Origin of the sequence: Pseudomonas sp. CMR5c (assembly GCF_003850545.1) — a bacterium.
Lineage (GTDB): Bacteria > Pseudomonadota > Gammaproteobacteria > Pseudomonadales > Pseudomonadaceae > Aquipseudomonas > Aquipseudomonas piscis.
The window spans coordinates 679,358-736,323 of record NZ_CP027705.1; the positions used below are offsets into that span (position 1 = coordinate 679,358).

General features: G+C 65.1%; 49 protein-coding genes and 2 pseudogenes (1 of these 51 cut by a window edge). 10 read left to right on the forward strand and 41 right to left on the reverse strand.

Annotated elements, in window-relative coordinates; all coding sequences use genetic code 11:
- From C4K40_RS03080 to C4K40_RS03095, 4 genes are all read left to right on the forward strand, one after another.
- Positions 1-5,641 carry the 3' portion of a hemagglutinin repeat-containing protein gene (locus C4K40_RS03080; RefSeq protein WP_053132302.1) on the forward strand. Its footprint begins 4,001 nt before the window's first position, so 5,641 of the gene's 9,642 nt are visible here — the last part of the coding sequence; its start codon lies off the left edge, out of view; it ends in the stop codon at positions 5,639-5,641.
- A complete protein-coding gene (locus tag C4K40_RS03085) occupies positions 5,638-6,495 on the forward strand; it encodes a hypothetical protein (protein WP_022642016.1) in 858 nt (285 codons plus the stop codon). Before C4K40_RS03080 ends, C4K40_RS03085 begins: the two co-directional genes overlap by 4 nt.
- A 2-nt stretch (positions 6,496-6,497) precedes the next feature.
- Complete coding sequence (locus C4K40_RS03090) at positions 6,498-6,953, forward strand: hypothetical protein (RefSeq protein WP_031320781.1); 456 nt, start codon at positions 6,498-6,500, stop codon at positions 6,951-6,953.
- Positions 6,954-7,105: 152 nt separating this feature from the next.
- Complete coding sequence (locus C4K40_RS03095; protein ID WP_031320782.1) at positions 7,106-8,116, forward strand: AI-2E family transporter; 1,011 nt, start codon at positions 7,106-7,108, stop codon at positions 8,114-8,116.
- A 103-nt stretch (positions 8,117-8,219) separates the two neighbouring features.
- Here C4K40_RS03095 and C4K40_RS03100 read toward each other — a convergent pair whose 3' ends face one another.
- Positions 8,220-9,485 carry an Hsp70 family protein gene (locus tag C4K40_RS03100; RefSeq protein WP_053132299.1) on the reverse strand — a complete coding sequence of 422 codons (1,266 nt, stop codon included), beginning with the start codon at positions 9,483-9,485 and terminating at the stop codon, positions 8,220-8,222.
- A 299-nt stretch (positions 9,486-9,784) separates the two neighbouring features.
- Here C4K40_RS03100 and C4K40_RS03105 point away from each other — a divergent pair, with 299 nt between their 5' ends.
- Both C4K40_RS03105 and C4K40_RS03110 read left to right on the forward strand, forming a co-directional pair.
- Positions 9,785-10,723 carry a DnaJ C-terminal domain-containing protein gene (locus tag C4K40_RS03105; protein ID WP_022642020.1) on the forward strand — a complete coding sequence of 313 codons (939 nt, stop codon included), beginning with the start codon at positions 9,785-9,787 and terminating at the stop codon, positions 10,721-10,723.
- Positions 10,724-10,743: 20 nt separating this feature from the next.
- On the forward strand, positions 10,744-11,049 hold the full coding sequence (locus tag C4K40_RS03110) for a chaperone modulator CbpM (RefSeq protein WP_031320783.1): 306 nt from the start codon (positions 10,744-10,746) through the stop codon (positions 11,047-11,049).
- Positions 11,050-11,233: 184 nt separating this feature from the next.
- Here C4K40_RS03110 and ureC read toward each other — a convergent pair whose 3' ends face one another.
- The 25 genes and pseudogenes from ureC to C4K40_RS03240 all read right to left on the reverse strand — a co-directional run bounded on the left by ureC (position 11,234) and on the right by C4K40_RS03240 (position 36,128).
- Complete coding sequence (gene ureC, locus C4K40_RS03115; protein ID WP_053132297.1) at positions 11,234-12,934, reverse strand: urease subunit alpha; 1,701 nt, start codon at positions 12,932-12,934, stop codon at positions 11,234-11,236.
- 121 nt (positions 12,935-13,055) lie between these two features.
- Positions 13,056-13,361, reverse strand: a complete 306-nt coding sequence (locus C4K40_RS03120; RefSeq protein ID WP_022642023.1) for an urease subunit beta — start codon at positions 13,359-13,361, stop codon at positions 13,056-13,058.
- Positions 13,358-13,891 carry an N-acetyltransferase gene (locus C4K40_RS03125; RefSeq protein WP_022642024.1) on the reverse strand — a complete coding sequence of 178 codons (534 nt, stop codon included), beginning with the start codon at positions 13,889-13,891 and terminating at the stop codon, positions 13,358-13,360. The genes C4K40_RS03120 and C4K40_RS03125 overlap by 4 nt, the downstream gene beginning before the upstream one ends.
- Positions 13,892-13,898: 7 nt before the next feature.
- Positions 13,899-14,432, reverse strand: coding sequence for a GNAT family N-acetyltransferase (locus C4K40_RS03130; RefSeq protein ID WP_022642025.1), 534 nt, complete (start codon positions 14,430-14,432; stop codon positions 13,899-13,901).
- A 9-nt stretch (positions 14,433-14,441) separates the two neighbouring features.
- On the reverse strand, positions 14,442-14,744 hold the full coding sequence (locus C4K40_RS03135) for an urease subunit gamma (protein ID WP_022642026.1): 303 nt from the start codon (positions 14,742-14,744) through the stop codon (positions 14,442-14,444).
- Between the two features lie 43 nt (positions 14,745-14,787).
- Positions 14,788-15,627, reverse strand: coding sequence for an urease accessory protein UreD (locus C4K40_RS03140; RefSeq protein ID WP_053132294.1), 840 nt, complete (start codon positions 15,625-15,627; stop codon positions 14,788-14,790).
- Between the two features lie 30 nt (positions 15,628-15,657).
- Positions 15,658-16,356, reverse strand: a complete 699-nt coding sequence (urtE, locus tag C4K40_RS03145) for an urea ABC transporter ATP-binding subunit UrtE (RefSeq protein WP_022642028.1) — start codon at positions 16,354-16,356, stop codon at positions 15,658-15,660.
- Positions 16,357-16,537: 181 nt separating this feature from the next.
- Positions 16,538-17,398, reverse strand: coding sequence for an urea ABC transporter ATP-binding protein UrtD (gene urtD, locus C4K40_RS03150; RefSeq protein WP_053132290.1), 861 nt, complete (start codon positions 17,396-17,398; stop codon positions 16,538-16,540).
- Positions 17,395-18,474, reverse strand: a complete 1,080-nt coding sequence (urtC, locus tag C4K40_RS03155) for an urea ABC transporter permease subunit UrtC (protein WP_053132287.1) — start codon at positions 18,472-18,474, stop codon at positions 17,395-17,397. The genes urtD and urtC overlap by 4 nt, the downstream gene beginning before the upstream one ends.
- A gap of 162 nt (positions 18,475-18,636) precedes the next feature.
- Positions 18,637-20,133, reverse strand: coding sequence for an urea ABC transporter permease subunit UrtB (urtB, locus tag C4K40_RS03160; RefSeq protein WP_053132284.1), 1,497 nt, complete (start codon positions 20,131-20,133; stop codon positions 18,637-18,639).
- A gap of 146 nt (positions 20,134-20,279) precedes the next feature.
- Positions 20,280-21,545: an urea ABC transporter substrate-binding protein gene (urtA, locus tag C4K40_RS03165; protein WP_022642032.1), complete on the reverse strand. Its 1,266-nt coding sequence runs from the start codon at positions 21,543-21,545 to the stop codon at positions 20,280-20,282.
- A 239-nt stretch (positions 21,546-21,784) separates the two neighbouring features.
- Positions 21,785-22,795, reverse strand: a complete 1,011-nt coding sequence (locus tag C4K40_RS03170; RefSeq protein ID WP_053132282.1) for an iron ABC transporter permease — start codon at positions 22,793-22,795, stop codon at positions 21,785-21,787.
- Positions 22,792-23,751: an ABC transporter substrate-binding protein gene (locus tag C4K40_RS03175; RefSeq protein ID WP_053132280.1), complete on the reverse strand. Its 960-nt coding sequence runs from the start codon at positions 23,749-23,751 to the stop codon at positions 22,792-22,794. The genes C4K40_RS03170 and C4K40_RS03175 overlap by 4 nt, the downstream gene beginning before the upstream one ends.
- Entirely contained in the window at positions 23,748-24,536 is a 789-nt protein-coding gene (locus C4K40_RS03180) for an ABC transporter ATP-binding protein (RefSeq protein WP_053132278.1), read from the reverse strand. The genes C4K40_RS03175 and C4K40_RS03180 overlap by 4 nt, the downstream gene beginning before the upstream one ends.
- Before the next feature lie 37 nt (positions 24,537-24,573).
- On the reverse strand, positions 24,574-26,712 hold the full coding sequence (locus C4K40_RS03185; protein WP_053132276.1) for a TonB-dependent siderophore receptor: 2,139 nt from the start codon (positions 26,710-26,712) through the stop codon (positions 24,574-24,576).
- Positions 26,713-26,863: 151 nt separating this feature from the next.
- Positions 26,864-28,246 (reverse strand): PepSY domain-containing protein, encoded by a 1,383-nt coding sequence (locus C4K40_RS03190; protein WP_053132273.1) that lies wholly within the window; start codon positions 28,244-28,246, stop codon positions 26,864-26,866.
- Positions 28,247-28,417: 171 nt separating this feature from the next.
- Entirely contained in the window at positions 28,418-30,535 is a 2,118-nt protein-coding gene (locus C4K40_RS03195) for a TonB-dependent copper receptor (protein ID WP_053132271.1), read from the reverse strand.
- 88 nt (positions 30,536-30,623) lie between these two features.
- The gene (locus C4K40_RS03200) at positions 30,624-30,977 is read right to left on the reverse strand and encodes a DUF2946 domain-containing protein (RefSeq protein WP_053132933.1); all 354 of its coding nucleotides are present in this window, start codon (positions 30,975-30,977) and stop codon (positions 30,624-30,626) included.
- 115 nt (positions 30,978-31,092) lie between these two features.
- On the reverse strand, positions 31,093-31,587 hold the full coding sequence (locus C4K40_RS03205; protein WP_053132269.1) for a copper chaperone PCu(A)C: 495 nt from the start codon (positions 31,585-31,587) through the stop codon (positions 31,093-31,095).
- Between the two features lie 49 nt (positions 31,588-31,636).
- A complete protein-coding gene (locus C4K40_RS03210) occupies positions 31,637-32,035 on the reverse strand; it encodes a DUF2946 domain-containing protein (RefSeq protein WP_053132267.1) in 399 nt (132 codons plus the stop codon).
- Positions 32,036-32,134: 99 nt separating this feature from the next.
- The gene (locus tag C4K40_RS03215; RefSeq protein WP_022642042.1) at positions 32,135-32,425 is read right to left on the reverse strand and encodes an addiction module antidote protein; all 291 of its coding nucleotides are present in this window, start codon (positions 32,423-32,425) and stop codon (positions 32,135-32,137) included.
- Between the two features lie 3 nt (positions 32,426-32,428).
- Positions 32,429-32,629: pseudogene (locus C4K40_RS03220) on the reverse strand (type II toxin-antitoxin system RelE/ParE family toxin); the annotation flags it as partial.
- A 439-nt stretch (positions 32,630-33,068) separates the two neighbouring features.
- Complete coding sequence (locus tag C4K40_RS03230; RefSeq protein WP_053132265.1) at positions 33,069-33,797, reverse strand: cobalt-precorrin-6A reductase; 729 nt, start codon at positions 33,795-33,797, stop codon at positions 33,069-33,071.
- Positions 33,794-34,891, reverse strand: coding sequence for a cobalt-precorrin-5B (C(1))-methyltransferase (locus C4K40_RS03235; RefSeq protein ID WP_053132262.1), 1,098 nt, complete (start codon positions 34,889-34,891; stop codon positions 33,794-33,796). Before C4K40_RS03235 ends, C4K40_RS03230 begins: the two co-directional genes overlap by 4 nt.
- Positions 34,884-36,128, reverse strand: a complete 1,245-nt coding sequence (locus C4K40_RS03240; protein ID WP_053132259.1) for a bifunctional cobalt-precorrin-7 (C(5))-methyltransferase/cobalt-precorrin-6B (C(15))-methyltransferase — start codon at positions 36,126-36,128, stop codon at positions 34,884-34,886. The genes C4K40_RS03235 and C4K40_RS03240 overlap by 8 nt, the downstream gene beginning before the upstream one ends.
- A 48-nt stretch (positions 36,129-36,176) precedes the next feature.
- On the opposite strand from C4K40_RS03240, the gene cobG reads away from it, so the two are divergent.
- From cobG to cobJ, 4 genes are read left to right on the forward strand one after another with little or no spacing between them, the layout of a single operon-like run.
- Entirely contained in the window at positions 36,177-37,580 is a 1,404-nt protein-coding gene (gene cobG / locus C4K40_RS03245) for a precorrin-3B synthase (RefSeq protein ID WP_083456915.1), read from the forward strand.
- The gene (locus C4K40_RS03250; RefSeq protein ID WP_053132257.1) at positions 37,573-38,199 is read left to right on the forward strand and encodes a precorrin-8X methylmutase; all 627 of its coding nucleotides are present in this window, start codon (positions 37,573-37,575) and stop codon (positions 38,197-38,199) included. Before cobG ends, C4K40_RS03250 begins: the two co-directional genes overlap by 8 nt.
- A complete protein-coding gene (locus tag C4K40_RS03255) occupies positions 38,199-38,930 on the forward strand; it encodes a precorrin-2 C(20)-methyltransferase (RefSeq protein WP_031320795.1) in 732 nt (243 codons plus the stop codon). The genes C4K40_RS03250 and C4K40_RS03255 overlap by 1 nt, the downstream gene beginning before the upstream one ends.
- Positions 38,930-40,639: a precorrin-3B C(17)-methyltransferase gene (cobJ, locus tag C4K40_RS03260; protein WP_053132255.1), complete on the forward strand. Its 1,710-nt coding sequence runs from the start codon at positions 38,930-38,932 to the stop codon at positions 40,637-40,639. Before C4K40_RS03255 ends, cobJ begins: the two co-directional genes overlap by 1 nt.
- 72 nt (positions 40,640-40,711) lie before the next feature.
- On the opposite strand, the gene C4K40_RS03265 is transcribed toward cobJ, so the two are convergent.
- From C4K40_RS03265 to C4K40_RS32155, 15 genes and pseudogenes are all read right to left on the reverse strand, one after another.
- A complete protein-coding gene (locus C4K40_RS03265) occupies positions 40,712-41,140 on the reverse strand; it encodes an SMI1/KNR4 family protein (protein WP_053132253.1) in 429 nt (142 codons plus the stop codon).
- Positions 41,137-41,679, reverse strand: a complete 543-nt coding sequence (locus C4K40_RS03270) for a CPCC family cysteine-rich protein (protein WP_053132252.1) — start codon at positions 41,677-41,679, stop codon at positions 41,137-41,139. The genes C4K40_RS03265 and C4K40_RS03270 overlap by 4 nt, the downstream gene beginning before the upstream one ends.
- Positions 41,680-41,701: 22 nt before the next feature.
- Positions 41,702-42,160 carry a hypothetical protein gene (locus tag C4K40_RS03275; RefSeq protein ID WP_053132250.1) on the reverse strand — a complete coding sequence of 153 codons (459 nt, stop codon included), beginning with the start codon at positions 42,158-42,160 and terminating at the stop codon, positions 41,702-41,704.
- A gap of 26 nt (positions 42,161-42,186) precedes the next feature.
- On the reverse strand, positions 42,187-42,783 hold the full coding sequence (locus C4K40_RS03280; protein WP_022642054.1) for a MarC family protein: 597 nt from the start codon (positions 42,781-42,783) through the stop codon (positions 42,187-42,189).
- Positions 42,784-42,824: 41 nt separating this feature from the next.
- Positions 42,825-45,611 (reverse strand): hybrid sensor histidine kinase/response regulator, encoded by a 2,787-nt coding sequence (locus C4K40_RS03285; RefSeq protein WP_031320798.1) that lies wholly within the window; start codon positions 45,609-45,611, stop codon positions 42,825-42,827.
- A gap of 101 nt (positions 45,612-45,712) precedes the next feature.
- Entirely contained in the window at positions 45,713-47,002 is a 1,290-nt protein-coding gene (purD, locus tag C4K40_RS03290; RefSeq protein WP_022642056.1) for a phosphoribosylamine--glycine ligase, read from the reverse strand.
- 154 nt (positions 47,003-47,156) lie between these two features.
- Positions 47,157-48,764 carry a bifunctional phosphoribosylaminoimidazolecarboxamide formyltransferase/IMP cyclohydrolase gene (purH, locus tag C4K40_RS03295; protein WP_053132248.1) on the reverse strand — a complete coding sequence of 536 codons (1,608 nt, stop codon included), beginning with the start codon at positions 48,762-48,764 and terminating at the stop codon, positions 47,157-47,159.
- Between the two features lie 83 nt (positions 48,765-48,847).
- Positions 48,848-49,168 carry a DNA-binding transcriptional regulator Fis gene (gene fis, locus C4K40_RS03300; RefSeq protein WP_003186237.1) on the reverse strand — a complete coding sequence of 107 codons (321 nt, stop codon included), beginning with the start codon at positions 49,166-49,168 and terminating at the stop codon, positions 48,848-48,850.
- Positions 49,165-50,178 carry a tRNA dihydrouridine synthase DusB gene (gene dusB, locus C4K40_RS03305; protein ID WP_053132245.1) on the reverse strand — a complete coding sequence of 338 codons (1,014 nt, stop codon included), beginning with the start codon at positions 50,176-50,178 and terminating at the stop codon, positions 49,165-49,167. The genes fis and dusB overlap by 4 nt, the downstream gene beginning before the upstream one ends.
- Positions 50,179-50,373: 195 nt before the next feature.
- Positions 50,374-51,708 (reverse strand): DUF3426 domain-containing protein, encoded by a 1,335-nt coding sequence (locus C4K40_RS03315; protein WP_053132242.1) that lies wholly within the window; start codon positions 51,706-51,708, stop codon positions 50,374-50,376.
- 30 nt (positions 51,709-51,738) lie between these two features.
- On the reverse strand, positions 51,739-52,617 hold the full coding sequence (gene prmA, locus C4K40_RS03320) for a 50S ribosomal protein L11 methyltransferase (protein ID WP_022642060.1): 879 nt from the start codon (positions 52,615-52,617) through the stop codon (positions 51,739-51,741).
- A gap of 179 nt (positions 52,618-52,796) precedes the next feature.
- Positions 52,797-54,155 (reverse strand): acetyl-CoA carboxylase biotin carboxylase subunit, encoded by a 1,359-nt coding sequence (gene accC / locus C4K40_RS03325; protein WP_022642061.1) that lies wholly within the window; start codon positions 54,153-54,155, stop codon positions 52,797-52,799.
- 17 nt (positions 54,156-54,172) lie between these two features.
- Positions 54,173-54,637 carry an acetyl-CoA carboxylase biotin carboxyl carrier protein gene (accB, locus tag C4K40_RS03330; RefSeq protein WP_022642062.1) on the reverse strand — a complete coding sequence of 155 codons (465 nt, stop codon included), beginning with the start codon at positions 54,635-54,637 and terminating at the stop codon, positions 54,173-54,175.
- A 48-nt stretch (positions 54,638-54,685) separates the two neighbouring features.
- Complete coding sequence (gene aroQ, locus C4K40_RS03335; protein ID WP_022642063.1) at positions 54,686-55,138, reverse strand: type II 3-dehydroquinate dehydratase; 453 nt, start codon at positions 55,136-55,138, stop codon at positions 54,686-54,688.
- Positions 55,139-55,458: 320 nt separating this feature from the next.
- Positions 55,459-55,974 (reverse strand): annotated as a pseudogene (locus C4K40_RS32155) (methyl-accepting chemotaxis protein); the annotation flags it as partial.
- Positions 55,975-56,966 lie beyond the last annotated feature (992 nt).

Consider the following 56,966-nt stretch of genomic DNA (forward strand, 5'->3'; position numbering starts at 1 on the left):
GCACCTCAACATGGTGACCCTAGAGAACGCCATGGACTGGTACAAGACCCGCCAGAGCATGGCCAAGCGCTCCATCGAGGTGAATTGCACCGACTGTTCCGGCGGTCACCACACCGGTACGTTCATCGTCAACACCACCTACCAGGACGTCATGGGCGACCATGCGGCGGCCGCGCGCCTGGTGTCCAACCGTGACCTGACCATCACCGCCGACACCGTGCAGAATCAGCAGAGCCTGATCGCCGCCAACCGCAATGTCTCGCTCACGGCCAACAACTTCTATAACCATGGCCTGACCCTGGACGAACGGATCGAAAGCAACACCTACTACTTGCTGGGCGTGAAGAAAGGCGTGTTTCGCGCCACCTTGCGAGCTGTCGATGCATGGAATGCCAGCAACCGGAACCGTGCTCCGGACCAGCAGGATCCGCTGCCGAGCCAGTTGACCCGCTACCCGCAGCTTGCGCCCCATACTGTGGTTCGCCCGGGTACCCAGACTGCGTACGCCGCTACCCTGCAGGCCGGACAACGCCTGGACCTGAACGTCAGCGGCAACCTGGAAAATGGTGTATTGAGCCAGCAGGCCCGGGTCCAACTCACCGGCCAGACACTGCAGAACAGCCTGTCCCAGGTGGGCGGCCAGGTGATCACGGTCAACGCGCAGAGCTCCGCCGCCGCCAACCAGGTGGCCAAGGACGTGCAGCGAGTCGAGCGGGTCGCCGCCGATGGCACGACCCAGGTCACTTTCGTTCCGGTGGACTTCGCCGGCGTACCTTTTGCCGCCGTGGACCCGACATCGCTTTCCAGCTTCCGCGTGCCCCAGGGTGAATACGGCCTGTTCGTCAAGAGCCAGAACCCACAAGGCCGCTACTTGATCGAGACCAACCCGACCTTTACCGACCTCTCGCGCTTCATGAGCTCGGACTACATGCTCGGCCACTTGAACTACAACGACGACAAGACCTGGCGCCGCCTGGGCGACGGGCTCTATGAGACCCGGATGATCCGTGATGCGGTGCTGGCCCAGACCGGGCAACGCTTCTTGGCCGCCGGATTGACCAGTGACTACGACCAGTATCGCTACCTGATGGACAACGCCATCGCTTCCAAGGACCAGCTCAAGCTCAGTGTCGGTGTGTCCCTGACTCCGGCGCAGGTGGCTTCGCTGACCCACGACATCGTGTGGATGGAAACCCGCGAAGTGCAGGGCGAGAAAGTGCTGGTGCCGGTGCTCTACCTGGCCCAGGCGGAAAGTCGCAACCTGCGCGGCGGTAGCCTGGTACAGGGGCGCGACATGCACCTGATCGCCGGAGGCGACCTGAGCAACGTCGGTACCTTGCGCGCCAGCAACGACCTGAACGTGAGCGCCGGGGGCAGCCTCTACCAGGGCGGCCTGATCGAAGCCAACGAGCGCGTCAGCCTGATGGCCCAGGACAGCGTGCGCAACGCCCTGGCCGGAGAGATCCGCGGCAACCAGGTCAGCGTCAGCGCCATCAAGGGCGACATCCTCAACGACCGTACGGCGGTAGCGGTGGGCTATGGCTCCGGCAGCCGGACCATCCTCGACCAGGGCAGCCAGATCAGCGCCCGGCAGAAGCTCGACCTCAGCGCTGGCCGCGATCTCACCAACAAGGGCCAGATCGCCAGCGCCGGCGATGCCAAGCTCAGTGCCGGGCGCGATATCGACCTGCTGGCGGTGCAGGACCATACCTTCACCCAGAGCGCCATCCGCCGTGGCCTGGTGACCAAGGATACGGTGCAGACCCTTGGCTCCAGCGTGAGTGCTGGCGGCAACCTGCAACTCGATGCCGGACGCGATCTGGCAGTGGTGGCGAGCAAGGTCGATGCCGGCCATGATCTGTCGCTCAATGCCAAGCGCGACATGGTCATAGCTTCGGCCCAGGACGAGCAGTCCTCGACGTTCCAGCAGAAGAAAAAGGGCTCCTGGGGCAAGAGCAAGACCACGCGCAGTGCCGACTCCTCGACTACCAATGTGGCCTCGCAAATCAGTGCCGGGCACGACCTGATGGTCAACGTCAGCCAGGATAAGGACGGACGCATCAGTCTCAACGGCGGGCATGACGTCACAGTGGTCGGCAGCCAGCTCAAGGCCGGCAACGACCTGTTGGTTGGCGCCACCCACGATGTCAGCCTGGTTTCGGCCCAGGAGCACCAGGAAAGCTCCTACAGCCAGAAGAAGAAAGGCAGCTTCGGTTTGAGCAAGAGCGGCAATAGCCGCAACTCCAGCAGCACCACCCAGGTGGGCAGCGAGCTCAGCGCCGGCAACGATGCGGTGATCATCGCCGGGACCAACGTCAACCTCTCGGCCAGCTCCGTGGAGGCCAAGCGCGATGCCGAGGTGCGGGCCGGGCTGGTGGACAAGAACGGCGACATCAACCTGATGGACGCGGCCAACACCTCCAGCAGCCAGAGTGACAAGTACAAGAGCAAGGTGGGCCTTTCCACCTCCGGAGGCTTGCTCTCCATTGCCTCGTCGAAGAAGTCGGGACAGGAGCAGCAGCAGAGCCAGAGTGTCGGTAGCGTGGTCAGTGCCGGGCGCGACACTACCCTGCAGGCGGCCCGAGACGTGAACATGATCGGCAGCAGCGCGGCCGCCGAACGTAACCTCAACGTCGGCGCGGGGCGCGACATCAATGTCCTGGCCGGCAGCAACAGTCAGGACCAGAGCCACTGGAAGTCCGAGAAACACACGGGCGTGAGCCTGCAGAGCGATCGCAATGGCGTCACTGCATTCCTGGGCAATGAGGCCCTCAAGAAAAAATCCCGTGATGCCCAGGAAACCGTGGCGCCAAGCCAGTTGCTGGCCGGACAGGATGCGACCATCAAGGCCGGTCGCGACTTGACCATGGAAGGTTCGCGGGTGGATGCCAAGCGTGACCTCAACCTGCAAGCCGGGCATGACATCAACATCGACGCCGGCAAGGAAACCTTCATCGAGGAACACAGCAAGAGCCGTGAGCGCAATGGCCTGACGGTCAATGTCAGCCATAACTTCGGCAATACCATGGACGCCCTCAAGGGCACCGGCAAAGGCCAGGACAACGTGAGCAAGGCGTCCAGCGTGCTGAGCACCGTGGACGCGATCAACCAGTTCACCTCGGGTCCCACCACGGCTACCCACTTTGGCTCGTCCAGCCAGTCCAGCAGCTCGCGGCAGGAGACCCACGGCAATAGCCCGAGCAGCCTGGGTGCCGGGCGCGATATCAGCGCGGTGGCCGGCAACGACATCAGCATCCGCGGCGGGCACTTCGATGCCGGGCGCGACATCACCCTGGCCGGACGTGATATCACCGTCGATGTGGCCCGTGGTTCGGTGGCTGAAGAGCGCAAGAACAGCCGAAGCCAGACCGGTATCAACGGTCAGAGTGGCGGCGGTAGCGCTCGCGCCGGGATCGGTGGCAGCCATGGCACGGCGAGCGAGCAAATGAGCCAGGGCACCAGCACGCCATCGGTGCTCCTGGCTGGGCGCGACGTCAGCCTCGAGGCCAAGGACAACCTGGCCCTGGTGGGCACCCAGGTGCAGTCGGGACGCGACATCGACCTCAGTGCCGGCAAGGACTTGACCATTCGCGCGGCGCAGAACGACTCCAGCGCCGAGTCCAAGCGGCGCAGCGGTGGTGGCGAGGTGGGCCTGGCCCTGGGCGGCAAGGACTTCATCTCGGTCTATGCCAGCGTCGACATGGGCAAGGGCAAGCTGGAGCGCGAGGGCCAGGCCCAGCAGAACGCCAACCTGGTGGCCGGCGACCAACTGCGCTTCAGTAGCGGCAAGGACACCACTATCGCCGGTGCCACCCTGCGTGGTGGCGAAGTCATTGGCCGGGTCGGTGGCGACCTGACGGTCTCCTCGGTGCCGGACACCGGCAAGGTCAGTGGCAAGGAAATGGATGCCAGCGTCACCGTGAGCATCGGCCTGGGCGGCGGTGGCAGCGTCAGCGGCTCCCTGGGCCTGGGCAAGACCACCGGCAAGACCAACTGGGTGCAGGAGCAGACCAGCATCACCGGCAAGAACGGCGTGGATATCCGTACCGAGAACCACACCCAGCTCGACGGCTCGGTGGTTTCCGCCGACAACGGCAAGCTCAAGCTGGACACCGGCACCCTGGGCTTTCGCGATATCGCAGGGCAAGACAAGGAGCACAGCTACTACCTGAATGCCGGTGGCACCTTCGGCTGGGGCGCTGGCGACGGGGCCAAGGCCACCGGCGGCAAGGACGTGGCCTTCACCACCGACAAGAGCCAGGAAGGCCGGGGCAAGACCGGCAGTTCCGGCTGGAGTGTCAGCGGCTACGACTACCGCAAGGACCGCGAGCAGGAGGTACGCGCCACCGTGGGCGCCGGCAGCATCGTGGTGCGCAACGATGCCAAGACCGGCTTGGACTCCACCAGTGGCCTGAATCGCGACCTGTCCCGGGCCTACGAAATCACCCGTGACAAGGAGAAGCGTACCGACCTGTATGTCTCGCAATCATCCCTGGATTCGGTGAGCCATCCGTTGCAGACCCTGAATCAATGGAAGGAGGGGATGAAGAACTATGGCAAGAATGCCTCCGATGCCTTCACCCAGTACGGCAACCTGACCGCCGCGGCGGACAAGGCCGTGGCCGATAACCCGTCGTTGCTGCCGCTGGCCTGGGTGCCAGGGTTGTTGGAGACGGTGCTCGACAAGGCCGGTAAATATACCGGTGGTGTCATGCCTGGCGTGGAGAACCACGGCGGCCTGATCACCCAGGTCCCGACCCTGATCACCGGTGACATGCGTTTCTACCAGGTCCAGAGCCAGTACCAGTACGAGGCCGATGGCAAGACCATCAAGATCGATGCCGATGGCAAGCCGATGATCACCCAGGTTCCGAACCTGATGGAGATCGAGCGACCTGCCGGCGATGGTGCGATCTTCACCAACGGTATCCAGAACTCATTGCTGGCGGCGCTGGTCAACGGCTCGATGCAGACCGGATCGGACACCTTCACCCAGGCCTACAACCCGGAGCACGGCTTGCTCGGGGACTTGGTCGAGTCGTTGTGGGACGTGGCTCTGGGAGGCACGGTGCGCTCCGGCACTGCCCAGCAGTTGCACGACTTCTTCCAGGCCGGTGTCGATGACAAGTTCAAGCTCGACATTACCGGCCACAGCCAAGGGGGGCTGTTGACCTACCGGGCCATTTCGGGAGTGGACTTCAATCTCAATGGCAAGGTCGGCAGCATTCAGCTTTCCGGAGCTCCGGTCGCCTCGGCGGACTTCTTCCAAGCAGCCAAGGATGCCGGTTTCAACATCGAGGATGGAGCTTTCTTCCAGGTGAACCGGCCTAATTCGAAGACCTTCTTCGGGATGTTGCCGGTTACCGATACGGTTTCGGACTTCCTGGGTTTCAACGCTGCGCACTCCTCCGAGCCTGTGGCCCGGTTCTTCGGCTCCTTGGCCACCAGTACCCAGTTGTTCCAGGCCTCCAGTCCCCACTCGAACTACCTGTGCGTGTCCAAGGCCTTGTGTGGCGACAAGCCCAATGCCTTGCAGGACCAGTTCAAGGGCAACTCGCGCTACATTACGCCGACGTTGATCGACGCCAATGGCAACCATGGGCGCATCCCGGATCCTGCGAACAAGACCAACAACCTATGAGTTTGAACAAAATACTGGGGGCCTGCTTGCCGATGCTGCTGTTGAGTGGTTGCGGCAAGCCGTCCCTGGTCTACGAGAACCAGCGCCTCGATTCGCGGATGTTGTGTACTGAAGGGGCGAAGCGCGTCACCCTGACCCAGCGTTACTCCTTCGATCTGCCGGAGCCTTTCCGGCATGCGGAGTGTGGAACGCTCAGTAGCGGTTTTACTTACCGTAAAGGCGATGATGCGCTGTCCGTCGGGACCTCGGGCACCTTCGTCTATGGGAATGTCCAGGTCACGGCGGGGTCGCTTTACATGGGAGTCGACAGCTTCCTAAGTGGCAAGGGTGATGGCCTGCTGTATCCCAAGGATGTGTTCGCCAAGGCCAAGCTGGCCGCGCTGGCGTTACCGGGGAGCGGGTTCAAGCCCAACCAGGTGGACTGGGTCACCCGCGGGGGATATCAGTGCCTGCGATTCTACGATTCGTGGAAGGGCCAGGCGGTAGGGCTGCAGGAGGATGAGGTCAAGTACTGGTGCTGGGAGGGTGAGAGTGGTCTCAAGCAACCGTTCTATGTGCATGCCGGGCAGCGCATGCCTCTGGGCGCCAAGGGCTACGATCTGGACCAGACCTTTATCCTGCCATTTTTCCACAGCTTGAAGATCAATCCCTTGCCGGAGTCGGTGCTGGCAGCATCGCAACGCAAGTTGCAGGAGATCTGCGCTCATGCGAAGTCTCGCTACGACCAAGGACTGCCCTGGGGCAGCGATTATCCGGATAGACGCCTGACCCTCACCGAGTTGCACTACTGTGGCTACGACGTGCCCTTGCCTGACCTCAAGGCACCGACACCATCTGACGGCATAAGGAAATGAACATGCATAAGTACTTGATGATCACCGGGTTGCTCCTGGTAATGGGTGGTTGTGCTTCGCAACCGGCGCAAAAGAGCCAGGAAGCGGTGCTGGCCGAAGTCGCGGGCCTGATGTCCCGGCAGGGTCAGGCCACCGACCAGCCGCCTTCGTTACTGGTTACCCGGATCAACAGCCACGGTCTGCTGGCCGATCGTGTGACGATCGCGGCGGGAGGCGGGCAGGATCGTATGAATGTGCGTGAGCTGTTCGCCCAGGCTGCTGCCAGCGGCGGCGCCCGGGTGGTGATCTTCGGGGCCAGCCCGGCCCTGGACCAGGCTATCGTCGGTGGGGCGTTGAGCGAGCAGCGTTTTCCCGGCGTCTGGCTGCTCTTCGTCGGTGAGCCAGAGCAGTCCCGGCAGATGCAGGCCAGCGCCGAAGCAGCGGGCCTCAGGTACTCGTTCATCAGCCGCTACCAATGACCCTCCGGACGTCTTCCACGGCTGGCTGAACCTCGGCTGTCACAGTCCGCAGGTAGGCTGCGAGCAGGCTCCCGCAGGGCGCCCGGCACTATTCCTGCGGGGTGAAGGCTGGCAGACTGCGGGTCTTTTTCCGCTGTCTGTCTTGAGGCTGTATGCCAACGTTTTCACAGCGTCACCTGTTGTTCATCAGTTGGATCATCATCTTTGGCGGCCTGCTGCTGGCCCTGCCGTTGCGCTTGCTGCCCAGCCTGCTGGCGGGCTTGTTGGTGTTCGAACTGGTGAACATGCTCACCCCGCAACTGCAGCGCCTGATCGAGGGCCGGCGCGCGCGCTGGCTGGCGGTGGCCCTGCTCGGCACCCTGGTGGTCAGCCTGCTGACCCTGCTGTTCGCCGGGGCCATCAGTTTCCTGTTGCATGAAGCGGAGAACCCCGGCGCCTCGCTGGGCAAGTTCATGCTGGTGGTGGACAAGGCCCGGGGCCAGCTGCCGCCGTTCCTCGACTCCTACCTGCCGGCCAGCGCTGCCGAATTCCAGGCGGCCATCGGCGCCTGGGCCAGCAAGCACCTGAGCGAGCTGCAACTGGTGGGCAAGGACGCCGCGCACATGTTTGTGACGCTACTGATCGGCATGGTGCTGGGGGCGATCATCGCCTTGCAGCGCATTCCCGACCTGACCAAGCGCAAGCCCCTGGCGGCGGCCCTGTTCGACCGCCTGCACCTGCTGGTCCAGGCGTTTCGCAACATCGTCTTCGCGCAGATCAAGATTTCCCTGCTCAACACCTTCTTCACCGGGATCTTCCTGGCCCTGGTGCTGCCGATGTTCGGGGTCAAGCTGCCGCTGACCAAGACCCTGATCGTCCTGACCTTCCTGCTGGGGCTGTTGCCGGTGATCGGCAACCTGATCTCCAACACCCTGATCACCATCGTCGGCCTGTCGCTGTCGATCTGGGTGGCGGTGGCGGCCCTGGGCTACCTGATCGTGATCCACAAGCTGGAATACTTCCTCAATGCACGGATCGTCGGTGGGCAGATCAGCGCCAAGTCCTGGGAGCTGCTGCTGGCGATGCTGGTGTTCGAAGCGGCGTTCGGCCTGCCGGGGGTGGTGGCGGGACCGATCTACTACGCCTACCTGAAAAGCGAATTGAAGCAGGCGGGCCTGGTTTAGGACGGCAGCCGCAAGCCGCAAGCCGCAAGCCGCAAGCTTCAAGCTAAAGCCGATCCGCTGCTGCTTTTACTTGTGGCCTGCCGCTTGAAGCTTGCCGCTGTTTTTATCCGTAGCGCTTCTTGGCCTCGATGGCCAGGCCGCTGCCGATGCTGCCGAAGATGTTGCCTTCCACGTGCCGGGCATTGGGCAGCATGGCCGCCACGCTCTGGCGCAGGGCTGGAATGCCGCTGGAACCACCGGTGAAGAACACCGTGTCGACCTGGCCCACGCTGACATTGGCATCGCCGAGCAGTTGGGTGACGCTGGCGCGGATGCGCTCCAGCAGGTTGTCGATGGACGACTCGAACAGGGCCCGGGTGAGGTCGACGCTCAGGTCGCGCTCGATGCGGTCCAGGGGCACCAGGCGTTGGTCGGCGTGGGTCAGCTGGATCTTGGTTTCTTCCACTTCCATGGCCAGCCAGTGGCCGGCACGTTGCTCGATCAGCTTGAACAGCCGGTCGATGCCGCCAGTGTCCTCGATGTCGTAGCGCATGCTGCCCAGGGCCAGCTGGGACTTCTGCGAATACACCGAGTTGATGGTGTGCCAGGTCGCCAGGTTCATGTGGTGGCTGGTGGGCATGTAGGCGCCGCTTTTCATCCGGCTGCCATAACCGAACAACGGCATCACCCCGGCCAGGGACAGTTGCTTGTCGAAGTCGGTACCACCCACATGCACGCCGCCGGTGGCGAGGATGTCGTCGTGGCGGTTGTCGACGCCACGGCGCTCGGGGGACAGGCGCACCAGGGAGAAGTCCGAGGTACCACCGCCGATGTCGACGATCAGCACCAGCTCCTCGCGCTCGATGCTGGACTCGTAGTCGAAGGCCGCGGCAATGGGTTCGTACTGGAAGGACACTTCCTTGAAGCCGACCTTGCGCGCCACTTCCACCAGGGTGTCTTCGGCTTCCTGGTCGGCGGCGGCATCGTCATCGACGAAGAACACCGGGCGACCCAGCACCACTTCGGTGAATTCCCGACCGGCGGTGGCTTCGGCGCGGCTCTTGAGCTGGCCGATGAACAGTCCCAGGAGATCCTTGAACGGCATGGCCGTGCCCAGCACGCTGGTGTCGTGCTTGATCAGCTTGGAGCCCAGCAGGCTTTTCAGCGAGCGCATCAGGCGGCCTTCGTAGCCTTCCAGGTACTCGTGCAGGGCCAGGCGGCCATAGACCGGACGACGCTCCTCGATATTGAAGAACACCACGGACGGCAGGGTGATCTTGTCGTCCTCCAGGGCGATCAACGTCTCCTGCCCGGGGCGCAGCCAGCCGACGGTGGAGTTGGAGGTGCCGAAGTCGATGCCGCAGCCGCGGGCCGGGGAGGCGTTGTTCATGTCTTTCCAGTTCCGGTCAAAAAAACGGCCGCGCAGCGTACGCCAGTCGCCCGCCGTTGCAAAGGCCGGATATCTGCTAATTCGTCACTGGCTTCGTCTTGAAAGACTATCCTTGACCCCCAAACTTGCAGGCATGAGCCTGGTAGCCACAAGAGATCGCAAGATCCGCCGACGGCTGCCGATAAACTTCTGATGCGCCGTTCAGTCAGAGAATCGAGACGGGTCGATTCTCATGCTGCCAGACCGGTCCAGCTGTGCTGCACGCCGCGCGACTTCGATAACGGATGGTGATTCCCTCGATGGACTTCAAAGACTATTACAAGATTCTCGGTGTGGAGCCGACAGCGGACGACAAGGCGATCAAGGCCGCCTATCGCAAGCTGGCGCGCAAGTACCACCCCGACGTCAGTAAGGAAAAGGATGCCGAGGCCAAGTTCAAGGACGCCTCGGAAGCCTACGAGGCGCTCAAGAGCGCCGACAAGCGCGCCGAGTACGACGACCTGCGCAAGTACGGCCAGCATGGCCAGCCGTTCCAGGGGCCGCCGGGCTGGCAGAGCCGTGGCGGCTTCGGCGGCGGTGGCGGTGGGGACTTCTCGGACTTCTTCAGTTCGATCTTTGGTAACCGGGGGCCAGGATTCGGCGGCCCGGAACAGCGTCGCAGCAGCGGCCGTCGCGGACAGGATGTGGAAATGGAACTGCCGATCTTTCTCGAAGAAACCCTGTCGACCGAGTCCAAGAAGATCAGTTTCCAGGTGCCGCAATACAATGCGTCCGGCCAGCATGTGAGCAACACCAGCAAGAGCCTGAACGTGAAGATCCCGGCCGGGGTCACCGATGGCGAGCGTATCCGCCTCAAGGGCCAGGGTGCTCCGGGCGTCGGTGGCGGGGCCAATGGCGACCTGTACCTGACCATTCGTTTCGCGCCCCATCCGAAGTTCGATGTCGAGGGCGAGAACCTGATCATCACCCTACCGCTGGCACCCTGGGAGCTGGCGCTGGGTACCGAGGTCGCGGTGCCGACCCTGACCGGCAAGATCAACCTCAAGGTGCCTGCCGGCAGCCAGAACGGCCAGCGCATGCGTGCCAAGGGCCACGGCCTGCTGAACAAGGCCGGCCAGCGCGGCTACCTGTTCGTGCAGCTCAAGGCGGTGATGCCCAAGCACACCAGCGACGAGGCCAGGGCCTTGTGGCAGGAGCTGGCGAAGAAGGCGGCGTTCGACCCACGGGAACAATTCTGATTCGACACTAGGAGGCGCTGATCATGAGCACCCTGATCGTTCAGCTGGACATGGAAGAATTCTGTGAAGTGGCCGACCTGTCGGCGGCCTACGTGATCGAAATCGTCGAGCACGGCATCCTCGAACCTCAGGGCCGCGCGCCCAAGGAGTGGCGATTCAATGATCATGAATTGTCCCTGGCCAAGCGCGCGGCGAAGTTGCACCGCGAACTGGACCTGGAATGGGAAGGCGTCGCCCTGGCGCTGGACCTGCTCGAAGAGGTGCAGCAACTGCGCGCCGAAAACCGCATGCTCAGGCAACGCCTGGGTCGCCTGCTGGTGGATTGACCGGCCCCACGGCTGTATCTGCCGAATGTTGTAGCCGCTGCCGAGCGCCAGCGAAGCTGCGACCCAGGACGCAGTCCTCGTCGATTCGGCGCAATTGCGGGCGCTGCGTACAGTTCCGATCCTCGTGAATCCTCCTTTGCGACCGCTGCGCGCCCGTGCGCAGCCTCGCTGCGCTCGACAGCGGCTAGAACAGGAAGTAGCGCTGGGCCATGGGCAGTACATCCGCCGGTTCGCACCACAGCAGCACGCCATCGGCCTTGACCTGGTAGGTCTGTGGGTCGACCTCGATCTGCGGCAGGTAGTCGTTGTGGATCAGGTCGCCCTTGCGCACGCTGCGACAGCCCTTGGCCACGGCGATGCGCTTCTTCAAGCCCAATTGCTCCGGCACCCCGGCATCCAGCGCCGCCTGGCTGATGAAGGTCAGGCTGGTGGCATGGCGGCTGCCGGCGAAGCTGGCGAACATCGGTCGGTAGTGCACCGGCTGGGGAGTCGGGATCGACGCGTTGGCATCGCCCATCAGACTCGCGGCGATGGCCCCGCCCTTGAGGATCAGGCTCGGCTTGACCCCGAAGAACGCCGGGCGCCAGAGCACCAGGTCGGCCCACTTGCCCACTTCGATGGAACCCACCTCATGGCTGATGCCGTGGGTGATGGCCGGGTTGATGGTGTACTTGGCGATGTAGCGCTTGACCCGGAAATTGCTATTGCCCGGCCCGTCCCCCGGCAATGGCCCGCGCTGGCGCAGCATCTTGTCGGCGGTCTGCCAGGTGCGGGTCACCACCTCGCCGACCCGGCCCATGGCCTGGCTGTCGGAGCTGATCATCGAGAATGCCCCCAGGTCATGGAGGATGTCCTCGGCGGCGATGGTTTCCCGGCGGATGCGGCTTTCGGCAAAGGCCACGTCCTCGGCGATACTCGGGTCCAGATGGTGGCAGACCATGAGCATGTCCAGGTGTTCGTCGATAGTGTTGCGGGTGAAGGGCCGCGTCGGGTTGGTGGAGCTGGGCAGCACGTTGGAAAAACCGCAGGCCTTGATGATATCCGGCGCATGGCCGCCACCGGCGCCTTCGGTGTGGTAGGTGTGGATGGTGCGGCCCTTGAAGGCACCGAGGGTGGTCTCGACGAAGCCCGACTCGTTCAGGGTGTCGGTGTGGATCGCCACCTGCACGTCGTATTCGTCGGCCACGCCCAGGCAGTTGTCGATGCTGGCCGGGGTGCTGCCCCAGTCTTCGTGCAACTTGAGGCCGATGGCCCCGGCCCGTACCTGCTCCACCAGCGGCCCCGGCAGGCTGGCGTTGCCCTTGCCGGTGAAACCGATGTTCATGGGGAAGGCGTCGGCGGCCTGGAGCATGCGCGCCATGTGCCAGGGCCCCGGGGTGCAAGTGGTGGCGTTGGTCCCGGTGGCCGGCCCGGTGCCGCCGCCGATCATGGTGGTGACGCCGCTCATCAGCGCCTCTTCGATCTGCTGTGGGCAGATGAAGTGGATATGGGTGTCGACACCGCCGGCGGTGAGCAGCATGCCTTCGCCGGCGATCACCTCGGTGCTGGCGCCGATGGCGATGGTCACGTCGGGCTGGATATCCGGGTTGCCGGCCTTGCCGATGGCGGCGATACGCCCGTCCTTCAAGCCGACGTCGGCCTTGACGATGCCCCAGTGATCGATGATCAGGGCATTGGTGATCAGGGTGTCCACCACTTCGGCCGCCAGCAGCTGGCCCTGGCCCATGCCGTCGCGGATCACCTTGCCACCGCCGAACTTCACCTCTTCACCGTAGGTGGTGAAGTCCTTCTCTACCTCGATCCACAGCTCGGTATCGGCCAGTCGGACCTTGTCGCCCACCGTGGGACCGAACATGTCGGCATAAGCCTCGCGGGAAATGCGCATTCCTCGTTCCTCGGAACAGAGCTGCAAGCCATAAGCTGCAAGCTACAAGTAAAAGAAAGCCGCCCAGAGCCACCGCACTGCTCTTTCTTGCAGCTTGTGGCTCGCAGCTTGAAGCTGATCTTTAAAGATCGCCCATGATTCGTCCCGCGAACCCGTAAATTCGCCGCAACCCAGCCAGATCGACAAGCTCGACTTCCCGGGTCTGCCCCGGTTCGAAGCGCACCGCGGTGCCGGCGGCGATGTTCAGGCGCATGCCGCGGCTGGCGGCACGGTCGAAGACCAGAGCGTCGTTGGTTTCGAAGAAGTGATAGTGGGAGCCGACCTGGATCGGCCGGTCGCCGCTGTTGGCCACATTCAGCGCCAGGGTGCGGCGCCCGGCGTTGAGTTCGATGTCGCCGGGCAGGATCTGGTACTGGCCAGGGATCACAGGGGTTGCTCCAGGGTCTTGAAGTAGATGGCGGTCGGGCTGTGGCGGCCGTCCGGGCCCTGGCAGTAATTGGGCAGCTCGCCCACCCGGGTATAACCCAGGGCTCGGTAGAACTCCTCGGCGGGCGAGCCGGCCTCGGTGTCCAGGTACAGCAGGCCACGCTTGAGATGGCGCGCGGCCTGTTCCAGGACATTCATCAACTGCTGGCCCAGGCCCCGGCGCCGGGCGCCATGCAGGACCTGGAGCTTCTGCACTTCGGCCCGGTTGCGCCCGTTGGCCTTCATGCACAGCGCCAGTTGCACGCTGGCCAGGACCTTTTCCTCGTCGACCACCACCCATAGCAACAGGCTGCCGTTCTCGACACCAGCCTGCACGTCGGCGACATAGGCCTGGGCCTGGCTGTCGTCGAGGTCGGCCATGAAACCGATGGACGCGCCATGGCGGATCGAGTCGAACAGCAGTTCGATCAAGCCCTGGCGGTAGTGGGCAAAGCTTTCTCCATGGACCCGTCGCAGTTGGGCGGCGTTCATCGAAGTGTCACTCCTTGTGAGGGGCGGGTGGCTGTGCCCCGGGGTTGAGGATCAGTTGCATGAAGGTCAGGTCCAGCCAGCGTCCGAACTTGGTGCCCACCTGGGGCATCTGTCCGGTGGTGATGAAGCCCAGGCGTTCATGCAGGCGGATCGAGGCGCCATTGCCGCTTTCGATGGCGGCCACCACCACGTGCTTGTGGCAGGCGCGGGCGCGTTCTAGCAGCACCTCCATCAACTTGGGGCCCAGGCCGTTGCCGCGCTGGTCGCTGCGCACGTAGACCGAATGCTCGACGCTGTGGCGAAACCCATCGAAGGGCCGCCAGTCACCGAACGAAGCGTAGCCCAGTACCTGCCCTGCGCTGTCGACCACCACCAGCACCGGATAACCCTGGGCCTGGCGGGCGCTGAACCAGGCCTGGCGGTTATCCAGGTCCACCGGGGTCTCGTTCCAGATCGCGGTGGTATTGAGCACGGCGTCGTTGTAGATATCGCGGATCGCCGGCAAGTCGGCGTGCACCGCGTCACGGATCTGATATGTCATGGGCGCTCCTCAGGCGATGGGCTGGTGGACGGTGACCAGCTTGGTCCCATCGACGAAGGTGGCTTCTACCTGGACCTCCGGAATCATTTCCGCAATACCCTCCATCACCTGCTCGCGGCTGAGCAGGGTGGTGCCGTAGTGCATCAGCTCGGCCACGCTCTGGCCATCACGGGCGCCTTCGAGCAGGGCCGCGCAGAGGTAGGCCATGGCCTCCGGGTAGTTCAGCTTGAGGCCACGGGCCAGGCGTCGTTCGGCTACCAGGCCGGCGGTGAAGATCAGCAGCTTGTCTTTTTCGCGTGGGGTCAGGTCCATCGTGGTCGGTCCGTGGTCGGGCAGTTGAAGGAAAAGGGGCGGTTCATGTGTTCCAGATCCTTGGTGGTACGGCAGCGCGTCCCAACAGTGCCGGGCGCAACAAGCGCCACAGGTCCATCAGCCAGGCCCGGGCCTGCAAGGCTTCGCTGGCCAGGCAGCGCGCCAGCAACAGGCCCGGCAACTGGCTCAGGTCGCCGCGTACCGGGTGCTCCAGCGCGCGGCAACGTTCCAGCAGTTGGGCATCGATCTCGCCGGTGACCAGCAAGGTGGCGAACACCGGCTGGCCGTCGAGGCCGACCGGGGAGTCGAGCAAGCCGTCGCCGCCGCTGATGCGCTGGCGCTCATGCCACAGCGGCCGGCCATCGCGACGAATATCCAGGTGGGCCTGGAAGTGCCCTTGGGCGAAGCGCTCGCCACTGGCCGGGCGTCCGAGGGCGACGATGTCCCAGTAGCACAGCCGGGCATCGCCATGCAGTTCGATGCGGGTCGTCAGTTCGGCCTGGGCGGCGCTGAAGACTATGGTTTCCTGAGGCAGCCATTCCAGGGTCGCTCCTGGCTCCACCGCAAGTTCCAGGAGCTGGCTGGCGGGGCTGGCGGCGCGGTACCACTTGGCCGCCCCGGGGCTGGTCAACTGGGCCCAGGCGCCGCTATCGACCCGGGCGCGGATGGCCAGGCGGTCGCCACCGGCAATGCCTCCCGGAGGGTGGACGATGATGTGCTGGCAGACCTGCGGGCCTTCGGCATACAGGTGCTTCTGCACCCGCAGCGGGCCCTGGTGGCGGCGCAGCACCGGGCGCGTGGCGTTGCCGGTACAGGCATAGGCCAGCTCCAGCTCGGCGTGCCAGCTGGGGGTGAACAGGGCGTGGGCGGCAGGTGAGTTCATGGGCAATCGATATTGTTAGGAGGCTACAGATTAGATCGTAACCAGGCCGCGTACACCGTCGGCCTGCATATTTTCACCCCGGCCCTGCTGGATGATTTCCCCGCGGGACATCACCAGGTAGTGGTCCGCCAGTTCGGCGGCAAAATCATAGAACTGCTCCACCAGCAGGATCGCCATGTCGCCCCGGGCCGCCAGTTGGCGGATCACCGCGCCGATCTCCTTGATCACCGAGGGCTGGATGCCTTCGGTGGGTTCATCGAGGATCAGCAAGCGCGGGCGACTGGCCAGCGCCCGGCCGATGGCCAGTTGTTGCTGCTGGCCGCCGGAAAGATCGCCGCCCCGGCGTTGCTTCATCTGCTGCAGCACCGGGAACAGTTCGTAGATGAAGGCCGGCACCTCCCGGGCTTCATGCGCCGCGAAGCGCGACAGCCCCATCAGCAGGTTCTCCTCCACACTCAGGCGGGCGAAGATCTCCCGCCCCTGGGGCACGTAGGCGATGCCGGCATGGACCCGCTGGTGCGGCTTGTCGCCGGTGATGGTCCGGCCTTCCCAAGTAACCGCACCGTCCCTGGCCGGCAGCAGGCCCATCAGGCATTTGAGCAAGGTGGTCTTGCCCACCCCGTTGCGCCCGAGCAGGCAAGTGACTTCGCCGACCCTGGCCTCGAAGCTCAGCCCGCGCAGGATGTGGCTACCGCCGTAGTACTGGTGAAGCTTGTCGACTTGCAGCATGGAAGCCCTCCGGGCAGTAGCAAAACGGCAGATGCAAGCGGTTAGCTGCAAGCTGCAAGTAAGAGCGGGACGGTGTACGTTTTGGCTTTGGCTTTGGCTTTGGCTTTGGCTTTGGCTTTGGCTTTGGCTTTGGCTTCTTGCTTGAAGCTTGAAGCTTGAAGCTTGAAGCGTGCCTCTGGGCCTATCTCCCGAGGTAGACCTCGATCACCCGCTCATTTTCCTGCACCTGCTCCAGGGACCCCTCGGCCAGCACGCTGCCTTGGTGCAGCACGGTGACGTGATCGGCGATCGCGCCGACGAAGCCCATGTCGTGCTCCACCACCATCAGCGAGTGCTGGCCGGCCAGGCCCTTGAACAGCTCGGCGGTGAACTCGGTCTCGGCGTCGGTCATGCCCGCCACCGGTTCGTCGAGCAACAGCAGTCGAGGCTCCTGCACCAGCAACATGCCGATCTCCAGGAACTGCTTCTGGCCGTGGGACAGCAAGCCGGCCGGGCGCCGAGCCGAGCTGGCCAGGCGAATGGTGTCCAGCACCTGGGCGATGCGATCCTGCTGTTCGCTGCCCAGGCGCGCGCCGAGGCAGGCCCATACCGACTTGTCGGTGCGGTAGGCCAGTTCCAGGTTCTCGAACACGCTCAGGGCCTCGAACACCGTGGGCTTCTGGAATTTGCGGCCGATTCCGGCCTGGGCGATCTGCACCTCGCTCAAGCGGGTCAGGTCCAGGGTCTCGCCGAACCAGGCCTTGCCCCGGGTGGGGCGGGTCTTGCCGGTGATCACGTCCATCAGGGTGGTCTTGCCGGCGCCGTTGGGGCCGATGATGCAGCGCAGCTCGCCGACGCCGATGTAGAGGTTCAGGTCGTTGAGGGCCTTGAAGCCGTCGAAGCTGACGCTGATGTCCTCCAGGGTCAGGATGGTGCCATGGCGGGTGTCCAGGCCCTTGCCCGCGGCTTGGCCGAGGCCGATGGCATCGCGGCCGCTGCCGGCATCCTGGGCGCTGTCGAGGATGGGTTCGAGCATGTAGTCCACCGTTGCCGTGATTCTCATGATTCACCCCTGTGCTTGAACAGACCGATCACGCCCTTGGGCAGGTACAGGGTCACCACGATGAACAGCGCGCCCAGGAAGAACAGCCAGTATTCCGGGAAGGCCACGGTGAACCAGCTCTTCATGCCATTGACCAGGCTGGCGCCGAGCAGCGGACCGACCAGCGTGCCGCGTCCGCCCAGGGCGACCCAGACAGCGGCCTCGATGGAGTTGGTCGGGGACATTTCGCCGGGGTTGATGATGCCCACCTGGGGCACGTACAGGGCCCCGGCCAGGCCGCACAGCACCGCACTCAGGACCCAGACGAAGAGCTTGAAGCCGCGAGGATCGTAGCCGCAGAACATCAGGCGGTTCTCGGCATCGCGCAGCGCCGTCAATACTCGGCCGAACTTGCTTCGCGACAGGCGCCAGCCCAGGTACAGGCTGGCCACCAGCAACGCCAGCGTGGCCAGGAACAACGCCGCCCGGGTGCCGAGCTCGGTGATGCCGAAGCCCAGGATGCTGCGGAAGTTGGTAAAGCCGTTGTTGCCACCAAAACCGGTCTCGTTGCGAAAGAACAGCAGCATCGCGGCGAAGGTCAGGGCCTGGGTCATGATCGAGAAATACACGCCCTTGATTCGCGAGCGAAAGGCGAAGAAACCGAACGCCAGGGCCAAGAGCCCCGGCACCAGCACCACCAGGCACAAGGCCCAGAGGAAGTGCTCGGTGCCGGCCCAGTACCAGGGCAACTCGCTCCACGACAAGAACGTCATGAACGCTGGCAGGCCGTCGCCCGCGGCCTGGCGCATCAGGTACATGCCCATGGCGTAGCCCCCCAGGGCGAAGAACAAACCATGCCCCAGGGACAGTAGCCCGGCATAACCCCAGACCAGGTCCAGGGCCAGGGCGACCACGGCGTAGCAGAGGATCTTGCCCACCAGGGTCAGGGTATAGGTCGACACGTGCAGTGGATTGTCCGCCGGCAACAGCGCCAGCAGTGGCAGGGCCAGCAACACCAGGAGCAACAGGGCGCCGACGCTGATGGTGACCCTGGGCCCGGCCTTCTGGCTGGCGGTGATGAGCAGTGGCTGGTTCATCGCAGTGTGCTCGCGACGAAGGGTGCAGTGCACCGGGCGGCTGCCGCGATGGCGGTACGGGCGGTTTCGAGCGGGCTGCTGGCAAACATATTGGTGTTCCTTCTCGGGGCCGCCGCCAGCGAGGCGACGGCGCGTTCGTCAATGGGCGTGAGCATCTGCCGGCTAGTCGACCACCCGGCCTTTCAGGGCGAAGAGTCCTTGTGGGCGTTTCTGGATGAACAGGATGATCAACCCCAGGATCAGGATCTTGCCCAGCACGGCGCCGATCGCCGGCTCGAGGATCTTGTTGGCGATCCCCAGGCCGAAGGCCGCCAGGATGCTGCCGGCCAGCTGCCCGACGCCGCCTGCCACCACCACCAGGAACGAGTCGATGATGTAGCCCTGGCCCAGCTCCGGGCCGACGTTGCCGATCTGGCTCAGGGCCACGCCACCCAGGCCGGCGATGCCCGAGCCCAGGCCGAAGGCGAGCATGTCCACCCGGCCGGTGGGCACCCCGCAGCAGGCGGCCATGTTGCGGTTCTGGGTCACCGCGCGCACGTTCAGCCCCAGCCGGGTCCGGTTCAGCAGCAGCCAGGTCAGCAGCACCACGGCCAGGGCGAAGCCGATGATTGCCAGGCGGTTGTAGGGCAGCACCAGGTTGGGCAGTACCTGGATACCGCCGGAGAGCCAGGCCGGGTTCGCGACTTCGACGTTCTGCGCGCCAAACAGCAGGCGCACCAGCTGGATCAGGATCAGGCTGATGCCCCAGGTCGCCAGCAGGGTCTCCAGCGGGCGGCCATAGAGATGGCGGATCACGGTGCGCTCCAGGGCCATGCCGATGCCGGCGGTGACCAGGAACGCTACCGGCAGGGCCAGCAATGGGTAGTACTCCATGGCCTGGGGCAGGTAGCGCTGCAACAGCGATTGCACCACGTAGGTGGCGTAGGCGCCGAGCATCAGCATCTCGCCGTGGGCCATGTTGATCACCCCCAGGAGGCCGAAGGTGATCGCCAGGCCCAGGGCCGCCAGCAGCAGGATCGAACCCAGGGACAGGCCGCTGAAGGCCTGGCCGAGCACCTCGCCCACCAGCAACTTGCGCTTGACCTGGGCCAGGCTGGTTTGCGCGGCGGTGCGCACGCCGGCGTCGCTCTCCATTCCCGCTTCCAGCAGGCTTTCGAGTCGGGTGCGGGCCAGCGGCTCGCCGCTCTCGCCCAGCAGGCGTACCGCGGCCAGGCGCACAGACGGGTCGCTGTTCACCAGTTGCAGGTTGGCCAGGGCCAGGCTCAGGGCGTCGTGCACGCCTGGGTCCTGCTCGGCGGCCAGTCGTGTGTCGAGGAACTTCAACTGCGCCGGTTTGGCGCTCTTCTGCAGTTGCCGGGCGCCGTCCAGGCGGGAGCCGGGGTCAGCGGCCAGCAGTTGGTGGCTGGCCAGGGCGGTATCGATCAAGCCGCGCAGGCGGTTGTTCAAGCGCAGGGGCTTGGCCTGGCCGTCCAGTGTCAGTTGGCCTTGCTGCAGGCTGGCGAGCAGGGCGAGGCGCGCCGGATCGGGCTGGGCGGCCCAGGCTTCCAGCAGTTGTGCCTGTTGGTTGGAGTTGGCCGCGACAAAGTCTTCGGCGTCACCGGCATGGGCGGCGATTGGCAGCAACAGCATGCAAGCCAGGAGCAGGCGATAAAGCGACATGGTCACGTCCTTGGATACAACAGGGAACCTTGTAGGGGCAGGGGGCGCCTAGTCCTTGTCCGCGATAGCGGTGGGTCTGGTACACCGCCATCGCGGGCAAGTCGGATCGCCGCCCGCTCGCCCCTACAGAGGAATGGATACGCTGCTCAGTTGCTCTTCACCGCGTAGTCCGGCTTCTTGTCGTTGCCCGGGATGAAGGGGCTCCAGGGTTGGGCGCGGACCGGGCCTGCGGTCTGCCAGACCACGTTGAACTGACCGTCGGGCTGGATCTCGCCGATCATCACCGGCTTGTGCAGGTGGTGGTTGCTCGGGTCCATGGTCAGGGTGTAGCCCGAAGGCGCGGCGAAGGTCTGTCCGGCCAGGGCCTCGCGGACCTTGTCGACATCGGTGGACTTGGCCTTCTCCACGGCCTGGGCCCACATGTGGATGCCCACGTAGGTGGCTTCCATCGGATCGTTGGTCACCGCCTTGTCGGCCCCCGGCAGGTTCTTGGCCTTGGCGTAGGCCTTCCAGGCCGCGACGAACTTCTGGTTCACCGGGTTATCCACCGACTCGAAGTAGTTCCAGGCGGCGAGGTTGCCCACCAGTGGCCTGGTGTCGATGCCGCGCAGTTCTTCCTCGCCCACCGAGAAGGCCACCACCGGCACCTCGGTGGCCTTCAGGCCCTGGTTGGCCAACTCCTTGTAGAAGGGCACGTTGGAGTCGCCGTTGACCGTGGAGATCACCGCAGTCTTGCCGCCGGCGGCGAACTTCTTGATGCTGGCGACGATGGTCTGGTAGTCGCTGTGGCCGAACGGGGTGTAGACCTCCTCGATGTCCTTGTCGGCCACGCCCTTGGCGTGCAGGAACGAACGCAGGATCTTGTTGGTGGTGCGTGGGTAGACGTAGTCGGTGCCCAGCAGGAAGAAGCGCTTGGCGCTGCCGCCGTCTTCGCTCATCAGGTATTCCACCGCCGGGATCGCCTGCTGGTTCGGCGCCGCGCCGGTGTAGAACACGTTGGGCGACATTTCCTCGCCCTCGTATTGCACCGGGTAGAACAACAGGCCGTTGAGCTCCTCGAACACCGGCAGCACCGATTTGCGCGAGACCGAGGTCCAGCAGCCGAACACCACCGCCACCTTGTCCTGGCTCAGCAACTGCCGGCCCTTCTCGGCGAACAGCGGCCAATTGGAGGCCGGGTCCACCACCACCGCCTCCAGTTGCTTGCCGTTGACTCCGCCCTTGGCGTTGATCTCGTCGATGGTCATCAGGGCCATGTCCTTGAGCGAGGTCTCGGAGATCGCCATGGTGCCCGACAGCGAATGCAGGATGCCCACCTTGATGGTCTCGGCGGCCTGGGCGGTCCAGGTCAGGCCCAGGGTGGCAAGAGCGGTCGAGAGGGTGAAAGCCTTGAGCAAGCTACGACGCTTCATTGTGCGATCTCCGTGAACTCTTGGATTTTTAAAAGGCAGATGCGAACCAGTGAAGGGTGTTTTGCAAGGGCTGTGCCGGGTTGGCCAAGGGCCGCGAAACCCGCGATACGAGAGGGGAAGAGCGGTGGCTGGCGCACCATCGCAGGGCCGTGGGGAGTCTTTGGTGCGGGCGAATGCGCTTCGTTGGTGCTGGTGGCGACCGTGCGTGGTTTTCTTGCGTAGGTGTAGGAGCGAGGCTCTCAGCGTCGGCGCATCAGACCAATGAAGAACAAGCCGCCGATGGCTGCGGTGGCCACGCCGATGGGCAGGTCCTCGGGGGCGATCAGGGTTCGCGCGGCAACGTCCACCCACACCAGGAACAGGCTGCCCAGCAGCACGCAGGCCGGCAGCAATCGACGGTGTTCGGCACCCACCAAGCGCCGGGCGATGTGCGGCACCATCAGCCCGACGAAGCCGATGGAGCCGCTGATGGACACCAGCACGCCGGTCATCAGCGAGGCGATCAGGAATACCTTCAGGCGCACGTTGCGCGCGTTCAGGCCCAGGGTCACGGCGGTCTGCTCGCCGGCCATCAGGGCGTTCAATGGCCGGGCCATGCCCAGCAGCAACAGCAACCCGAGGAGCACGCTGATCGCGGGAATCGCCAGCAGCTCCCAGCGCGCCAGGCCCAGGCCGCCGAGCATCCAGAACATCACCGCCGAACTGGCCCGGTGGTCGCCCATGAACAGCAGCAGGTTGGCCACCGCCATCATCACGAACGACACCGCCACCCCGCACAGCAGCAGGCGGTCGCTGTCCAGGCGACCGCTGCGGGCGGCGATGCCCAGCACCAGGATCATGCTCGCCACGGCGCCGATGAAGGCGGCCAGGGGCAGGGTCAGCAGGCCGATGACCTGCCCCACGTGCAGGACCACGATCACCGCGCCCAGGGTGGCGCCGGAGGTGACGCCCAGCAGGTGCGGGTCGGCCAGCGGGTTGCGGGTCACCGCTTGCAGCACCGCGCCGATCAACGCCAGCCCGGCGCCCACCAGCGCTCCCAGGAGCATGCGCGGTACGCGGATCAGCCAGACGATATGTTCCTGGCCGGGACTCCAGTCCACCTCGCCCAGGCCCAGGGTCTTGTGCAGCAGGATCCGGCCCACCACGTCCACCGGCACCCGCGCCGGGCCGAAACCCAGGCACAGCACGCAAGAGACCAGGAGCAGGCCGGCGAGGGTCAAGAGCAGCCAGCTGTAGCGACGTGTAGTCATTCGCCGTGGAAACCCTTGGCCAGGGCTTCTACCGCCAGCACGTTGTCGATGCCGGGAGTGGCCTGCACATAGGGAATGACGATGAAGCGCTGGTTCTTGATGGCGTCGACGCCTTGCAGCGCCGGGTTGTCCAGCAGGAACTGCTGCTTCTGCTCGGCGGTGACCTCGCTGTAGTCGACGATGACGATCACTTGCGGGTTGCGCTCCACCACGGTCTCCCAGTTGACCCGGGTCCAGCTGGCCTCGACGTCGTCGAGGATGTTGCGCCCGCCGGCGGCGTCGATCAGCGCCTGGGGCATGCCCAGGCGGCCGGAGGTCATGGCCCGGTCTTCGCCGCTGTCGTAGAGGAATACCCGGGGTTTATCCGTGGGCAGGTCCTGTTGCACCTGGGCCACCTGCTCCTGCATCTGGGCGATCAGCGCATTGGCGCGATCCTGCACGTCGAAGATCCGGCCGAGGTTGCGCAGGTCGTTGTAGGTATCGTCGAGGCTGGCGGCCGGGCGCTTCATCACGAACGCGCAGGACTCGGTCAGCTCATAGACATTGATGCCCAGGGGCGCCAGGGTCTGCGGGGTCAGGTCGCCGCCCACGCGCATGCCGTAGTCCCAGCCGGCGAACAGGAAGTCGACGTTGGCATTGAGCAGGGTCTCCACCGACGGGTACTTGGCCGCCAGCTCCGGCAGGCCGTCCAGCAGGGCGCTCATCTGCGGAGTCACGGCCTTCCAGCCGCTGATTCCGCTGTAGCCCACCATGCGCGATTTGAGCCCCAGGGCGAGCATCATCTGGGTCATGTTGATGTCGTGGCTCAGGGCATGCCTGGGCGCTTGCTTGAAGGTCACTTCGCGGTTGCAGCTGGTGATGGTCAATGGGTAGCGGGTGGCCTCGGCGAAGGCCTGGGCGGCCCCCAGTGACAGGGCCAGGAGCAGGCTGGAGCGAAGCAGGGAGCGCAAGGTCATGGTTGGGTGATCCAGGTGATTCGTGGGTAGCCGGACAGGGGGTGGGCATCGATCAGCGCCTCGACGCCGAAGACGTTGCGCAGCAACTCGACGGTGAGCACTTCGCTGGGAGTGCCGCTGGCGACGATGCGTCCGTGGTCGAGGACGTACAACCGGTCGCAGAAGGCCGCGGCCAGGTTCAGGTCGTGGATGCTGGCCAGGGCGCCGATGCCCAGGCGCTTGACCCGTTGCAGCAGTTCCAGCTGGTAGCGCGGGTCGAGGTGGTTGGTCGGCTCGTCGAGAATCAGCAACTGCGGTTGCTGGGCCAGGGCCCGGGCCAGGATCACCCGTTGTTTTTCCCCGCCCGACAGGGTCGCGAAGGCATGCTCCTCGAAGCCCAGCAGGCCCACGGATTCCAGGGCTTCGCGGGCGATGGCATGGTCGTGCCGGGTGTCGCCGTCGAACAGGCCCTTGTGCGGGGTGCGGCCCATGGCGACCACTTCCTGCACGGTGAGGCCGAAGGCATCGGGAAACTCCTGGAGCACCACGGCGATGCGTTGTGCGCACCAGCGTGGCGACTGCTTCCAGACATTCTGGTGGGCCAGTTGCACCTCGCCCTGCTGCGGCTTGCTGAAGCGATAGGCGCAGCGCAGCAGGCTGGTCTTGCCGCTGCCATTGGGCCCGATCAGGCCGACGAACTCCCCGGCCTGCACGTGCAGGTTGGCCTCACGCAGTTGGAACTGGTGGTGGCAGTGGCCCTGGCCCAGGGGGCTCCAGGCCAGGTCGAGGAGGTTCAGCGAGGTCATGCCTTGTCCGTGTGGTTGCCGGTGGTCCGGCAAGGGTTCAGAAGCGATAGTCGGCGGTGACGAAGAACGAGCGCGGCTCGCCGAGTATCCATTGCTGGCCGTCATTGTATTGGCTTTGGGCGTACTGGCGGTCGAACAGATTGTTCAATTGCAGGCCCAGGGTGGTATTGCGCAAGGCTTGCCACGAGATGTTGGCGTCCACCACGGTGTAGCTGGGCAGCTGGTTGCGGTTGGCCATGTCGGCGTAGCGCGCATCCACGTAGCGCACCCCGGCACCTGCCTGCAGGTCGTCGTTGATGGTCTTGCTCAGCCACAGGTTGGCGGTGCGCCGTGGCACGTCCACCGGGCGCTTGCCATCGCGAGAGACTGGCTGGTTATCCACAATCTGGGTGAAGTCATCGTACTGGGCACGAACGATGGCGGCATTGGCCTGCAGTTGCCAGGCGTGGGGCAGCTGCAGGTCCAGGCTGGCCTCCAGGCCATTGGAGGATTGCTGGCCTACTTGATCCTTGCGGGGCGCAACCCCGGGAACTTGAGGCACATCTATCAGCAGCTTCTTCTTGACGATGTGGTAGGCCGCCAGGGTCCATTCGCCGCGCTGGTCCCAGAACGCCTGCTTGAGACCGACCTCGGTCTGCTTGGCGGTGGACAGGTCGAATTGCTGCTGATCCGGACTCAGGGAAATCAATCCGCCGACACCATCGGTGCTGGTGGAGTATTGGCCGTACAGGGAGGTGTCCGGGGTGACGGCGAACACCAGGCCGGCCTTCCAGTTGTTGCCGGTCAGGGTCTTGTCGCTCTGGCTGCCGTCCTTCAAGTCATCGCGATCGATATGCGCATAGTCACGGCGCATACCGGTCACCAGGGACCAGCGCTCGCTGAGTTGCAGGCGGTTTTCGGCGAAGACCGACATCTGCCTGGTGGTGGTCTTGAACTGATCGCGGTAGGGGCTGTTGCTGATGAACTCGCCTTTGGCTGGGTGGTACAGGTCGATGGGGTCACCATGGGTGGTGACGTCATCGAAGGGCGAGTTGCTCTTCATATGGAAGCGGATGCGGTTGTAGTCCATCCCGACCAGGGTCTGGCTGTCGAGGCCGAACAGCGAGTGCTTGAGGGTGAAGGTCTGGCGATCGCCCACCTGTTCCTGCTGGTGGCCGATACCGAAGTAGCCGCTGCGGCTCAGTTGCCGGTCCGTCGTGCTCCAGTTGTAGTTCTCGGCGTTCTGCCAGCGGCGCTGGGCCTTGAGGTAGTACAGCTCGTTGCTGGCGCTGAGGTTATCGGAAATCTGCCACTCGCTGGTCAGGCGAGTCCACTGGTCGTTGTAGTGCTGCTTGTCGTTGCTGACGTTGTAGTTCTTGTCCCGCAGGCGCTTGTGCAAGCGCCCGTCGATCAGCGGCGTGCCGAAGTAGTTCATCGGGTTCTGGTCGCCGTAGTCGTGGGCCAGGGTGAAGGCCAGGTCATCGCGGGCCTGCCAGCGCAGGGCGGCGCTGACGAAATCCCCCGAGGAATCGCCACGGTCGACCCAGCCGTTGCTGCGTTCGCGATTGAGGTTGAGCCGGTAGCTCAGGCTGTCGCTCAGCGAACCGCCACTGTCCAGGGCCTGTTGCTGGCGATCGAAGGAGCCGTAGCCCAGGCGCAGGTGGTTCTCGATCTCGCCACTGAAGGGCTTCTTGGGGATGGTGTTGATCACCGCGCCAGTGGCGCCTTCGCCGTACAGCACCGAGGCCGGGCCGCGCAGTACGTCGACCCGTTCCACGGCCCAGCTGTTCACCGGAAAGGTCACGGTGCCCATGCCGGTATACATGCGGTTGCCATCGTAGAGTTGCATCACCGAACTCTGCCCGGTGAAGCCCCGGGCCGACAACGAGGTGCCGCCGTCCCCGGGGGTGCCGGTGCGGCTGATGCCGGCGCTGCGCGATACCGCGTCCTGGATGCTGCGATCGCCCCGGGCGCGGATGCGCTCGCCACTCAGGCTGTCGGTGCTGGCCGGGGTTTCCAGGGCGCTCAGGCCCAGGCGTGAACCGGCGGTGGTCGGGGTCTTCAGGCTGACGCTGTCGTTGCTGTCGTTGGCTGCGGCAGAGATGGTGCCGGTGGGTAGGGTCAGGGCGGCATCGTCGGCCTGGGACAGGGACGGCAGGGCGAGCAGGCAGAGACTGGACAGCAGGTACTTGTTCATCGGGGCGGTGAATCGCTTCTTCGAGAGGGTTGCCCGCAGTGGGGCTGCGGGCAAGGAGCTTACATCAAGTGTTATAAAGTAACACTATGTCTGTGCGCGGCTAAAGCGCGGGGATTGTACAGAGCCCTCTGCAATGCGCATCTCGGCTGATTCATGTGGAAGATGAGGCAGATTCAGGATCGCGGTTCCAGCGCGAGATCACCAGGCGATCCAGCAGCCATACCACCACCAGCGAGGCGCCTACCAGGGGAAAGGTCACGGCCAGCAGGGCGATCACCAGCATCGCGGTTTTCCAGCGTGGCAGATCGTGACGCAGCGGCGGCACCCCGAGACGGCCGGCAGGGCGACGCTGCCACCACATGACGATGCCGCTCACCGCACCCAGAAGGATCATCAGGCACACCACCAGCACCACCAGCTGGTTGAAGCGGCCGAACATCTTGCCCTCATGCAACATCACGCCCAGCTCGGTGGCCCGGGCCACATTGCTGTAGTGCTGCCAGCGCACATCGGCCAGGACCTTGCCGGTGTACTGGTCGACATGCAGGGTGGCGTCGTTGCGCGGGTCGTCGGCGAACAGGGCGATGGTGAACACCCCGGTGGCACTGCTGGGCAGGGTGATGCTGTAGCCGGGCTCGACCTGGCGCTGGCGAGCGATGTCCTGAACCTGTTGCAGGCTGATGGCCGGCGCTGCCGGGGCCGCTGCGGCCATGGCATGGCCCATGTGCTCGGCATGGTCGCCGGACATCGGCATCGGTGTGTTCTCCAGGGCCCAGGGCACGGTCTGGCGGGTGGCGCTGTTGAGCTCGCCGGCCTGCTGATTGGAGGTCGGTACGTCGTTCCACATGGCCACCGGGAAGCGGTTCCACAGGTCGGCGTACTGCCTGCCCCAGAAGCCGGTCCAGCTCATGCCGCTGAGCAGCATCAACAGCAGGAAGGCCGCGCCCCAGAACCCCAGCACGCCATGCAGGTCGCGCCAGAACAGCCGGCCCCGGGCATTCAGGCGCGGCCATAGCACGCCTGCCGAAGACTTGCCCCGTGGCCACCACAGGTACAGGCCCGAGACCACCAGGACGATGCCCCAGCTGGCCGCTAGCTCCACCAGCCGGTCGCCGACGGTGCCGATCATCAGCTCACCGTGAATGGCCCGGGCCACCGCTTGCAGGTTGCGTTTGGCATCCTGCTCGCCGAGCACGTCGCCATGGTAGGGATCGATGAAGACGTTGAGTTCCTGGTCTTTGTGCTGCACCACGAACTGGGCGCTGCGCCCGGCATCCACAGGTGGTAGGTACTGCTTGATATGGCCCTGGGGATAGGCCGCCTGGACCCGTTGCAGCAGCTCGTCGGCCGCCAGGCTGTGCTGCCCGGCGGGGACCTTGAGCAAGCTGGGGTACATCAGTGGGTCGAGTTGCGGTTTGAACAGGTAGACGATGCCGGTCAGGGCCAGCATCACCATGAAAGGGGCGACGAACAGCCCGGCGTAGAAATGCCAGCGCCAGGCCAAGTTGTAGAAAGACACTTTGGGTCGGTTCATCGTGAAGCGCTCCGCAAGGCTGTGGATCTGTCGTTATGGGTGGCACCTGCAACCACTGCTGAAGGCTCTGCGGGCCTTGTCGCAGCCTCGCCAGCTCGGCAGCGGCTACAGGTGCCTGGTGTAGCCGCTGCCGCAGGCTACGTAGGGTCGCGCAGCCGCTGCAACGGTTCGTCAGAAGCTCAGGTCGACCTTGGTCCAGAAGGTGCGGCCGGGTTCCTTGATGGCTTGTGGATCAGTGGCCGGGTAGCCGAAGCCGGCGTTGCCCGCCAGGTTCAGGTGCTCGGCGTAGGCCTTGCCGAACAGGTTGTCGACCCCGGTGCTGAGCTTGAGGTTCTTGTTGATGCGGTAGGCGCCGTTGAGGGAGAACACGCCGAAGCCGCCGCTCTTGCCGAAGTCCTTGCCGACCACGTTGCCCTTGTTCAGGTCGACGCGGTTCTGCGCCGCCACCACTCGCCACAAGGCGCCGGCACTCCAGTCGTCCTCGCTGTAGGTCAGGCCGAAGCGCGCATCCAGCGGTGGCATCTGTGGCAGGGCCTTGCCATCGCTGCTGTTCTTGCCCCAGGCGTAGGCCAGGGTGGCATCGGCCTTCCAGTTGGAGGTCAGCTTGTAGGCCGCGCCCAGTTCGCCGCCCATGATCCGGGCGTCGATGTTTTGCGCTTGCGAGCTGCCGCTGCGGTAGTCGAACAAGATGTAGTCACGCACCTGGCCGATGTAGCCCGAGGCCCAGGCTTCCAGGTCGGCGCCCTGGTATTGCAGGCCGAAGTCGAGCTGGGTGGTCTTTTCCGGCTTGATCGAGTCGAAGGCGTTCAACGAGCCGGCCGGACCCATCTTCGGCGAGAACAGCTCCCAGTAGTCGGGGAAGCGCTGGGCGTGGCCGAGACCGGCATACAAGGTGGTCGGGCTGTCGGCCAGGTCATGCTCGTAACGCACGAAACCGCTGGGCAGGGTGTCGGCACGGGTGTCGCCGGCGGTGGGGTTGGGGCGGCTCATCATTCCCGACTTGATGCTCTGCCGATAGTCCTTGGCCGAGGCTCGATCGAGGCGGGCGCCGGTGATCAGCCGGTCGCGCTCGGCGGCGTACCAGGTCAGCTCGCCGAAGGCGCCATAGTTGTGGAAGTCGGCGTCCTTGGTCCAGGGCTGGCCCTTGTGCGCATCCACGCCCATGCCGCCGCGCTGGCGATGTTCGTTGGTCTGGGCATCGATGCCGCCGATCAACTGCACATCGGCCCAGCGCCAGGTGGCCTTGATCCGTGCGCCCAGGGTGCGGCGGTCGACGTTGCTGACCATGGGCTTGCCCATCATGCCGCTGCCCGACGGGGTGCGCAGGCTGTAGTTGTCCATCACGTGGTCGGCGTAGTTGTAATAGACCTGGGCCTCGACCTTGTCCAGGACCTCGCCGATGTTGGATTTCTCGAACCGCAGGCCCAGGCTCTCGCGCTTGAACTGCGAGCCATCCATGCCGCGACCGGCGTAGCGGGCCTCGCCGTCGCCCTTGCCAGCAGTCAGCTCCAGCAGGGTGTCGGCGTCCGGGGTCCAGCCCAGGGCGACATCGCCGTTCCACTTGTCGTAGCGCGAGGCCACGGTGTCGTTGTTGCCGTCCTTGTAGTCGTCGGAGTGGGCGGTGTTGCCGATCACCCGGACATAACCCAGGGGGCCGCCAGCGGCTGCGTCCAGGGTCTTGTCGAAGCGGCCGTTGGAGCCGGCCAGCAGGCTGGCGTTGACCCGGGTGCCGAGTTCGCCGAAGTGCTCGGGCTCACGGTCGAAGAGCACGGTGCCAGCGGAGGCGCCGGGGCCCCAGAGTACGGTTTGCGGGCCCTTGATCACCGTCAGCCGGTCGTAGGTTTCCGGGGAGATGTAGGAGGTCGGGGCGTCCATGCGGCCAGGGCAAGCGCCGAGCATCATGCTGCCGTTGGTGAGGATGTTCAGGCGCGAGCCGAACATGCCGCGCAGCACCGGGTCGCCGTTGGTGCCGCCGTTGCGCACCAGGGCGAAGCCGGGAATGGTCTTGAGGTAGTCGCCGCCATCGCTGGCCGGTACCGGTTGGCGTGGGTCCTTGGGGTTGGTGACCACGGTCAGGGGCGAGCTGGGGGCGATGGCGGTGATCACCGTCGGGCTCAGCTCGGTACTGTGATGGGCGTGTTCGGCCGAAGCTTCGTCGGCCATGGCCAGGGGCGTCAGCAGGGCACCACACAGCACAGCCAGGGCACGGTTGAAGTGCTGGCGCGACGGGTTCAGGGCAAAGGGCTTGGTTGGCTGGGCAACGCCCAGGCGAGAGTCAGCAGAAAACATAATGGTTCCATCGATCGGTCTTGAATGACACGGCCGCGAGCGCACGCCTGTCGTGCTGACAGCCGGCCGTGTGGAGTGAGCAGGTGACTCAGGCGTCGATCGGCGGAGCGCGGGTCAGCGCGCCGGGGAACACGGTCTGCCGGGCGTGGCCCAGGCGCGTGGCGGGGATCAGGAAATGCTGGGCCAGCGGTGCATCGAGCTGGGCGAATGACAGCCCCGATGGCAGTGCAGGGCAGTTGAACAGCAGGCTGCAATAACCGCATTTCTCCCAGAGCACATGTTGCTCGCCTTGGGATTTTGCAGGGTGCGAAGCGTGTGGGTTATCGCCGTGGCAGCCGGACACGCCGCTGCCCATGTCCATGGATACGGACATGTTCATCGGCATCGCGTGATCCATCGGCATCGACTGGGAAATCAGCGGACCGATGAAGATCATCAGCATGGCGAACAGACTGATCCAGCTGCCGCGCCGCACCCCTATGGAGGTACGGCGTGCTGCGGACCGCCTGCGGCCAGGCGCGAGCGGGGCGTTCACGGATGGGACCGGCGGTCAGTGCTTAGTGAGCGTGCTGATGCTCTTGCGCTGCGCCGGGTGCCTGCTTCTGCACGGCGACCTCGACGGTGACGTCGCCGGCCTTCTCGAAGTGCAGGGTCAGCGGGAAGCGCTTGCCATCGCTGAGCAGGCTGCGGTCCTTGAGCTCCATGAGCATCACGTGATAGCTCATGGGCGCGAATCGCACTTCGCCACCGGCGGGCACGACCACCTTGGCCACCTGCTGCATCTTCATCATGTCGCCCTGCATCACATGCTCATGCAGTTCGGCGCGACCGGCGATCGGCGTCTCGACGCTGAGCAGGGTGTCGGCGTTCTTGCCCGGGTTGTGCAGCACGAAGTAGGCGGCGACGGTCGGCGCGTTCGGCGGCAGTTCCTGGGACCAGGGATGGTCGATCTGCAATTGGCCGGCCTTGTATTCATGGGCGCTGGCGAAGCTGGCAGGCAACAGCAGGGCGGCCAGCAGCAGGGTGTGCTTGACCAGGGAAGACTTGAGCATGGTGGTTCTCCAGAACGATTCAAAAACGCAGGTCACTTGCGAAAGGGAATCATGCCAGAGGCGGTGCACCGGGATTCAGGCTGGGCCATTGCTGGCGCGGGGTGAGTTGCTCGAGCGGCGGTTGCGGGGCGCCCGGCTGGGCGATGAAGCGGGTGAAGTACAGCTGCGGCGCATGGCCAGGCAGGGCCACCAAGGGCGCCGAGCCGGAGCAGCACCAGCAATGCTGCATGTTCGAGTGATCGTCGTTCTGCGGGGCTTTTTGTTCGAGCTTGCCCAGGGAGATGGCGATCATCTTGGTGCCGCTGGAGGAACAGAAACTGCCCCATAGCAGTTGTTCGTCCAGCCCTTGGTCGCTGCTTTGCATGGCCCCGGAAAGCGGCATGGCAAGCATGTTGAACAGCACTGCGAAGCAGGCGATCCAGGCAAATGCGAGCCGTTGTCGGGACATGGTGACGATCCGTCGGTTGAGCGATCAGGCGGGTATTTAGCCTGATCGCTGTGGATAAGTAAAAAAACACCGTGTGCGGTGTGGTGTCGCAGTGCTGGCTCAGGCCGGGCTGACCTGGAGCTTGAGTCCCAGCGCCTTCATCACCTTGATGATAGTCGCGAACTCGGGATTGCCCTGGCTGCCCAGCGCCTTGTACAGGCTTTCGCGGCCCAGGCCGGTGTCCCGGGCTACCTGGGTCATGCCACGGGCGCGGGCGATGTCGTTGAGGGCGGCGCGGATCAGCACGCCATCACCGGCATCTTCCTCGAAGCAGGCATCGAGGTAGGCCACCATGTCTTGCGGGGTCTTGAGGTAGTCGGCCGCATCGAAGCGGGTCACTGGGGTGCGCATGTTTCAGTCCTCGTTCTTGAGGTCGTGAGCCAGTTGCCGGGCTCGTTGGATGTCGCGACTCCGGGGGCTCTTGTCACCACCGATCAACAGCAGGTAGATCCGTTCGCCTCGCCGTGAAAAGTACACCCGGTAGCCGGGCCCGCGGTGGATACGCATCTCATGGACTCCACCTCCTATTGATACACAGTCGCCGAACCGCCCTAGCAGGCCGTTGAAAAACTACCTGCGTTGCCATCGCGGCGTTAAAAACAGGCTGGTGCGCCAGCCCGGTCAAAATGCTCATTTACCACTCGTAAACTGCGCTTTTTCGCCTGTTTTTGCCGTGCGCTGGCTGCCTCGCCTACATTTTTCAATGGCCTGCTAGTTGCGCTGCCCTGATCCGGGCCAGTACGCGGGTCTTCCCCTGAGGGTCCTTGAGGCGAGTGAGCCAGTGGCTGAACTCCTGGGTTTGCTCGAAGATGAACATGGCGGCTGTATTCCTTGGGATACGTCTCTGGCAACTCATTTGCCAGATGAAAGGCAACGCTGCGACGACCGGGCGTGCAGCCGGTCGTTGCAGAGCTCCTAAGGAAGTTAAGGTCGGAGACTGGCGGGCACAGCCAGGGAGTTCCCAGGTTGAGGTGAGGCGCGGCGCGTTTTGCTGTCAGGCGCTGGACAGCCGCTCGAGGGCGGCCAGGAGTTGGGGCACTTCGGTAAAACAGCGATCGACCTCGGGCAGTTCGGGGCGCTTGAGTATCAATACTGGTACTCCCCGTTCGCGGGCCACTTCCAGCTTGGGTTCGGTGGCGCTGCTGCCGCTGTTCTTGCTGATCAGCACATCGATGCGCCGGCGCGTGAACAGTTCGCGCTCGTCGTCGATCTGGAACGGGCCGCGGGCGCCGATCACTTCGCAGCGCTCGTTGCCCGGGCAGGCTTGCAGGGCGCGCAGGGTCCAGAACTGGCCGGCGGGAATCTCCTCCAGATGCTGCAAGGGTTCACGACCCAGGGTGAACAGTGGTCGCTGGAAAGGTTCGAGGGCTTGCATCAGTTGCGGCCAGTCGGCCACCTCGCGCCAGTCGTCCCCGGGCTGCGCTTGCCAGGCCGGGCGGCGCAGGGCCCAGCAGGGAATGCCGGCGAGCCGGGCGGCGGCCTGGGCATTGGCGCTGATCTGCGCGGCATAAGGATGGGTAGCATCCAGTAGCAGAGTGATGTTCTCGGCGCGAATGAACTGCGCCAGGCCCTCGGCTCCGCCATACCCACCGACCCGCACCTGGCAGGCCAGGTCCGTGGGCACCCGGCCGATGCCGGCCAGGCTGTAGACATGTTCAGGCCCCAGGGAGCGGGCGATGGCCAGGGCCTCGGTGACCCCACCCAGCAGCAGGATACGGCTCATGACTGGGCTCCGGCATGGCCGACGATGCCGCCCTGGCGGTCGATGGCGAAGACTTCCACCTGGACTTGGGCCGGCACCACGCTGCGGGCGAAGTCCAGGGCGTGGCGGCACACCGCATCGCCCAGGGCGACTCCGGCGGCACTGGCCATGGCCAGTGCCTGCTGGCTGGTATTGGCCTGGCGGATGGCCTCTTGCAGCGGTTGGTCGGCACCGATTTCGGCGGCCCATTGCGCCAGCTGCGGCAGGTCGATGCTGGAGTGGCGGCTGTGCAGGTCCATGTGCCCGGCGGCCAGCTTGCTGATCTTGCCGAAGCCGCCGCACAGGCTGAGTTTATCCACAGGGGCCTTGCGCAAGTGCTTGAGTACCGCGCCGACGAAGTCGCCCATTTCGATCAGAGCGATTTCCGGCAGGCCGTAGACCCGGCGCATGGTGTCTTCGCTGGCGTTGCCGGTGCAGGCGGCGACGTGCTGGTAGCCGTTGCTCCTGGCGACATCGATGCCCTGGTGGATCGAGGCGATATAGGCCGCGCAGGAAAACGGCCGGACGATGCCACTGGTGCCCAGGATCGACAGCCCGCCGAGAATCCCCAGGCGCGGGTTCATGGTCTTCTGCGCCAGGGCCTCGCCGCCCTCGACGTTCACCGTGACTTCGAAGCCACCGTTGTAGGCCTGTTCCTCGGCCAGGCGTTGCAGGTGCTCGCCGATCATCCGCCGTGGCACCGGGTTGATCGCCGGCTCGCCCACCGCCAGGACCAGCCCGGGGCGGGTCACGGTACCGACCCCGGCCCCAGCCACGAAGCGAATGCCTGGCTCATGGGTCAGGCGTACCTGGGAGTAGAGCAGGGCGCCATGGGTCACGTCCGGGTCGTCGCCGGCATCCTTGATGGTCCCGGCCTCGGCACCGTCGCTGGTGCGCCGGCAGAACTCCAGGCGCATCCGCACCTCTTTGCCCTTGGGCAGGACGATATCCACCGCATCGGCCTCGACGTTGCCCAGCAGCAGGCGGGCGGCCGCGAGGCTGGTAGCGGTGGCGCAACTGCCGGTGGTCAGGCCGCTGCGCAGCGCAGCGGGCTGTTCGGCGGTTTCCTCACGCATGGGGCGCGTCCCCGGATGGCGTGCAGGCTGGGTCCTGGGGTTTGTGCAGTTCCAGCAGGGTGATGGGCAAAGCCTGGCGCCAGGTGTCGAACTCGCCCAGCGGCTGGGCCTGGGCCACATGGATGCGAGTCAGTTCGCCGCCGTGACGCTGGCGCCAGTCCATCAGGGTCATCTCGCTTTGCAGGGTCACCGCATTGGCCACCAGGCGGCCGCCGGGCTTGAGCCGTTCCCAGCAGGTGGCGAGCACACCGTCGCGGGTCACGCCGCCGCCGATGAAGATCGCGTCCGGGCGCTCCAGGCCAGCCAGGGCCTGGGGCGCGCTGCCACGGATCAGTTGCAACCCGGGGACGCCCAGGGTGTCGCGGTTGTGTTCGATCAGTTGCTGGCGACCCGCGTCGGCCTCGATGGCCAGGGCGCGGCAACTGGGGTGGGCGCGCATCCACTCGATGCCGATCGAGCCGCTGCCGGCACCGACATCCCACAGCAGCTCGCCGGGCATCGGGGCCAGGCGGGCCAGGGTCATGGCGCGTACGTCGCGCTTGGTCAACTGGCCGTCATGGGCAAAGGCCGAGTCCGGCAGGCCGGCCAGGCGCGACAGGCGTGGCGCGTCGAGGCTGGCACGGCAGTCGATGGCCAGCAGGTTGAGGTCGGCGATGGCCGGGTCTTGCCAGTCGTCGGCGGTGCCGTCGATACGCCGCTCCAACGGGCCGCCCAGGTGTTCCAGGGCGCTGATCCGGCTCGGGCCGAAGCCGCGCTCGCGCAGCAGGCCGGCCACCGCCGCCGGGCTGTGGCGGTCATTGCTCAGCACCAGCAGGCGCAGGCCGTTGGCCAAATGGGCGTTGAGTGCGGCCAATGGCCGCGCCACCAGCGACAGGCTGACCACTTCCTGCAGGGGCCAGCCCAGGCGCGCGGCGGCCAGGGCGCAGGAGGAGGGCGCGGGTAAGATCAGCAGTTCCTCGGCGGGCAGTTGCCGCGCCAGGCTGGCGCCGACGCCGAAGAACATCGGGTCGCCGCTGGCCAGCACGCACACCGCGGTACCACGCTGGGCGAGTACCGGCTCCAGGGAAAACGGGCTGGGCCACAGCTGGCGTTCGCCACGGATGCAGGCCGGCAGCAGCTCCAGCTGACGTTGCCCGCCGACGATCCGCGAAGCGCCCAGCAGGGCATGGCGGGCATTGCGACCCAGGCCCTTGAAGCCGTCTTCACCGATTCCCACTACTGTCAGCCAGGGCGACATGGATATTCCTCGAACACAAAAGCCAGGGTTCCGACAGGCAGGCTTTTCATGCCTTCGGACAAAGCAGGCATAATACCGCGCCTTCGCCCGCGAAGCGTTTTTCCCACACTGCCGGTCACTCCTTTGAACCCACGTCCGCTGTCCACTGCCATCCGCCCCTCGGCCTGTCCGGGGTTGTTGCGTATCGTCCCGGCCCTGGACGGCGGTATCTGCCGGATCAAGCTGGCCGGCGGGGTCATCAGCGCGGCCCAGGCCGTGGCCGTGGCCGAGGCGGCGCAGGTGTTCGCCGGCGGGGTGATCGAGGCCACCAACCGCGCCAACCTGCAGATCCGTGGCATCGGCGGCGAGCACCAGGCACTGATCGCCAAGCTGCTGGAGGCAGGCCTGGGGCCGGCCACGGCGGCCGGTGACGATGTACGCAACCTGATGCTCAGCCCCAGCGCCGGTATCGACCGCCAGTACCTGGTCGATACCCGGCCCCTGGCGGCGCAGATCCTGCACACCCTGCAAGGTCATCCACGGTTCCACGAACTGTCGCCCAAGTTCGCCGTGCAACTGGACGGTGGCGAGGCCCTGGCCATGCTCCAGCATCACCACGATTTGTGGCTGGCGGCTTGCGAGCGCGAGGGCCAGCGGTTGCTGGCCTTCGGCCTGGCCGGTTGCCCGGTGGATGCGCCGTTGGCGGCGGTGCCGCTGGAGCAGGGCCATGACCTGCTGGTGGCGGTGCTGGAGGCGTTCCTCGACCTGGCGAGCCCCGAGCAGACCCGTATGCGGCACTTGCTGGCCCAGGTGCCGGTGGCGGAATTTCTGCTCCAGGTGCAACAGCGCCTGGGCGGCCCGCTGCTGAGCGTCGATGGCTGGCGCCGGCCGGCGGCCGTCGAGGGCTTGCACCTGGGAACTTATCCACAGGCCGTGGCCGGGCGGGTCTATGTCGGTGCGGTCGCGCCCCTGGGGCGGCTCGACCCGGGCATGCTCAAGGGGGCCGCGCAACTGGCCCTGCGCTATGGCGACGCCAGCCTGCGCCTGACGCCCTGGCAGAGCCTGCTGCTGCCCGACATTGCCGTGGCGGATGCCCCGGCGGTCACCGCTGGCCTGGCCGAGCTGGGTTTGCTTTGCCGTCCCGAGCAGGCCCTGGCCCACCTGATTGCCTGCACCGGCTCCAGCGGTTGCGCCAAGGCCCAGGCCGATACCAAGGGCGATGCGCTGCGCCTGGCAGCCCTGTTGCAGGCCCAGGGGCAGCAGGCGGCGGTACACCTTTCTGGCTGCCTGCGCACTTGCGCTGCGGCCCATGTGGCGCCCACCACCCTGCTGGCGGTGGCCCCGGGACGCTACGACTTGTATGTGCGCGACGCCACGCAGCCGGGGTTCGGCAGGCTGCGGGCGCGCAACCTTTCTATAGAAGCGGCACAAGCGCTGCTTGATGTCCGCCAACGGAGCCACCTTGATGATTGATTACATCCGCGACGGTCAGGAGATCTATCGCAACTCCTTCGCGATCATCCGCGAAGAAGCCAAGCTAGAACGCATTCCGGCCGACCTGGAAAAACTCGCGGTACGGGTGATCCACGCCTGCGGCATGGTCGAGGCCATCGATGGCCTGCAGTTTTCTGAAGGCGCCGGCAAGGCCGGGCGCGAGGCCCTGGCTGCTGGGGCACCGATCCTCTGCGATGCGCGGATGGTGTCCGAGGGCATCACCCGGGCACGGCTGCCGGCCAACAACCAGGTGATCTGCACCCTGCGTGACGATAGCGTGCCGCAGCTGGCCCGCGAGCTGGGCAACACCCGTTCGGCGGTGGCCCTGGAACTGTGGCGGCCCTACCTGGAAGGCAGCGTGGTGGTGATCGGCAATGCCCCCACCGCGCTGTTCTACCTGTTGGAAATGCTCGACGCCGGCGCACCTAAGCCAGCGCTGATCCTTGGCTTCCCGGTGGGTTTCGTCGGCGCTGCCGAATCCAAGGCGATGCTGGCCGCCGACAGCCGTGGCGTGCCGTTCGTGATCATGCAAGGCCGCCTGGGCGGCAGTGCCATGGCCGCCGCCGCCGTCAACGCCCTGGCCACGGAGATCGAATGATGCAGCAACCTGGACGTTTGATCGGCCTCGGCGTGGGCCCTGGTGATCCGGAACTGATTACCCTCAAGGCCCTGCGCCTGCTGCGCGAGTCGCCGGTGGTGGCCTACTTCGTCGCCAAGGGGAAAAAGGGCAATGCCTTCGGCATCATCGAGGCGCACCTGCAGGAGGCGCAGACCCTGCTGCCGCTGGTCTACCCGGTGACCACCGAAGCGCTGCCGGCACCGCTGTCCTATGAGCAGGTGATCAGCGATTTCTACGATGAAGCCAGCGTGCAAGTGGCCGAGCACCTGGATGCCGGCCGCGATGTGGCGGTGATCTGCGAGGGCGACCCGTTCTTCTACGGTTCCTACATGTACCTGCACGACCGCCTGGCCGAGCGCTACCAGGCCGAAGTGGTGCCGGGAGTCTGCTCGATGCTCGGCGGCGCCTCGGTGCTGGGTGCGCCGCTGGTGTATCGCAACCAGAGCCTGTCGGTGCTGTCCGGTGTGTTGCCCCATGAGGAGCTCAAGCGCCGTCTGGCCGATGCCGACGCGGCAGTGGTGATGAAGCTGGGGCGCAATTTCCCCAAGGTCCGCCAGGTCCTGGATGAGCTGGGGCTGGCGCAGCGGGCGCTGTATGTCGAGCGCGCGACCATGGCCAACCAGAAGATCGTGCCCCTGGACGAGGTGGAGCCGATGTCGTCGCCGTACTTCTCGTTGATCATCGTTCCCGGACAAAGGTGGCAAGGCTGATGGCCCGTTCGATTCCGGCCATCGTCATCCTTGGCCAAGGCAGCCTCGATACCGCGCGGCGGATCCAGCGCCTGTACCCCGACGCGCTGATCTACGGCCTGGCCGAGCGCACCACGGGCGCCGACCGCAGTTACCAGGAGTTCGGCGCGACCCTGCGTCAGCTCTATCAACAAGACACGCCGATCATCGCCCTGTGCGCCGCCGGCATCGTGATCCGCACCCTGGCGCCGCTGCTGCTGGAGAAGGGCGCCGAGCCGCCGGTACTGGCGGTGGCCGAGGACGGTAGCGCGGTGGTGCCATTGCTGGGCGGCCTGGGTGGGGTCAACGTCATGGCTCGCAAGATCGCTGCCGGCCTGGGCGTGGCGGCGGCCATCACCACCAGCGGTGAGCTGCGCTTCGGCACTTGCCTGCTCAACCCGCCCAGCGGTTATGCCCTGGGCGACCTGGAGCTGGGCAAGCGCTTTGTCTCCGATTTACTGGGTGGCGAGAGCGTGCGCATCGAAGGCGCCGCGCCCTGGCTGGCCGAAGCCCGCTTGCCGGAAGATCGCGAAGCCCGGTTGACCATCCGGGTCGGTTCCGCCGAGCGTGAGCCCGCGCCCAACGAACTGCTGATCTACCCGCGCAGTGTCCTTATCGCACTCACTTGCAGGAACGAGCTTGCTCGCGATAGCGGCCTCGAATTGGCCGAGCATCTGCGGGCCGCTCTGCACCAGGCCGGGATCGCTCGCCAGTCCGTCGCTTGCCTGCTGGCCGCCGACAGTGAAATGGCCAGTCTGGCCTTGCGTGACGCCGCCGCCGAGCTGGGCGTGCCGCTGCGTTTTGCTCCGGCGGCCAGCAGTGTGGCCGAGCTGGCGCAACAAGCGGTGCCGCAATTGCTGCCGCCCCTCAGTGTGGGCGAGGACATCGCCATCGCCGTGACCAGCGAACCCCTGGACCCGCAGCGGATCGGCCAGCCCCGTGGTCGCCTGGCCGTGATCGGCCTGGGGCCGGGCGCCGCCGAACTGATGGTGCCGGCGGTCAAGGCCGAGCTGGCCCGGGCCCAGGACATCCTCGGCTACGAAACCTATGTGCGCATGGCGGGCCCGTTCCGCGCCGACCAGATCATGCACTGCACCGACAACCGCGAGGAAATGCAGCGCGCCCGCCACGCCTTCGAGCTGGCGGCCCAAGGCCGTTCGGTGGTGGTGGTGTCGTCCGGCGATCCGGGCGTGTTCGCCATGGCCTCGGCGGTGCTCGAAGCCCTGCACGAATCCAGCGACCCGGCCTGGCACAACGTCGACCTGGAGATCCTGCCCGGGGTGTCGGCCTCCCTGGCCACCGCCGCCCAGGCGGGCGCGCCACTGGGCCATGACTTCTGCGTGCTGTCGCTGTCGGACAACCTCAAGCCCTGGGACATCATCGAGAAGCGCCTGGACCTCGCCTCCCAGGCCGACCTGGTGCTGGCCTTTTACAACCCCATCTCCCGTTCCCGCCCGTGGCAATTGGGCCGGGCCCTGGAGATCGTGCGCCAGCACCGCACAGCGCAAACCCCGGTGGTATTGGGGCGCGACATCGGTCGCCCGGGCCAGACCCTGCGCGTCACCAACCTGGGCGAGTTGACCCCGGAGCAGGTGGACATGCGCACCATGGTGCTGGTGGGCTCCTCCACCACCTGCACCTTTGCCAAGGCGGATGGCGGCGAGTGGGTCTACACGCCGCGTTGGTACTAGAGGGGCAGCGGCAAGCTTCGAGCTTTGAGCGGCAAGCTGAAAACTTGCAGCTTGTCGCTTGGAGCTTGTCGCTTAGGGCTGCAAGTACCAGGTGATGAATTCGAAGAAACCGGTCCATCTGGCGGCAATGCGGCCAGCGGTGAAGGCTTCCCGGTCGCCCAGGTCGAAATCCCAGACGCCGCCGCTGTCCTTGTCCAGCAAGTAGCCGCCTTCGCCTTGCAATGAGGTGAAGGCGATGAAGTTCTGCGGCAGCTCCCATACTTCATGAATGAACTCGGTACCTACAAGGATCTCCTCGCTGGGTTCGGCGATATTCATCAGCACTTCGTAGCTCGCCCGGCTTGCGAAGTCGGCGGGGTGGTAGGCCAGATAGATCTGTGCGAACTCGCTGTCCAGGGCAATGCCCAGTGTTGCCAGCGCCCGGGTGACCCCGGCGGTGTCTGGGCGTGGGCGGAAGCTGGGCTGGGCTTCGATCAGGGCGCCCAACTGCGGGGGAATCATGGGTGGTCCTTGATGATAGGTGGCCATTTGTCCAGGGGCAGGCTGCCCTGGATCTGGGCAAAGTGTTCCCGGGCCTGGGCCAGGGTCTTGTGGTTGGGGCCGCTCAGCACATCCAGTGCCTGGCAGCCGTCGTCTTCCCAGTGGCACAGGCCGCAGATCTCGTATTCGCCATGGGCGCCGAGGGTCAGGTAGCCACAGCAAGGGCAGGCCAACAGGGTTTCCACCGGGCCCTCGACCGGCTGGCGCGGGTAGCCGGCCTCGGCCAGGCAGCGGCTCAGGTAGGGGTTGCTGACGCCATGGTAGGTGGCGCGCAGGCTGACCAGGATCAGCGCATCGTAACGCGCAGGCTCGGCGTTTTCCGGCGGTTCCCGAGTCTGCATTTCCTCCCCCAGGCTGGCTGAGAGGGTGGCGAATTCCGGAGCTTCGGGGGCCAGGGTCCAGACGTTCAGCAGGTGATCGGCGCGTTCCTGCGCCGAGAGTGCGAGCAGGCGGTGCCGGCTCAAGCGGTCGATGGCTGCAGGGCGCGTCAGTGGCTTCATGGGGCTGCGCTCGGCAAGGGAATCAGCACGCCGGCCAGACCAGGGTCAGCTGATCCGGTCGCTCGATGGGGATGCAAACGCTGACCCCGCTGGTGGATTGGGCCTCTATATGCCGGTCGCGGATTCGCACCTGGGCGAAGGGGTTGGTTTCCCGGAGCACCAGCAGCCAGATCAGGCGCTGCGAGTCTTTCTCCTGCAGCGCCAGGAAGCCATCGCCGCCGTGGGCCGCGCATTCGCCACCCAGGGCTTGCCAGGGCTCCGGGCCGGGGGCCGAACAGCCCAGGGTCGCCAGGCCTTCGCAGGCTTCTGCCGGTCGGTGGTCCAGGGCCGGGAGCCACACCTTGTCCTGCAGGCGGCTTGCCCCGTGGGGCAACTCGAACAGGCAGTAGAAACCATTGCCCAGGATCAGGGTGTTTTCCCGCGGGTAGGCTTCGTCCAGCCATTGCTGCTGGATAAAGGCCAGGTCGGCGTTGTAGGGCATGGGCATTCCGTTGCGATGAGGGCTGGCTAGGGCACCAGGTAGCCGCGCACCCCGGTGAAGATGATCTGCGCCGCCAGGGCACAGACGAACAGGCCCATCAACCGGCTGACGATCTGCAGGCCCTGGTCGCCGAGGATGCGCTCGATACGGTTGGACAGGTACAGCACCACGCCCACCGTGAGGCTGGCCAGGGCGATGCTGAGGATGGCGGTGAGCTTGTCGTCCCAGTGTGGCTGGCTGACGCCCATTACCAGCAGGGCGCCGATGGTGCCGGGGCCGACTGTCAGGGGAATGGTCAGCGGGACTATGGTCACGTCCTGCTGCACGTTGTCGGTCTGTACCGCCGACTTGCCCTGGGCCATGCCCAGGGCGGAGATGAACAGCACCGAGCCCGCGCCGATGCGGAACGCATCCACGGTGATGCCGAACACGCCGAAGATCACCCGCCCGAACAGGTACAGCAGCACGCTGGAGACCAGGGTCGCCAGGGCGACTTTCCAGGCCAGGCGCCGACGCTCCTTGAGGGAGTAGCCACGGGTCAGGCTGATGAAGCACGAGAGGACGAAGAAGGGGCTGTAGAGCACCAGCATCTTCAGGTAAACGCTGAACAGCACGTGGAGCATGATGGAAGCTCACGACTAGGGAGGGCGAGCCAGAGTTTAACTCAGCTGGTGTGGGCGGCGCTGCGTTCGCGCAAGTCGCGCTGGGTTACCCAGTGCTCCACCAGTTCGCGCAGTTGCGAGAGCTCCACCGGCTTGGCCATGTGCCCGTCCATGCCGGCCTGGCGCGCGCGTTCCTTGTGCTCGGCCAGGATATGGGCGGTGAGGGCCACCACCGGCGTGCGCACTCGCTGGTTGCCCACTTCCCAGGCCCGCAGTTGCTGGGTGGCGGAAAACCCGTCGAGCACCGGCATCTCGCAGTCCATCAGCACCAGGTCGTAGCGCTTGGCTTTCATCGCCTGCAGGGCTTCTTCGCCGTTGCTGGCGGTATCGGGTTGCAGGTTGAGTTTGCCGAGCATGCCGCGGATCACCTTGGTGGAGATGCTGTTGTCCTCGGCTACCAGGATGCGGAAGTCGCTGGGCACGGTGATCGGCTCCGGGCCCAGGACCTGGGCCAGGGGCTGGTTGTAGGGCGTGGTGGGCGCCTTGTCGCGGTGGCTGAGCTCGTCGGCCAGGGTGGTCTTGAGGGTGTAGCCGGCCACTGGCTTGGCGAGGATGCGCTTGATCCCGGCATTGCGTGCGATCACCTTGCTCGGCGCGTTGCTGATGCCGGTGAGCATGATCAGCAGGATGTCGTGGTTCAGGCTCGGGTCTTCCTTGATCTTCGCCGCCAACTGCATGCCGGTCATGCCGGGCATGTTCTGGTCCAGCAGGACCACGTCGAAGTAGTCGCGCAGGTGTGCCTTGGTTCGCAGCAGGGCCAGGGCTTCCTTGCCCGAAGGCACGGCGCTGACGTTCAGGCCCCAGGCACTGCATTGCTGCACCAGGACCTTGCGGCAGGTGTCGTTGTCGTCCACCACCAGCACCCGGGCCCCTTGCAGCGGGCCGTCGAGGTCGGCGGTGGGATGCTCCAGGCGGTCGGCATCCAGCGGCAGGGTCAGCCACAGGGTGCTGCCTTGCTGGTTGCCGCTCTTGATGCCGAATTCGCCATGCATCAGCAGGATCAGCTGGCGAGCGATCACCAGGCCCAGATTGCCGCCCAGGCGGGTGGTGGCCAGGAAATTCTTGCTGTGCAGCTCGGTATGCAGCAGCGCGTCGCGTTCCTCGGGCTCCATGGGCTGCCCGCTATCTTGCACGGCAATACGCAGGCGCGGCTTGCTGCTGCGCTCGTCGAGGGCGACGACGATCAGCACTTCGCCTTCGTCGGTCTTCTTCAGGGCGTTTTCCAGCAAGCTCAACAGGGCCTGGCGCAACCGTGTCGGATCGCCGCTGATGACCCGTGGCACCTGGGGCTGGATGAAGCTGATCAGCTCGACGTTCTGCTGCTCGGCCTTGGCCCGGAAGATGCTCAGGCAGTCTTCGATCAGGGCATTGAGATCGAACTGTACGTCGTCCAGTTCGATCTGCCCGGATTCGAGCTTGGAGATGTCGAGGATCTCGTTGATCAGGGTCAGCAGTTCGTTGCCGGCGCTGTGGATGGTCTGCACGTAGTCGCGCTGCTTGACCGACAGCGGCGTGCCCAGCAGCAGCTCGGTCATGCCCAGCACGCCGTTCATCGGGGTGCGGATCTCGTGGCTGATCTTGGCCAGGAACTCGGCCTTGGCATTGACCTCGGCGGTGCTGGCGGCCAGGTCGCGGCTGGCGCTGAAGCGGTTCTCGGTGATGTGGCGCTGGCGCTCGCCCAGGGCCACGCTCATCAGCAGGCCGGCCACGCAGACCACGCTCATCAAGGTCACGATCAGGCCTTGCGGGGGCACCAGTGTCAGGCCGAGCAGGGCGGGCATGATCACCAGGGTGCCGAAGTTGAAGATCGCCATGGCGGCGACGAAACAACGGGCCGGGCGGTAGCCCTTGTGCCAGTGGTAGCCGCCGATGAACAGCATGCTCAAACCGGCCAGGGCTACCAGGGCATAGGTGACGATGTTCAACGGCAGGCTGCTGATGATCAACAGCAACAGGCCGGACAAGGCGATCAGCAGGATATTGCCCAGTAGCAGGCGGTTCAGCGGATGTGGCCCCACCGGGGAGAAGAACCGATAGGCGAACATCATGCCGGCAGGGGCGGTCAGCAGCAGCGCCAGGTAGGCGCCGGGAGTCTGCAGGGACTGCCAGTCCGGCAGCCAGGGGCCGAACAGGTTCAGCAGCATCATCAGGCTGAGGGTCAGCAGGGCCTCGCAGACCGCCAGCCACAGGCTGCTGCGCGAGCGGGTGTAGGCGAAGCGCGTGAGGTTGTGCAGGATCAGCATCGCCAGGCAGCCGAACAGCAGGCCGTAGACCAGGGTCTGGCCCTGGCTGGCGGCGGCCATCACCGCCGATTGCAGGGTGATGTAGGGGCGCAGTTCGTGTTCGGACACCAGGCGTACGTAGACGTCCAGCGTCTTGCCGCTCTGTGGCAGCGGCAGTGCGAAGTCGCTGCTGGGCAGCGGCTTTTCCGTCTGGGGCTGGCTGGAGCCGGTGTTCACTTGCTCGATCAGCTGGTCGCCGTCGAGCACGTAGAGATTCAGGTGGGACAGGTCGGGAGCGAAGATCCGCAGGATCTGCTCATGGGTGCCCGGCTGGAGCTTGAAGCGTAGCCACAGGGCGCCGTTGGGCTCGGCGGCGGTGAGCTTGTCCAGCTCGATGGGGCTGAACTGGTTGGTGTAGCGCGGGGAGCGGATGTCACTGAGTTGCAGGTCGCCCTGATCGTCGAGCAGCACCGCCCAGCCACTGCCTTGAGCGGCCAGGGCCGGATTCATGCAGAGCAGGGTCAGCAATGTGACGGTGAAGCCTAGGGCAATCCTGAGCCAGCGCACGGCGAAATCCCTTCGTTGGTTGATGCCTGATTATAACTATGCGCGGCGCAATGAGCGCCCGGCAAGGGCCTGGAAGCCCTTGCCGGGGTTTCGTGCGAGCCTTATTGCTCGCCGCGCTCGCGGGCAATGGCACGGTAGCCGATGTCCTTGCGGTAGAAGCAGCCCTGCCAGTCGATCTCGGTCGCCAGGCGGTAGGCTTGCTGCTGCGCCTGGTCGACGCTGGCGCCCATGGCGGTGGCGCACAGCACCCGGCCACCGGCGGTGACGATCTGGCCGTCCTTGAGCGCGGTGCCGGCGTGGAAGACCTTGCCTTCCAGCGCGGCTGCGGCGTCCAGGCCGGTGATGGCCGCGCCCTTGGCATAGTCACCAGGATAGCCGCCGGCCGCCAGGACGATGCCCAGGCTCGGGCGTGGGTCCCACTGGGCCTCGACCTTGTCCAGGGCCTGGGCCAGGGCCGCTTCCACCAGCAGCACCAGGCTCGATTGCAGGCGCAGCATGACAGGCTGGGTTTCCGGGTCGCCGAAACGGCAGTTGAACTCGATGACTTTCGGGTTGCCGGCCTTGTCGATCATCAGGCCCGCGTAGAGGAAGCCGGTATAGACGTTGCCTTCCTCGGCCATGCCGCGCACGGTCGGCCAGATGACCTGGTCCATCACGCGCTGGTGCACGTCGGCGGTGACCACCGGGGCAGGCGAGTAGGCGCCCATGCCACCGGTATTCGGGCCAGTGTCGCCATCGCCGACGCGCTTGTGGTCCTGGCTGGTGGCCATGGGCAGCACGTTCTTGCCGTCGACCATGACGATGAAGCTGGCTTCCTCGCCATCGAGGAACTCCTCGATCACCACGCGGGAACCGGCGTCACCGAAAGCGTTGCCGGCGAGCATGTCGCGTACGGCTTCCTCGGCCTCGGCCAGGGTCATGGCGACGATCACGCCCTTGCCGGCGGCCAGGCCGTCGGCCTTGATCACGATCGGCGCGCCTTTTTCCCGCAGGTAGGCCAGGGCCGGCTCGATCTCGGTGAAGTTCTGGTAGTCGGCGGTCGGAATCTTGTGGCGCGCCAGGAAGTCCTTGGTGAAGGCCTTCGAGCCTTCCAGCTGGGCGGCGCCCTGGGTCGGGCCGAAGCAGTCCAGGCCACGGGCACGGAACAGATCGACCACACCGGCCACCAGCGGCACTTCCGGACCGACGATGGTCAGGGCAACGTTCTTCTCGGCGAAGTCGGCGAGCTGCTCCAGGGCCAGCACGTCGATGGCCACGTTCTCGCACTTGGCCTCGATGGCGGTACCGGCGTTGCCGGGAGCGACGAATACTTTCTCGACCCGTGGGTCCTGAGCGACTTTCCAGGCCAGGGCGTGTTCACGACCGCCGCTACCAATGATCAAAATGTTCAAGTCAGACTCCTTCGGAGGAAGCTACAAGCCGCAAGCTGCAAGTTGAAACTCAAGTGCAGCAGGCGGCTGTCAATTAAAGAGGCTGCAAGCGCGAGCAGAGGCGACAGGGTCGCGCTTTTACTTGGCGCTCGCAGCTTGCAGCTTGACGCTGCTTTTAGTGACGGAAGTGGCGCATGCCGGTGAATACCATCGCGATGCCGGCTTCGTCGGCAGCGGCGATCACTTCGGCGTCACGCATCGAGCCGCCAGGCTGGATCACGGCGCGGATACCGACCTTGGCGGCATTGTCGATGCCGTCGCGGAACGGGAAGAAGGCGTCGGAAGCCATGACCGCGCCCTGCACTTGCAGGCCGGCATGCTCGGCCTTGATGGCGGCGATGCGGGCGGAGTTGACGCGGCTCATCTGGCCGGCGCCGACACCGATGGTCTGGCGGTTCTTGGCGTAGACGATGGCGTTGGACTTGACGAACTTGGCCACTTTCCAGGCGAATACCAGGTCGTGGATTTCCTGTTCGGTCGGCGCGCGCTGGGTGACGATCTTCAGGTCATCGGCGCTGATCATGCCGATATCGCGGCTCTGCACCAGCAGGCCACCGTTGACCCGCTTGAAGTCCCAACCGGCGGCGCGTTCGGCCGGCCACTCGCCGCATTCGAGCAGGCGTACGTTCTGCTTGGCCGCTACGACTTCGCGGGCAGCCTGGGAGATTTTCGGGGCGATGATCACTTCGACGAACTGGCGCTCGACGATGGCCTTGGCGGTTTCGCCGTCCAGCTCGCGGTTGAAGGCGATGATGCCGCCGAACGCCGACTCGGTGTCGGTGGCGTAGGCCAGGTCGTAGGCCTTGCGGATGCCGCCCTCGTCCTCAGGCACCACGGCCACGCCGCAGGGGTTGGCGTGCTTGACGATGACGCAGGCCGGCTTGACGAAGCTCTTCACGCATTCCAGCGCGGCGTCGGTGTCGGCCACGTTGTTGAACGACAGTTCCTTGCCTTGCAACTGCAGGGCGGTGGAGATGCTGGCCTCGCCTTTCTTGGCCTCGACGTAGAAGGCCGCGCTCTGGTGCGGGTTCTCGCCGTAGCGCATTTCCTGGGCCTTGACGAACTGGCTGTTGAAGGTGCGCGGGAAGCCGCTGCGCCCTTCGGTGGACAGGGTATCCCGGGCCTGGTCGATGGTGCCCATGTAGTTGGCGATCATGCCGTCGTAGGCTGCTGTGTGTTCGAAGGCCTTGAGCATCAGGTCGAAGCGCTGGGCGTAGGTCAGGCCGCCGGCCTTGAGGTTGTCCAGGACGCTGGCGTAGTCGCTGGCGTTGACCACGATGGCCACGTCCTTGTGGTTCTTGGCTGCCGAGCGAACCATGGTCGGGCCGCCGATGTCGATGTTCTCGATAGCGGTCGGCAGGTCGCAGCCGGGCTTGGAGATGGTGGCTTCGAAGGGATAGAGGTTGACCGCCACCAGGTCGATCGGCTTGATGCCGTGCTCGTTCATGATGGCGTCGTCGATGCCGCGACGACCCAGGATGCCGCCGTGGATCTTCGGATGCAGGGTCTTGACCCGGCCGTCCATCATTTCCGCGAAACCGGTGTAATCGGCGACTTCCACTGCGGACACGCCATTGTCCCGCAACAGCTTGAAGGTCCCGCCGGTAGAGAGGATCTCGACACCGAGGGCTTCCAGCTCCTTGGCGAATTCGAGGATCCCGGTCTTGTCGGAAACACTGATCAAGGCGCGGCGGATCGGCAGGCGGGTAGTCTGGTCGGTCATCTCAATTTCCATCAACAAGCTAGGGGGTCAGCAAAAAAGGCGACCGTTTTTTACGCGGGCGCCTTTCTGGTTTGGTTGAATGCTTACAGCAAATCGTACTGCTTGAGTTTCTTGCGCAGGGTTCCGCGATTCAGACCCAGGAGTTCGCTGGCCTTGGTCTGGTTGCCCTTGACGTAGTTCATCACGCTTTCGAGCAACGGGGCCTCGACTTCGGAGAGCACCAGGTTGTACACGTCCGTGACGGCAGCGCCCTCAAGGTGGGCGAAATAATTGTGCAGCGCCTTCTCGACACTCCCGCGAAGGGTCTGGCCTTCTTCGCTCGGGGTATTGAGGTGCTGTTTCAAATTCACGTTGTCGCTCACGGGTGTTGTTCCACTCACTAAAGTCTCGGTCATCATCGTCATGCGGCCACCCCCTCTCCGTCCCCTGTCTCCAGGCTCTTGTAACGTCCGGCGAAGAACTCACGGACGTTGGCGCACTGTGCTTCCGTATCTTCCAAACGATTGAAGTGGGCGCGAAACTCCCTGGCGCCCGGCAGGGTTGCGAGATACCAGCCCACATGCTTGCGCGCAATGCGTACGCCCATGACATCCCCATAGAAGGCATGCAGCGCGGCCAGGTGCTCCAGCAGAATCCGCTCCACTTCGAACAGCTGCGGTGCCGGGAGGGTTTCACCGGTGCGCAGGAAGTGTTCGATCTCACGAAAAATCCATGGCCGCCCCTGGGCGGCCCGGCCGATCAACAGCCCGTCGACACCGGTGGCATTCAATACCTGCCGGGCTTTCTCGGGCGAGTCGATATCGCCGTTGGCGAAGACCGGGATCGACACCGCCTGCTTGATCGCAGCGATGGTGTCGTACTCGGCTTCACCGGTGTACAGGTCGGCGCGGGTCCGACCGTGGACCGCCAGTGCCGTGATGCCAGCCTGTTCGGCGATCCTCGCCACGGTCAGGCCATTCTTGTTCTGCCGGTCCCAGCCGGTGCGGATCTTCAGGGTGACCGGTACGTCCACCGCGGCCACCACCGCCTGGAGAATCTCGTTGACCAGGACTTCGTCTTTCAGCAATGCGGAGCCGGCGGCCTTGTTGCAGACCTTCTTCGCCGGGCAACCCATGTTGATATCAATAATCTGTGCACCCAACTCGACGTTGGCGCGGGCGGCGTCCGCCAGCATCTGTGCATCGCCACCGGCAATCTGTACCGAGCGCGGCTCGGGATCGCCTTCGTGGATCATGCGCAGCCGCGATTTGCGGCTGTTCCACAAGCTCATGTCGCTGGTGACCATTTCCGAGACTACAAGGCCGGCACCCAATTGCTTGCAAAGCTGACGAAAGGGCTGGTCGGTAACTCCCGCCATCGGGGCGAGAACCAAGCCGTTTTGCAGTGTGTATGGGCCGATGCGTACCGCCGACATAGGACTTCCCTGTTGTGGGGCCGGATCATGAGAGTTCGAAAAAGGGTTGGCATGATACCCGCTCTCGATGACCGGATAAAGGCTGAATTGGATAAAATCTGAACAGTTCTTCTGCCGGCTACCGCGAGCGATACGCGGGGAGCTGTCATAAATCTGTCGTCAATCCAGAGTCGTCCGTCAACTCTTCCAGCCGTTTCACTCTGGCGAGTGGAAACTCAGACTGTAGTTCACGGCTTTGGGTCCGGGGTCGAGAATATCGAGGGCGATGTGGATCGGGGTTTGCGGCGGCATTTCCGCCGCGTCCTGCAGGTCGCCGCCCAGGTATTCACCGGGCTTGAAGCTACGGCTGGCGATCAGGTGGCCGTTGAGGTCGGCGAAGCGCAGTTCCAGCAGCGGGAACGGTTGGGAGAAGGGCGCACGGTTGTAGATGATGGCGTCCACTACCAGGGCCCCGCTGAATTCCGGGTGGCTGCGCACCACCAGGTTGCTGCTCTTGATCCGGCCGATGTCCACGCGCGAGGGGACCGTACATCCGAATTCCGGGCACAGTTGCTGGAACCAGGGGCGGTACTGGTCCTGGCGGGCCAGCTCGTCGAAGTGATAGGCGATGTACTGACCTGCCAGGCCACCGGCGGCCAGCAGGATCAGCAACAGCCAGAGCAGGCGTCGGCCCCAGGGCGAGCGACGCTTTTGCCAATCCAGGTGCAGCGGGTCGTCGACCAGGTCCAGCAGCACTTCGTCCTGGACTCCCGGTTCGCTGCGTTCGCGGCGTTTCTTGCCCGGTGCCGGGACTGGGGTTTCGTCTTCGTCCTCGAGGGCAGGCGCAGGGGGCTTTGCGTCGAAGGATTCCAGGTCGGCGTCCAGGCGCAACTTGGGGGACGGTGGTTCGTCGTCAAGGTCCGCCAGGTTGAAGGACAGCGAGGGTTCGGTGCGGGCGGCCTTGGCCGGCTCGGGCTCGGCGTCGTCCTTGGCCGGGGCCTTGAGGCTGGCCGGTTCGTCCTGCTCGCCGGCGCTGCCGAACAGGCCGTCGGGCCAGTTGGCTTCGTCGTTGTCCTGCTGGTCACGCCGGGCGCTGAGGCCGTTTTCCCGGGTGGGGCGCTCCTGGCCGAAGGTCTTGGCCGGCTGGATTTCCCGTTGCTCGAGCTTGGCCAGTTCCTCGTCGAGGTCCAGATGGTCCAGGTCCATTTCCGCCGCCGACCATTGTTTCTGGCTGATGGCGCGCTGTGCTGGAGCTGGTTCCGGCTCGGCAGCGGGTTGCGGCGTCGGCTGTTCCGGTTCTGCCGCCGGAGGGGGCGGCGGTGTGGTCGTGGGTGTCGTCACCGGTGCGGGTGCGGGTGCGGTCGGCTTGGCGAGCGGCTTGGCTGCCGCGCCTTCCTTGGCCGCGCGCTGCTCGAGCAGTTGTCGCGCAGCGTTGAACACCTGCAGGCAGGAGCCGCAACGAACCACTCCGCGAGCCACGCTCAATTGGGCGTGGCTGACACGGAACCTGGTTTGGCAATGCGGGCACTGGGTGACGAAACTGTCGGTCATGCGGCCATCCGGATTATGCAGGCGGCCATTCTAGCGCCGACGGCCGGTGATGCGCACCCAGCCATCGAGGTTGGCGATCGGGTCCAGATCGAAGTCCTGGGCATAGGCCGCAGCGACCTCGTCACCCTGCTCGGCAAGGATGCCCGAAAGCGCCAGGCGTCCACCTGGCTTGACCAGGCCGGACAATTGCGGCGCCAGGGACACCAGCGGACCGGCCAGGATGTTGGCCACCAGCACGTCGGCCTGTTCCTGGGGCATCTGCTCCGGCAGGTACAGCGGGAACAGTTCCTCGGCGATGTTGTTGCGCCCGGCGTTGTCGCGGGAGGCTTCCAGGGCCTGCACGTCGATATCGGTGCCCACGGCGCGCTTGGCTCCCAGCAGCAGGGCGGCGATGGCCAGGATCCCCGAGCCGCAACCGAAGTCCAGGACGTTGCAGTCCTTCAGGTCCTGGCCGTCGAGCCACTCCAGGCACAGGGCGGTGGTCGGGTGAGTGCCGGTGCCGAAAGCCAGGCCCGGGTCCAGCAGCAGGTTGACCGCATCCGGTTCCGGAGCGGCATGCCAGCTGGGGACGATCCACAGGCGCTGACCGAAACGCATCGGCTGGAAGTTGTCCATCCAGCTGCGCTCCCAATCCTGGTCCTCGATGACTTCGCTGTGATGTTCGGGCAGCGGGCTGCCGGTCAGCAGCTCGAGGTGGGCCAGCACGCTGGCGGCCTCGGTGCCACCCTCGAACAGGGCCAGCAAGTGGGTGTGGGACCACAGCGGGGTGGTGTTCAGCTCGGGTTCGAAGATCGGTTGATCCTCGGCGTCCATGAAGGTCACCGAAACGGCGCCGACTTCAAGAAAAGCGTCTTCATAGGTTTCGGCTTGTTCTGGGCTGATGGCGAGACGGACTTGCAGCCAAGGCATGGCGGGCACCTTTGAAAATATGTGATGTGCAGCCTAGTGGGCCGCGAGAAGCGCGCAAGTTTACGCGAGCAGGAGGCAGAAGACGACAGCGGCAAGGCGGCAGGCATTTGCAGGAGCCTTGCTCCTGCAGAAACACCAAGGCCGCTCGAAAGCGGCCTTGGTGGTGTGGCGAATGCCGATCAGTGTTGCTCGGCCAGCTTGTGCTCCAGGTAGTGAATGTTCACTCCCCCTTTGCAGAAGCCTTCGTCACGGGTCAGGTCGCGGTGCAGCGGGATGTTGGTCTTGATCCCGTCGACGACGATTTCGTCCAGCGCATTGCGCATGCGCGCCATGGCTTCGTCACGGGTTGCCCCGTAGGTGATCAGCTTGCCGATCAACGAATCGTAGTTCGGAGGAACCGCGTAGCCGCTGTACAGGTGCGAGTCGACGCGCACGCCGTTGCCGCCCGGGGCGTGGAAGTGCTTGACCGTGCCTGGGCTTGGCATGAAGGTTTTCGGGTCTTCGGCGTTGATCCGGCACTCCAGGGAGTGACCGCGGATCACCACGTCTTCCTGGCGGATGGACAGCTTGTTGCCAGCGGCGATGCTGAGCATCTCCTTGACGATGTCGACACCGGTGACCATCTCCGATACCGGGTGCTCTACCTGTACTCGAGTGTTCATCTCGATGAAGTAGAAGCGGCCGTTCTCGTAGAGGAACTCGAAGGTGCCGGCGCCGCGGTAGCCGATGTCGATGCACGCCTGGACGCAACGAGCGAAGACTTCCTGGCGGGCGGTCTCGTCGATGCCCGGGGCCGGAGCTTCTTCCAGTACCTTCTGGTGACGGCGCTGCAGCGAGCAGTCGCGGTCGCCCAGGTGGATGGCGTTACCCTGGCCGTCGGAGAGGACCTGGACTTCCACGTGGCGTGGGTTGGTCAGGAACTTCTCCAGGTAGACCATCGGGTTGCCGAATGCCGCGCCGGCTTCGGAGCGGGTCAGCTTCGCCGAGGCGATCAGGTCTTCTTCCTTGTGCACCACGCGCATGCCGCGCCCACCACCGCCACCGGCGGCCTTGATGATCACCGGATAGCCGACCTCACGGCCGATGCGCAGCGCGGTTTCCTCGTCTTCCGGCAGCGGGCCGTCGGAACCTGGAACCGTGGGTACGCCGGCGGCGATCATGGCGTGCTTGGCGGAAACCTTGTCGCCCATCAGGCGGATGGTATCGGCCTTGGGGCCAATGAAGGAAAAGCCGGAGTTCTCCACCTGCTCGGCGAAGTCGGCGTTTTCCGCCAGGAAGCCGTAGCCAGGGTGGATCGCGGTGGCGCCGGTGACTTCAGCGGCCGCGATGATGGCCGGGATGTGCAGGTAGGACTGCGCGGCTTGCGCCGGGCCGATGCACACGGACTCGTCCGCCAGGCCCAGGTGCATCAGCTCCTTGTCGGCCTTGGAATAGACGGCTACGGTCTTGATCCCCATTTCCTTGCAGGCACGCAGGATCCGCAGGGCGATTTCGCCGCGGTTGGCGATCAGGACTTTTTCCAACTTCGCAGGCTTCATCAAAGACTCTCCGCAGTTCAAACGATGGTGAACAGCGGTTGGTCGTACTCAACCGGCTGGCCGTCTTCGACAAGGATCGATTCGATCACACCGCTGGTTTCAGCTTCGATGTGGTTCATCATCTTCATCGCTTCGACGATGCACAGGGTGTCGCCCTTCTTCACGCTCTGGCCGACTTCGACGAAGGCTGGCGAGGTTGGCGAGGACTTGCGGTAGAAGGTACCGACCATTGGCGAACGGGCTACGGTGCCGTTCAGCGCAGGTGCGGCGGCAGCGGCCGGGGCGGCAGCGGCAGCAGGAGCTGCGGCGGCTGGAGCGGCTACTGGAGCTGCGGCCATTGGAGCCGGAGCGTAGTACTGCTGGGCTGGAGTCTTGCTGTGACGGCTGATGCGTACGGACTCTTCGCCTTCCTTGATCTCCAGCTCGTCAATGCCGGACTCTTCCAGCAGTTCGATCAGTTTCTTGACTTTACGAATATCCATGAATCATCAACTCCCAGGGGTCGGTCAGGGGCGTTTAACGCTTGTTGTTCAAGCACTTGCCTGTATTTCAAGCTGTTCCAGGGCGGCCTCCAGGGCCAGTCGGTAACCGCTGGCGCCAAGGCCGCAGATCACTCCTACCGCAACGTCTGAAAAGTAGGAGTGATGGCGGAAAGGTTCGCGTTTGTACACGTTGGACAAATGCACTTCGATGAATGGGATGCTCACCGCCAGCAACGCGTCACGTAATGCGACGCTTGTATGTGTAAAAGCTGCTGGATTGATCAGGATGAAATCCACGCCTTCGTCCCGCGCGGCATGGATACGCTCGATCAATTCGTACTCGGCATTGCTCTGCAGGTACTGCAAGTGATGCCCGGCGGCACGGGCCCGCTGCTCCAGGTCCTGGTTGATCTGGGCCAGGGTCGTGGCGCCGTAGACTCCCGGTTCGCGGGTGCCGAGCAGATTCAGGTTGGGGCCATGGAGAACCAGTAGGGTGGCCATCGGTCGTTCCTTGTTATCGGGGCGGTTGTCAGAACCCGGCGACTATGCCGGAAAGACTTTGTGACTGTCCAGTTCCCGGCAATAGCCAGCACGATGACCGATGTTTGCGCGAAATATGTGACCGAGTGCGGAAATCCGGTCATATGCCCGTCATAAAGCGCTGTTGAAGTGGTTGGCGACTTTTTCGCCGATCTTGGGCGCGCCCGGAGCTTTTTTGTGGCGCTGGTTTGCAGCGGCCCGGCAAAGGCTGCGCCAGGCCCGGAAATGAACGCTCCCGCAAATATCGGCACAGCCAAAGGCGGCTGCCAGCCTGGTTCGGTTCAGACGCGGAAGGCCTGTACCGCGGTGTGCAACTGGCCACCCAGGTCCAGCAGGTTCTCGCCCTGGGCCCGACCTTCGCCGATGCGCAGCAGGTTGTCGCCGCCCAGTTGGTGGATGCGTTCGCTGTGGTCGCGGATCTCACTGACCGCGCCGCTTTGCTGGGCGGTGACATCGGCGATCCGCACCGCGGTCTCGGCGATGGTCTGGATCGCCCCGACGATTTCATCCAGTGCGCCATCGGCGGCCTCGGCCTGGCTGGCGGTGGCCTCGGCGTGCTCGACCTGGGCACGCATGCCCTGCACCGATTGCTGTGCGGCGCTCTGCAGTCCGGCGATCAACGCCTGGATCTGTGCAGTGGCGCCGGAGGTGCGTTGGGCCAGGGAACGCACTTCCTCGGCGACCACGGCAAACCCCCGGCCCATCTCGCCGGCCCTGGCGGCCTCGATGGCGGCGTTCAGCGCCAGCAGGTTGGTCTGTTCGGCAATGGAGCGGATCACCGTCAGCACGCCGCCGATGGTGGCCGATTCCTGGGCCAGGTGTTCGATCATCTGCGCGTTGCCCTGGACTTCCCCGACAAGGGCATGCAAGCCGGTGAGGCTCTGGCCTATGACTTTCTGTCCCTGCTGGACCGCCAGGCCGGCGCTGCGGCTGGCATCCGCAGCCTGGCTGGCATCACCGGCCACCTGCTGGATGGTGGCTTCCAGCTCGCCCAGCGCATCGCGGATTTGCGCGGTGTCGCCAGCCTGGCGTTCGGCGCCGCTGTGCAGGCCGCTGCTGAGGTCGGCCAGGGCCCGGCTGCTACCGGCCACCTGTTCGGCGTTCTGGCGAATGGTGCCCACCAGGTCCACCAGGTAGGCCCGCAGGCGGTTCAGCGATGCTTCGATGGCATGCAGTTCGTAGTTGGTCTTGCCCAGCTGGATCGGCTGGCTGAAATCGCCCTGGGCCCAGGTCGACAGGGCCGGGGCGAGGTTGGTCAGGACCCTTGCCAGCTTGCGCTGCAGGGTATCGATCACCAGGGCGATCAGCAGGATCAGGCCGATCATCAGCCCCTGCATCAATCGCACTTCGCCCTGGATCTGGCCGTGCTGGGCGCGCACTTCCGGTTCCAGTGCGGCGATCGCTTGCTGTACGGCGGTGATCTTCAGCAAGGTGGCGGCGCTCAGCTCGGCGCGTTTCTGGATCTGCTCGCGGGTGCGCGCAAGCTCGGCGGGATAGCGGCTGAGCAGGCTGTTGAGTTCGCGCTTGAGGCCGATGCCGGCATCTTCGGCGGCGCTCTTCTGGGTGTTCTCCAGGCCCATCATGGCGGCGAAGTCATCGGTGTTTGATTCGCTGCTGGTCGCCACGCCCAGTAGAGGCAAGGCCTCGAGGCGGTCGGCCTGGGCGCGGATGTTGTTCAGTTCGCGCTCGACGTCGCTCGCCAGTTCGCTGCGCCCGCTGCTGACCAGTTTGTCCCGGGCCAGCGAGAGTTTGCCCAGGTGCTGGGAGGCGGCCAGCAACAATGGCAGGT

Coding starts and splice junctions, on each gene's coding strand:
- C4K40_RS03140 (WP_053132294.1), bottom strand. CDS start 15,627: ATGAACTCACCTGCCGCCCACGCCCTGTTCACCCCCAGCTGGCACGCC.
- C4K40_RS03280 (WP_022642054.1), bottom strand. CDS start 42,783: ATGCTCCACGTGCTGTTCAGCGTTTACCTGAAGATGCTGGTGCTCTAC.
- C4K40_RS03175 (WP_053132280.1), bottom strand. CDS start 23,751: ATGACCTTGCGCTCCCTGCTTCGCTCCAGCCTGCTCCTGGCCCTGTCA.
- C4K40_RS03205 (WP_053132269.1), bottom strand. CDS start 31,587: ATGCTCAAGTCTTCCCTGGTCAAGCACACCCTGCTGCTGGCCGCCCTG.
- C4K40_RS03270 (WP_053132252.1), bottom strand. CDS start 41,679: ATGAAGCCACTGACGCGCCCTGCAGCCATCGACCGCTTGAGCCGGCAC.
- urtB (WP_053132284.1), bottom strand. CDS start 20,133: ATGTCGCTTTATCGCCTGCTCCTGGCTTGCATGCTGTTGCTGCCAATC.
- C4K40_RS03100 (WP_053132299.1), bottom strand. CDS start 9,485: ATGAACAACGCCTCCCCGGCCCGCGGCTGCGGCATCGACTTCGGCACC.
- C4K40_RS03185 (WP_053132276.1), bottom strand. CDS start 26,712: ATGAACAAGTACCTGCTGTCCAGTCTCTGCCTGCTCGCCCTGCCGTCC.
- C4K40_RS03130 (WP_022642025.1), bottom strand. CDS start 14,432: ATGACATATCAGATCCGTGACGCGGTGCACGCCGACTTGCCGGCGATC.
- C4K40_RS03095 (WP_031320782.1), top strand. CDS start 7,106: ATGCCAACGTTTTCACAGCGTCACCTGTTGTTCATCAGTTGGATCATC.
- urtC (WP_053132287.1), bottom strand. CDS start 18,474: ATGAACCAGCCACTGCTCATCACCGCCAGCCAGAAGGCCGGGCCCAGG.
- aroQ (WP_022642063.1), bottom strand. CDS start 55,138: ATGGCCACCCTACTGGTTCTCCATGGCCCCAACCTGAATCTGCTCGGC.
- C4K40_RS03105 (WP_022642020.1), top strand. CDS start 9,785: ATGGACTTCAAAGACTATTACAAGATTCTCGGTGTGGAGCCGACAGCG.
- C4K40_RS03255 (WP_031320795.1), top strand. CDS start 38,199: ATGCAGCAACCTGGACGTTTGATCGGCCTCGGCGTGGGCCCTGGTGAT.
- urtD (WP_053132290.1), bottom strand. CDS start 17,398: ATGAGAATCACGGCAACGGTGGACTACATGCTCGAACCCATCCTCGAC.
- urtA (WP_022642032.1), bottom strand. CDS start 21,545: ATGAAGCGTCGTAGCTTGCTCAAGGCTTTCACCCTCTCGACCGCTCTT.
- cobJ (WP_053132255.1), top strand. CDS start 38,930: ATGGCCCGTTCGATTCCGGCCATCGTCATCCTTGGCCAAGGCAGCCTC.
- C4K40_RS03275 (WP_053132250.1), bottom strand. CDS start 42,160: ATGCCCTACAACGCCGACCTGGCCTTTATCCAGCAGCAATGGCTGGAC.
- C4K40_RS03230 (WP_053132265.1), bottom strand. CDS start 33,797: ATGAGCCGTATCCTGCTGCTGGGTGGGGTCACCGAGGCCCTGGCCATC.
- ureC (WP_053132297.1), bottom strand. CDS start 12,934: ATGCGCATTTCCCGCGAGGCTTATGCCGACATGTTCGGTCCCACGGTG.
- C4K40_RS03135 (WP_022642026.1), bottom strand. CDS start 14,744: ATGGACCTGACCCCACGCGAAAAAGACAAGCTGCTGATCTTCACCGCC.
- cobG (WP_083456915.1), top strand. CDS start 36,177: ATGCCTTCGGACAAAGCAGGCATAATACCGCGCCTTCGCCCGCGAAGC.
- C4K40_RS03235 (WP_053132262.1), bottom strand. CDS start 34,891: ATGCGTGAGGAAACCGCCGAACAGCCCGCTGCGCTGCGCAGCGGCCTG.
- C4K40_RS03210 (WP_053132267.1), bottom strand. CDS start 32,035: ATGTCCCGACAACGGCTCGCATTTGCCTGGATCGCCTGCTTCGCAGTG.
- C4K40_RS03240 (WP_053132259.1), bottom strand. CDS start 36,128: ATGTCGCCCTGGCTGACAGTAGTGGGAATCGGTGAAGACGGCTTCAAG.
- C4K40_RS03090 (WP_031320781.1), top strand. CDS start 6,498: ATGCATAAGTACTTGATGATCACCGGGTTGCTCCTGGTAATGGGTGGT.
- purH (WP_053132248.1), bottom strand. CDS start 48,764: ATGACCGACCAGACTACCCGCCTGCCGATCCGCCGCGCCTTGATCAGT.
- accB (WP_022642062.1), bottom strand. CDS start 54,637: ATGGATATTCGTAAAGTCAAGAAACTGATCGAACTGCTGGAAGAGTCC.
- C4K40_RS03250 (WP_053132257.1), top strand. CDS start 37,573: ATGATTGATTACATCCGCGACGGTCAGGAGATCTATCGCAACTCCTTC.
- dusB (WP_053132245.1), bottom strand. CDS start 50,178: ATGTCGGCGGTACGCATCGGCCCATACACACTGCAAAACGGCTTGGTT.
- urtE (WP_022642028.1), bottom strand. CDS start 16,356: ATGCTGCAAGTCGACAAGCTTCACCAGTACTACGGCGGTAGCCACATC.
- C4K40_RS03085 (WP_022642016.1), top strand. CDS start 5,638: ATGAGTTTGAACAAAATACTGGGGGCCTGCTTGCCGATGCTGCTGTTG.
- accC (WP_022642061.1), bottom strand. CDS start 54,155: ATGAAGCCTGCGAAGTTGGAAAAAGTCCTGATCGCCAACCGCGGCGAA.
- C4K40_RS03125 (WP_022642024.1), bottom strand. CDS start 13,891: ATGAACGCCGCCCAACTGCGACGGGTCCATGGAGAAAGCTTTGCCCAC.
- C4K40_RS03190 (WP_053132273.1), bottom strand. CDS start 28,246: ATGAACCGACCCAAAGTGTCTTTCTACAACTTGGCCTGGCGCTGGCAT.
- fis (WP_003186237.1), bottom strand. CDS start 49,168: ATGACGATGATGACCGAGACTTTAGTGAGTGGAACAACACCCGTGAGC.
- C4K40_RS03215 (WP_022642042.1), bottom strand. CDS start 32,425: ATGCGCACCCCAGTGACCCGCTTCGATGCGGCCGACTACCTCAAGACC.
- C4K40_RS03170 (WP_053132282.1), bottom strand. CDS start 22,795: ATGACTACACGTCGCTACAGCTGGCTGCTCTTGACCCTCGCCGGCCTG.
- C4K40_RS03180 (WP_053132278.1), bottom strand. CDS start 24,536: ATGACCTCGCTGAACCTCCTCGACCTGGCCTGGAGCCCCCTGGGCCAG.
- C4K40_RS03315 (WP_053132242.1), bottom strand. CDS start 51,708: ATGACCGACAGTTTCGTCACCCAGTGCCCGCATTGCCAAACCAGGTTC.
- prmA (WP_022642060.1), bottom strand. CDS start 52,617: ATGCCTTGGCTGCAAGTCCGTCTCGCCATCAGCCCAGAACAAGCCGAA.
- C4K40_RS03195 (WP_053132271.1), bottom strand. CDS start 30,535: ATGTTTTCTGCTGACTCTCGCCTGGGCGTTGCCCAGCCAACCAAGCCC.
- C4K40_RS03200 (WP_053132933.1), bottom strand. CDS start 30,977: ATGCTGATGATCTTCATCGGTCCGCTGATTTCCCAGTCGATGCCGATG.
- C4K40_RS03265 (WP_053132253.1), bottom strand. CDS start 41,140: ATGATTCCCCCGCAGTTGGGCGCCCTGATCGAAGCCCAGCCCAGCTTC.